This window comes from Natrinema halophilum, assembly GCF_013402815.2.
Lineage (GTDB): Archaea > Halobacteriota > Halobacteria > Halobacteriales > Natrialbaceae > Natrinema > Natrinema halophilum.
The window spans coordinates 4,223,136-4,280,806 of record NZ_CP058601.1 but is presented as its reverse complement, the minus strand read 5'-3'; the positions used below and the strand labels follow the sequence as shown (position 1 = coordinate 4,280,806).

The 57,671-nt window shown below is 57.1% G+C and carries 50 protein-coding genes, 3 tRNA genes and 4 pseudogenes (2 of these 57 cut by a window edge); 26 read left to right on the top strand and 31 right to left on the bottom strand.

What is annotated here, in order from left to right; translation table 11 throughout:
- Positions 1-40, bottom strand: the beginning of a protein-coding gene (locus HYG82_RS41375) for a GNAT family N-acetyltransferase (protein WP_179264121.1). It extends 509 nt beyond the left edge of the window; the window shows 40 of its 549 coding nt (coding positions 1-40); its start codon is at positions 38-40; its stop codon lies beyond the left edge, outside the window.
- A gap of 219 nt (positions 41-259) precedes the next feature.
- Between HYG82_RS41375 and HYG82_RS41370 the strand changes: the two genes are divergently transcribed.
- The gene (locus tag HYG82_RS41370) at positions 260-589 is read left to right on the top strand and encodes a hypothetical protein (RefSeq protein WP_179264119.1); all 330 of its coding nucleotides are present in this window, start codon (positions 260-262) and stop codon (positions 587-589) included.
- A gap of 125 nt (positions 590-714) precedes the next feature.
- Here HYG82_RS41370 and HYG82_RS41365 read toward each other — a convergent pair whose 3' ends face one another.
- Positions 715-1,806: a molybdopterin-dependent oxidoreductase gene (locus HYG82_RS41365; protein WP_179264117.1), complete on the bottom strand. Its 1,092-nt coding sequence runs from the start codon at positions 1,804-1,806 to the stop codon at positions 715-717.
- Between the two features lie 581 nt (positions 1,807-2,387).
- Between HYG82_RS41365 and HYG82_RS41360 the strand changes: the two genes are divergently transcribed.
- From HYG82_RS41360 to HYG82_RS41350, 3 genes are read left to right on the top strand one after another with little or no spacing between them, the layout of a single operon-like run.
- Positions 2,388-3,203: an ABC transporter ATP-binding protein gene (locus tag HYG82_RS41360; RefSeq protein WP_179264115.1), complete on the top strand. Its 816-nt coding sequence runs from the start codon at positions 2,388-2,390 to the stop codon at positions 3,201-3,203.
- On the top strand, positions 3,204-3,947 hold the full coding sequence (locus HYG82_RS41355; RefSeq protein WP_179264113.1) for a hypothetical protein: 744 nt from the start codon (positions 3,204-3,206) through the stop codon (positions 3,945-3,947).
- Positions 3,947-4,681: an ABC transporter permease gene (locus HYG82_RS41350; protein WP_179264111.1), complete on the top strand. Its 735-nt coding sequence runs from the start codon at positions 3,947-3,949 to the stop codon at positions 4,679-4,681. The genes HYG82_RS41355 and HYG82_RS41350 overlap by 1 nt, the downstream gene beginning before the upstream one ends.
- Before the next feature lie 324 nt (positions 4,682-5,005).
- On the opposite strand, the gene HYG82_RS41345 is transcribed toward HYG82_RS41350, so the two are convergent.
- Positions 5,006-5,170, bottom strand: coding sequence for a twin-arginine translocation signal domain-containing protein (locus HYG82_RS41345; protein WP_179264109.1), 165 nt, complete (start codon positions 5,168-5,170; stop codon positions 5,006-5,008).
- Positions 5,171-5,413: 243 nt separating this feature from the next.
- Here HYG82_RS41345 and HYG82_RS41340 point away from each other — a divergent pair, with 243 nt between their 5' ends.
- Positions 5,414-6,679, top strand: a complete 1,266-nt coding sequence (locus HYG82_RS41340) for a sensor histidine kinase (protein WP_235217769.1) — start codon at positions 5,414-5,416, stop codon at positions 6,677-6,679.
- A 163-nt stretch (positions 6,680-6,842) separates the two neighbouring features.
- Here the strand turns inward: HYG82_RS41340 and HYG82_RS41335 are convergent, their stop codons facing one another.
- On the bottom strand, positions 6,843-7,193 hold the full coding sequence (locus tag HYG82_RS41335; protein WP_179264105.1) for a nuclear transport factor 2 family protein: 351 nt from the start codon (positions 7,191-7,193) through the stop codon (positions 6,843-6,845).
- Between the two features lie 192 nt (positions 7,194-7,385).
- Positions 7,386-7,541, bottom strand: a pseudogene (locus HYG82_RS41330) (IS5/IS1182 family transposase); the annotation flags it as partial.
- A 258-nt stretch (positions 7,542-7,799) separates the two neighbouring features.
- Here HYG82_RS41330 and HYG82_RS41325 point away from each other — a divergent pair.
- Positions 7,800-9,191: a cytochrome P450 gene (locus HYG82_RS41325; protein ID WP_179264103.1), complete on the top strand. Its 1,392-nt coding sequence runs from the start codon at positions 7,800-7,802 to the stop codon at positions 9,189-9,191.
- A 223-nt stretch (positions 9,192-9,414) separates the two neighbouring features.
- Here HYG82_RS41325 and HYG82_RS41320 read toward each other — a convergent pair.
- The 3 genes from HYG82_RS41320 to HYG82_RS41310 form a co-directional block, all read right to left on the bottom strand.
- Positions 9,415-9,485 (bottom strand) — tRNA-Gly (locus HYG82_RS41320).
- Between the two features lie 113 nt (positions 9,486-9,598).
- A complete protein-coding gene (locus tag HYG82_RS41315; protein ID WP_179264101.1) occupies positions 9,599-10,324 on the bottom strand; it encodes a class I SAM-dependent methyltransferase in 726 nt (241 codons plus the stop codon).
- A gap of 107 nt (positions 10,325-10,431) precedes the next feature.
- Positions 10,432-10,635, bottom strand: a complete 204-nt coding sequence (locus HYG82_RS41310; protein WP_179259080.1) for a hypothetical protein — start codon at positions 10,633-10,635, stop codon at positions 10,432-10,434.
- Between the two features lie 420 nt (positions 10,636-11,055).
- Between HYG82_RS41310 and HYG82_RS41305 the strand changes: the two genes are divergently transcribed.
- Positions 11,056-11,127 (top strand) — tRNA-Ala (locus tag HYG82_RS41305).
- A 430-nt stretch (positions 11,128-11,557) separates the two neighbouring features.
- Positions 11,558-12,718, top strand: coding sequence for a hypothetical protein (locus HYG82_RS41300; protein ID WP_218834194.1), 1,161 nt, complete (start codon positions 11,558-11,560; stop codon positions 12,716-12,718).
- Positions 12,719-12,748: 30 nt separating this feature from the next.
- Here HYG82_RS41300 and HYG82_RS41295 read toward each other — a convergent pair whose 3' ends face one another.
- The 3 genes from HYG82_RS41295 to HYG82_RS41285 all read right to left on the bottom strand — a co-directional run bounded on the left by HYG82_RS41295 (position 12,749) and on the right by HYG82_RS41285 (position 19,772).
- Entirely contained in the window at positions 12,749-16,600 is a 3,852-nt protein-coding gene (locus tag HYG82_RS41295) for an Eco57I restriction-modification methylase domain-containing protein (protein WP_343233081.1), read from the bottom strand.
- 331 nt (positions 16,601-16,931) lie between these two features.
- Positions 16,932-18,293 (bottom strand): RNA-binding domain-containing protein, encoded by a 1,362-nt coding sequence (locus HYG82_RS41290; protein ID WP_179264097.1) that lies wholly within the window; start codon positions 18,291-18,293, stop codon positions 16,932-16,934.
- A 510-nt stretch (positions 18,294-18,803) separates the two neighbouring features.
- Positions 18,804-19,772: a phage NrS-1 polymerase family protein gene (locus tag HYG82_RS41285; protein WP_179264095.1), complete on the bottom strand. Its 969-nt coding sequence runs from the start codon at positions 19,770-19,772 to the stop codon at positions 18,804-18,806.
- A gap of 666 nt (positions 19,773-20,438) precedes the next feature.
- On the opposite strand from HYG82_RS41285, the gene HYG82_RS41280 reads away from it, so the two are divergent.
- On the top strand, positions 20,439-21,017 hold the full coding sequence (locus tag HYG82_RS41280; RefSeq protein WP_179264093.1) for a CBS domain-containing protein: 579 nt from the start codon (positions 20,439-20,441) through the stop codon (positions 21,015-21,017).
- Positions 21,018-21,062: 45 nt separating this feature from the next.
- On the opposite strand, the gene HYG82_RS41275 is transcribed toward HYG82_RS41280, so the two are convergent.
- Positions 21,063-22,079: a tyrosine-type recombinase/integrase gene (locus HYG82_RS41275; protein WP_179264091.1), complete on the bottom strand. Its 1,017-nt coding sequence runs from the start codon at positions 22,077-22,079 to the stop codon at positions 21,063-21,065.
- A gap of 557 nt (positions 22,080-22,636) precedes the next feature.
- A pseudogene (locus tag HYG82_RS41270) lies at positions 22,637-23,112 on the bottom strand (response regulator).
- Between the two features lie 140 nt (positions 23,113-23,252).
- On the opposite strand from HYG82_RS41270, the gene HYG82_RS41265 reads away from it, so the two are divergent.
- The gene (locus HYG82_RS41265) at positions 23,253-25,940 is read left to right on the top strand and encodes a PAS domain-containing protein (RefSeq protein ID WP_179264089.1); all 2,688 of its coding nucleotides are present in this window, start codon (positions 23,253-23,255) and stop codon (positions 25,938-25,940) included.
- A 469-nt stretch (positions 25,941-26,409) separates the two neighbouring features.
- Here HYG82_RS41265 and HYG82_RS41260 read toward each other — a convergent pair whose 3' ends face one another.
- Positions 26,410-26,757, bottom strand: coding sequence for a hypothetical protein (locus HYG82_RS41260; protein WP_179264087.1), 348 nt, complete (start codon positions 26,755-26,757; stop codon positions 26,410-26,412).
- 287 nt (positions 26,758-27,044) lie between these two features.
- Between HYG82_RS41260 and HYG82_RS41255 the strand changes: the two genes are divergently transcribed.
- Positions 27,045-28,148, top strand: coding sequence for a hypothetical protein (locus tag HYG82_RS41255; RefSeq protein ID WP_179264085.1), 1,104 nt, complete (start codon positions 27,045-27,047; stop codon positions 28,146-28,148).
- A 312-nt stretch (positions 28,149-28,460) separates the two neighbouring features.
- Here the strand turns inward: HYG82_RS41255 and HYG82_RS41250 are convergent.
- The 3 genes and pseudogenes from HYG82_RS41250 to HYG82_RS41240 form a co-directional block, all read right to left on the bottom strand.
- A pseudogene (locus HYG82_RS41250) lies at positions 28,461-28,847 on the bottom strand (site-specific integrase); the annotation flags it as partial.
- Between the two features lie 466 nt (positions 28,848-29,313).
- Positions 29,314-29,742 (bottom strand): tyrosine-type recombinase/integrase, encoded by a 429-nt coding sequence (locus tag HYG82_RS41245; RefSeq protein ID WP_284145044.1) that lies wholly within the window; start codon positions 29,740-29,742, stop codon positions 29,314-29,316.
- Positions 29,743-29,760: 18 nt separating this feature from the next.
- The gene (locus HYG82_RS41240) at positions 29,761-30,915 is read right to left on the bottom strand and encodes a Fic family protein (RefSeq protein WP_179264082.1); all 1,155 of its coding nucleotides are present in this window, start codon (positions 30,913-30,915) and stop codon (positions 29,761-29,763) included.
- Between the two features lie 360 nt (positions 30,916-31,275).
- On the opposite strand from HYG82_RS41240, the pseudogene HYG82_RS41235 reads away from it, so the two are divergent.
- Positions 31,276-31,843, top strand: a pseudogene (locus HYG82_RS41235) (sugar O-acetyltransferase).
- 93 nt (positions 31,844-31,936) lie between these two features.
- Here HYG82_RS41235 and HYG82_RS41230 read toward each other — a convergent pair.
- Positions 31,937-32,323, bottom strand: a complete 387-nt coding sequence (locus HYG82_RS41230; protein ID WP_179264080.1) for a MaoC family dehydratase — start codon at positions 32,321-32,323, stop codon at positions 31,937-31,939.
- A gap of 378 nt (positions 32,324-32,701) precedes the next feature.
- Here HYG82_RS41230 and HYG82_RS41225 point away from each other — a divergent pair, with 378 nt between their 5' ends.
- Positions 32,702-33,211, top strand: coding sequence for a DUF7979 domain-containing protein (locus tag HYG82_RS41225; RefSeq protein WP_179264078.1), 510 nt, complete (start codon positions 32,702-32,704; stop codon positions 33,209-33,211).
- Between the two features lie 114 nt (positions 33,212-33,325).
- Here HYG82_RS41225 and HYG82_RS41220 read toward each other — a convergent pair whose 3' ends face one another.
- Positions 33,326-33,721, bottom strand: coding sequence for a DUF8154 family protein (locus HYG82_RS41220; protein ID WP_484549569.1), 396 nt, complete (start codon positions 33,719-33,721; stop codon positions 33,326-33,328).
- 8 nt (positions 33,722-33,729) lie between these two features.
- Here HYG82_RS41220 and HYG82_RS41215 point away from each other — a divergent pair, with 8 nt between their 5' ends.
- From HYG82_RS41215 to HYG82_RS41180, 8 genes are all read left to right on the top strand, one after another.
- On the top strand, positions 33,730-34,062 hold the full coding sequence (locus HYG82_RS41215; RefSeq protein WP_179264076.1) for a 2Fe-2S iron-sulfur cluster-binding protein: 333 nt from the start codon (positions 33,730-33,732) through the stop codon (positions 34,060-34,062).
- 505 nt (positions 34,063-34,567) lie between these two features.
- Positions 34,568-36,133, top strand: coding sequence for a class I adenylate-forming enzyme family protein (locus HYG82_RS41210; RefSeq protein ID WP_179264074.1), 1,566 nt, complete (start codon positions 34,568-34,570; stop codon positions 36,131-36,133).
- Entirely contained in the window at positions 36,130-36,858 is a 729-nt protein-coding gene (locus HYG82_RS41205; protein ID WP_343233080.1) for a helix-turn-helix domain-containing protein, read from the top strand. The genes HYG82_RS41210 and HYG82_RS41205 overlap by 4 nt, the downstream gene beginning before the upstream one ends.
- A 619-nt stretch (positions 36,859-37,477) precedes the next feature.
- Positions 37,478-39,031 carry a sodium:solute symporter family transporter gene (locus HYG82_RS41200; RefSeq protein WP_235217766.1) on the top strand — a complete coding sequence of 518 codons (1,554 nt, stop codon included), beginning with the start codon at positions 37,478-37,480 and terminating at the stop codon, positions 39,029-39,031.
- A gap of 53 nt (positions 39,032-39,084) precedes the next feature.
- Entirely contained in the window at positions 39,085-40,749 is a 1,665-nt protein-coding gene (locus HYG82_RS41195; RefSeq protein WP_179264068.1) for a class I adenylate-forming enzyme family protein, read from the top strand.
- Positions 40,746-41,900, top strand: a complete 1,155-nt coding sequence (locus HYG82_RS41190) for a thiolase domain-containing protein (protein ID WP_179264066.1) — start codon at positions 40,746-40,748, stop codon at positions 41,898-41,900. Before HYG82_RS41195 ends, HYG82_RS41190 begins: the two co-directional genes overlap by 4 nt.
- Position 41,901: 1 nt before the next feature.
- Complete coding sequence (locus HYG82_RS41185; RefSeq protein WP_179264677.1) at positions 41,902-42,228, top strand: Zn-ribbon domain-containing OB-fold protein; 327 nt, start codon at positions 41,902-41,904, stop codon at positions 42,226-42,228.
- Positions 42,221-42,637 (top strand): VOC family protein, encoded by a 417-nt coding sequence (locus HYG82_RS41180; protein WP_179264064.1) that lies wholly within the window; start codon positions 42,221-42,223, stop codon positions 42,635-42,637. The genes HYG82_RS41185 and HYG82_RS41180 overlap by 8 nt, the downstream gene beginning before the upstream one ends.
- A gap of 17 nt (positions 42,638-42,654) precedes the next feature.
- On the opposite strand, the gene HYG82_RS41175 is transcribed toward HYG82_RS41180, so the two are convergent.
- Positions 42,655-43,107, bottom strand: a complete 453-nt coding sequence (locus tag HYG82_RS41175; protein WP_179264062.1) for a MaoC/PaaZ C-terminal domain-containing protein — start codon at positions 43,105-43,107, stop codon at positions 42,655-42,657.
- A 196-nt stretch (positions 43,108-43,303) separates the two neighbouring features.
- On the opposite strand from HYG82_RS41175, the gene HYG82_RS41170 reads away from it, so the two are divergent.
- Positions 43,304-44,788, top strand: coding sequence for an amidase (locus HYG82_RS41170; RefSeq protein WP_235217765.1), 1,485 nt, complete (start codon positions 43,304-43,306; stop codon positions 44,786-44,788).
- A 708-nt stretch (positions 44,789-45,496) separates the two neighbouring features.
- On the opposite strand, the gene HYG82_RS41165 is transcribed toward HYG82_RS41170, so the two are convergent.
- Both HYG82_RS41165 and HYG82_RS41160 read right to left on the bottom strand, forming a co-directional pair.
- Positions 45,497-46,198, bottom strand: coding sequence for a hypothetical protein (locus tag HYG82_RS41165; protein ID WP_179264060.1), 702 nt, complete (start codon positions 46,196-46,198; stop codon positions 45,497-45,499).
- 253 nt (positions 46,199-46,451) lie between these two features.
- Entirely contained in the window at positions 46,452-47,720 is a 1,269-nt protein-coding gene (locus tag HYG82_RS41160) for a DNA methyltransferase (RefSeq protein ID WP_179264058.1), read from the bottom strand.
- Between the two features lie 149 nt (positions 47,721-47,869).
- Between HYG82_RS41160 and HYG82_RS41155 the strand changes: the two genes are divergently transcribed.
- Positions 47,870-48,604, top strand: a complete 735-nt coding sequence (locus tag HYG82_RS41155) for a PDDEXK family nuclease (protein ID WP_179264056.1) — start codon at positions 47,870-47,872, stop codon at positions 48,602-48,604.
- Between the two features lie 299 nt (positions 48,605-48,903).
- On the opposite strand, the gene HYG82_RS41150 is transcribed toward HYG82_RS41155, so the two are convergent.
- Positions 48,904-48,975, bottom strand: a tRNA-His gene (locus tag HYG82_RS41150).
- A gap of 181 nt (positions 48,976-49,156) precedes the next feature.
- On the opposite strand from HYG82_RS41150, the gene HYG82_RS41145 reads away from it, so the two are divergent.
- Positions 49,157-49,612 carry a DUF5814 domain-containing protein gene (locus HYG82_RS41145; RefSeq protein ID WP_179264054.1) on the top strand — a complete coding sequence of 152 codons (456 nt, stop codon included), beginning with the start codon at positions 49,157-49,159 and terminating at the stop codon, positions 49,610-49,612.
- 39 nt (positions 49,613-49,651) lie between these two features.
- On the opposite strand, the gene HYG82_RS41140 is transcribed toward HYG82_RS41145, so the two are convergent.
- The 4 genes from HYG82_RS41140 to HYG82_RS41125 all read right to left on the bottom strand — a co-directional run bounded on the left by HYG82_RS41140 (position 49,652) and on the right by HYG82_RS41125 (position 53,184).
- On the bottom strand, positions 49,652-50,059 hold the full coding sequence (locus HYG82_RS41140; protein WP_179264052.1) for a DUF8146 domain-containing protein: 408 nt from the start codon (positions 50,057-50,059) through the stop codon (positions 49,652-49,654).
- A 324-nt stretch (positions 50,060-50,383) separates the two neighbouring features.
- The gene (locus HYG82_RS41135) at positions 50,384-51,019 is read right to left on the bottom strand and encodes an RPA family protein (RefSeq protein ID WP_179264049.1); all 636 of its coding nucleotides are present in this window, start codon (positions 51,017-51,019) and stop codon (positions 50,384-50,386) included.
- A 1-nt stretch (position 51,020) separates the two neighbouring features.
- Positions 51,021-51,950 (bottom strand): replication factor A, encoded by a 930-nt coding sequence (locus tag HYG82_RS41130; RefSeq protein WP_179264047.1) that lies wholly within the window; start codon positions 51,948-51,950, stop codon positions 51,021-51,023.
- Positions 51,951-52,293: 343 nt separating this feature from the next.
- Positions 52,294-53,184 carry a dihydrodipicolinate synthase family protein gene (locus tag HYG82_RS41125; protein WP_179264045.1) on the bottom strand — a complete coding sequence of 297 codons (891 nt, stop codon included), beginning with the start codon at positions 53,182-53,184 and terminating at the stop codon, positions 52,294-52,296.
- A gap of 133 nt (positions 53,185-53,317) precedes the next feature.
- Between HYG82_RS41125 and HYG82_RS41120 the strand changes: the two genes are divergently transcribed.
- Together HYG82_RS41120 and HYG82_RS41115 are read left to right on the top strand one after the other, a co-directional pair.
- Positions 53,318-53,629 (top strand): DUF7091 family protein, encoded by a 312-nt coding sequence (locus HYG82_RS41120; protein WP_179264043.1) that lies wholly within the window; start codon positions 53,318-53,320, stop codon positions 53,627-53,629.
- A gap of 1 nt (position 53,630) precedes the next feature.
- Entirely contained in the window at positions 53,631-54,689 is a 1,059-nt protein-coding gene (locus HYG82_RS41115; RefSeq protein WP_179264041.1) for a mannose-1-phosphate guanylyltransferase, read from the top strand.
- A 104-nt stretch (positions 54,690-54,793) separates the two neighbouring features.
- On the opposite strand, the gene HYG82_RS41110 is transcribed toward HYG82_RS41115, so the two are convergent.
- The 4 genes in view from HYG82_RS41110 to HYG82_RS41095 are tightly spaced (each overlapping or abutting the next) and all read right to left on the bottom strand, a layout consistent with a single transcriptional unit that may run on beyond the window.
- Complete coding sequence (locus tag HYG82_RS41110; RefSeq protein ID WP_179264039.1) at positions 54,794-55,003, bottom strand: CbaC protein; 210 nt, start codon at positions 55,001-55,003, stop codon at positions 54,794-54,796.
- Complete coding sequence (locus tag HYG82_RS41105) at positions 55,004-56,755, bottom strand: b(o/a)3-type cytochrome-c oxidase subunit 1 (protein ID WP_179264037.1); 1,752 nt, start codon at positions 56,753-56,755, stop codon at positions 55,004-55,006.
- Positions 56,748-57,539 (bottom strand): cytochrome c oxidase subunit II, encoded by a 792-nt coding sequence (locus HYG82_RS41100; protein ID WP_179264035.1) that lies wholly within the window; start codon positions 57,537-57,539, stop codon positions 56,748-56,750. Before HYG82_RS41100 ends, HYG82_RS41105 begins: the two co-directional genes overlap by 8 nt.
- Positions 57,536-57,671, bottom strand: partial view of a hypothetical protein gene (locus tag HYG82_RS41095; protein WP_179264033.1) — the 3' portion only. It continues 68 nt past the right edge of the window; the window shows 136 of its 204 coding nt (coding positions 69-204); its start codon lies beyond the right edge, outside the window — the gene reads right to left on this strand; the stop codon is at positions 57,536-57,538. The genes HYG82_RS41100 and HYG82_RS41095 overlap by 4 nt, the downstream gene beginning before the upstream one ends.

The following is a 57,671-nucleotide window of genomic DNA, read 5'->3' as shown; positions in this document are numbered from 1 at the left end:
TCGGTCCGTCAGGGGGCCAGCCGAGCAGTTCGTACTCCATGCAGACGCTTGGCGCCCGCTCCACAACAATGTGCGGTATCCGGACGGAGACGCCGCCGTGAGGCTGCTGTAAAATACCTGATAACACGTTTGGAACCGTTCGTGGTACCGGTGCAGCGATAGTTGGCGAATCACACACAGCGGCCGCGTCGGGCTGAGTAGCAAGACCGGATGGATCGTCGGCGACTCGTTCGGCGGTGCAATCGCGTTCGGGGGCGTCATGGTACTGATCGACCCGGGCGTCGTGACGTCCGCGATCCACGCTATCTACGGCCGCCGACCCATCGATTCCCTCGACTGGGTGAGTCACGTCGCCCATGGAATCGTCCTCGGTGTCATTGTCGGCCTGTTCATCACGCAGGAGCCGATGGTCAACGACGGGACGGTATTCATCAGCCAGTCCTCGGATAAGGCGGCCTGGACGTACCTCCTCGCATTCGACGCCAAAACGAGCGAACAGCGCTGGAAGTGGCAGGTCGGGAAGCCCGACGAGTGGGTCGGTGAGACGTGGCAGTTCTCCAGCGGGGCGGCGTGGATGACGCCGACGTAGTCGTTGAAACGATTTACCTACCGCTCGCATTGCTGCGGCCAGCGAGTGCTCGCTGGCCGCGAACTCGCGAGCGGGGTGTGCAATGACGTTCAACGACTACTATGACTACCGACTCGCTGGCGACGTCACTCGAATCCGCTGACCAGGGTTACAACCCACTGCGCCGTATCGCCGCGTTGTCGGACATCCACTCGTTCGACCCACTTGACCCACTGAAACCCCCGTCGGCCAGGGGCGACGAGTCGCAGCGGGGCTCCGTGGCCGTGGCTGAGGCGCTCGCCGCCGACATGGGTCGCCAGGAGTGCATTCCGCGCCTCGTGGATCGGGAGACTCCAGCGGTAGCCGGTGACCGAGACGAAACGAACGAACCGGCCTTCCTCGTCCACACCGGCCGCATCGATCACGTCCCCGACGCGGAGACCACGCCACTGTTGTACCGTGTACCACCCGCTCGTGCAGTCTAATACCGCTCGTCGTTCAGTGTTAGAGGACAGATCTTGGTAGTCGAGTTCCAGCGGCGTCTCCACCGCTCCGCGGACGGTGAGTGTCCAGTCTGAGAGATCGACAGGGTCGGGGTCATCGGCGACCCACGCGGTGATCGGAAAACTCTCGTTGCCCGCTCCGTCTCGCGGCTGCGATCCCGTGAATCGCCGGTCTCCGCCAGGCCCGTTCAGGAACTGATTTGCGAACTCCTGTCCACGATATGCCACTGCACCGCCGACGAGTAATACAGTGTACTGTAGGAGTGTCCGACGTCGGTCGAAGTCGCGTCGTCTCGGAAGGCGAAATCGGGTCGTGAGGTGCCATAGCATGAGCGGAATGAGTACGAGTCCGAATCCGACGTGAACGCTCAGGAGAGTCCAATTGGAGAGGCGAACATCCATGCCGAACACCCAGCTGATGCCGGTCGCCAGTACACCGAAGACCGAGAGCAGAGTGACTACCGACAGAAGGGTGGACGGTTGCCACTGCCTACTGTTCGCGAGACGGTACCGAACGCGAGCGAGTTTGAAGACGAGCAAGACGATAAGCGTCAGCCCGGCGATCCGGTGAGCCCAGAACAGCGGCCACCAAACAACCGATCCGACAGTGAAGGAAAGAAGCCCCGAAGCGGCCTCGAAACAGACGATTGCGAAGATCGACCAGTCGACGAGCCGCGGCGGCAACCACACGAAAGCGAGGACATTCTGCAGACCAGCTACCACTCTCCGGACCATATTCGTACTACGTCTCTCTCCCTAAAATAGTGTCACTGCCTACCATACGCCCGGACGGGCTGTCCGAATTCTCTTTCTCGAGCGGTGTGTGTCACCTGCACTGAGCGTTTGGACGACATTCGGAGTGGGGCCAAACCTGTGTTACATTCGCGCCTTCTATTCAGCACGGTCGCTACTGCCCTCCCAAACAGTTGTTAGAACCTGTGTACTGGATTCAAAGGGTGAGTGCAGCATGTGGGCCACGTTTTATTCAGGCCGAAGTGGGTGCATCATCAGTTCGGTGGAATTGCTACCTGTGCAGGTGTTTCGATCTACAGCAGAGGAAGATACTGCCCCATCGAGCGTTGTACGACGTCCTCATGACGCTGGGCTCTCACGAAGTACCAGGGTGGGCTGTAAACGGATCGCGTCGCCGGGAGTACAGCGTCGACTACCCTCACGAGCTCAGGCAGCATGATCAACCCACTTCGAGTCCCAAATTGAACCGTCTTCATACCTCGGTATCCAAATTCTGGGGCAGGGATATGCAGAGGAAGTTAAGCAAAATAGCAATGAAACATGTGTTCGTATTCCTAGACACGATGGCAACATTGGCTGCCGATGCGTCTCTACGTCAGGCCCAACAGCAAGACACTGATATTGCAGTAAGCGCAACTGGTGTCGCAAAGACCTACGACTCACGGATCCCGTTCACAAACTCCGTCGACGTCCTAGACAACGCAACTCTCGAGGTGAAGTGTGGAGAGATCGTCGGCATCATGGGCGAAAACGGGAGTGGCAAGTCGACGCTCATGCAAATCCTCGCGGGGGTCCTCGAGCACGACGCTGGCGATGTTACCCGCGGCGGAACCGTTGGCTGGTGCCCACAAGAACCACGTCTCTACGACCGACTGACCGTCGACGAAACCTTCGAGCTTTTCGGGCGCGCCTACGGGATGGCCGACACCGAGATTGAAGATGCACGCGGCTGGCTGACCGACGTGCTCGACTTCGAGAAGTTCCACGACCGGCAAATACGCAACCTAAGCGGTGGGAACCGTCAGAAGATGAATCTCTCAGTCGCACTTATGCACCAGCCCGATCTCCTTCTGCTAGACGAGCCGTACACCGGGTTCGACTGGGAGACGTTCCTCGCATTCTGGGATCTCACTGAAGAACTGCGTGAGCGCGGCGTCGGGGTCGCAATCATTTCACACATCATCAACGAACGCGACCGGTTCGACGTCATTTACGAACTCCACGATGGCCACCTTCACCGACAGGAGGTCGGTGAAGACGTAGCTGTGAACCCGGCACCGACGGCTGATGGTATCTCCTGTGAACGCACGGCAGCGTTCCTCGACCGGGACGAAGCGGCCGGTGCCGGCCAGTGCGCCGTAAACACGGAGGGAACGTAGATGAGTGCGAATCGACGAGTCCCCGCGGGCATCCGTGCCAGCACGCTATCGTTCTTCCGGGAACCGCTCAACGTCGCGCTGTTGTTGCTACTGCCCGCATTGTCCATCCAAATTTACGGCGTAAGCCTCAGTCAATTTCCGGACATCGGCATGTTCGCCACCTCGGAGTCGCTTACGACGACCGGGCGGATCACAGGCGCCGTCTTCGCGACGGGAGCGCTCGCAGGCGTCCTCGGCCTCTTCCAAATGATCAGTGCACGGAACGCTGACCGCCGGCTCGTCATTGCTGGATTTCATCCGAGCGAGCTGGTCGTCTCGCGATTCGCGACCCTCCTCGTCGTCAGCCTTGCCATCAGCGCAATCTCAACAGCCACGCTCGCCTGGTTGCTTTCCGACACCATTGGCGCCCCTCTTATCGTGTTCAGCAGCCTCGCACTTGCAGGCATCATCTACGGGCTCTTGGGAATGCTTGTCGGGACAATTCTCCCGCGAGAACTCGAGGGATCACTTCTCCTCGTGATTGTCGCGGACATGGACAACGTATTCGCGAGTGGCCTGTTCAACATCGATGAGAGTATCACTCAGTTCGCACCGCTCTCTCACCCGCACGAGCTTGTCTCTCACGCCGTCGTTGAGGAGGGCCTCGGAACAGCCCATGTGCTGCCAGCAATCGCGTTCATCGTTACGTTCGGGCTGTTGAGCGTTGCGGCGTACGCCTACACTATCAACGGGGGCGACACCTGATGGAGCGACGTACTATGACCGCGATCGAGATGAGTGTGCGCGAATTCGCCCGAACACCGATCTTGATTGCACTGCTGGCATTTCTCCCCGTGTACATGATCGGCGTGTTCGTCTGGCTCGTTCCTGATTCGACCATCCCTCTCACGGTCGATGGAGCAACGGTGACTGCCGAGATGTCGGCGTTCGCAGCAGCGTTCATGACGCCAGTGACCGTGGCCGTTCTCTCCGGGATTGTCGGACTGTTCCTCATGCAGACCTCGAAAATGGCCGATAGTCGCTTACGACTTGCAGGCTATCGCGCCCGGGAACTGGTCACCGCCCGGGTCGGACTGCTGACTGCTGGAAGCGTCATTGTGTCCGGTGCGTCACTGACCGTTGCACTCGTCGTATTAACTCCTGAAAACGTGGCTGCGTTCGCTGGAGCAGCAGTCCTCGTGGGGATGACCTACGGTATCTTGGGCGTCATCATTGGAATCGTCCTCGACCGTCTTCCGGGAGTTTACGTCATGCTCTTTGCACCGATGGTCGACATCCTCATGTTCCAGAACCCACTCGCAACAGAGTCACCGACCTGGACGACGGTCCTCCCTGGCCACTTTGCGACGAACGCACTCATGGATGCCGCGTTCACATCCGGAGGCGTCCTCAACGATCTTCTCGCCGCAGGCGGGTACGTCTTAGTGCTCCTGTCCGTCGGTGTCGTCGTCTTCTACTGGGCGACGATGACTGACTGAAACCTATCGTCAAACGAACTGATTTGGCTTCCGTCTTGCCTCTTCTCCATCTGTGAGTCCCTCCAGACCTCGTACAACACCCGCGTTCTTGATGACTCGGACTTTTGCTGTGTCAGTAGAGTCAGCGATGTGTGCGGTTCCCAGAGAAACTATTCAAAACTAAGACGGTTTGGCGATGCTGAATAGAGAGGATGGATTCAGCCGACCGTTCCAGTTCGTTCTACGAGTTTGAACATATAAGAAGAAAGATCAGTGTCGGTCAGATACTATCGGTGTCGGAGTTCTCCTCATCGAGGTCTGGTTGCAAACCCGTCGCGATGGCTGTCACCTCGCGATCACGTCGTTGTCCGGAGGTGTGATCTCCGTCGGTTCATCGAGGCTGTATCCGTCGCCGCCACCGTCATCATCATCGTCGTTAGGACTGCCACACCCAGCAAAAACAACGGCGGTGATGGTTGCAGACGCCGCGAGGAAGCGTCTCCGTTCCATACAGTAACTTTGTGAATTGCTACCAAGAAGCTTGGGGTGAGAAACCGTTCGGCGTGATTTGATCGGCCCTTCAACTTGTGCGACATTCGCGCTTTGTACCTCACGGAGAGACGATGAACTACGAACTGCTGTCAGAAACGGACTGCTGACTACTGAGGGAGGATTCACCGAAATGACCCACCGTATTGGGATTCCCCTCAACCAATATAACCTTCACTCATATCGGCGGTTTTAAAATTTGTAGTGATTTTCAGATTACCATATGACAATATCACGATTCAAAGGCTATCAGATATGAGAGATATAACGGGCAAAATCGTGTCTTCTGACTGGATACGAGGACAGTATATTCTTTATGGCGGGATTCTCCTCCACTTTGGAATCGGACTTTTACACCTCTCTCGGCATACTCACTTAGGTGATTTCAGCCAGTCTATATTCGAAATTGTCATCTTAATTGGATTTCCATCGGCAATGCTGGCGTTTCTTTATTGGCGGCGTTCGGACTTCGTCCGAGAGAAGGATTTCTGGAGAACCGCTGTCGGAGGAGGACTGGGAATGGCTACTGCGCTCACACTGTATGGGTTATACCTACTCGATTCCAGTCTCTCGCCTGGGGTATCGATAGAGTTGGCTTCACTCTCCGATAGTACCTTCACCTATCTGCTTGCCGCAAATGGGGGTGCGTTAGCAGGTTTGCTGTTCGGGTGGCAGCAGATCCGTGTCCGTCAGGTTGCGCGGCAAGCGGAACGAGCCGAAACGAGGGCCGAACTTTCGAAACAGCACGAACAAAGTCTCCTCTTCCTCAATCGAATTCTTCGACATCACGTGCTCAACGGTCTGAATGTCATCCTCGTAGAGGTCGAAAACCTCCGTTTGGAGGACGAAAATGATAGCGAGCGCTCGCTCGACACCATTGAAATGAGAGGGAAACAAATGGCCGACTACGTCGAGGATATCCGCTCTGTCGTACACACTCTTTCTGGCGAAATATCTGAACAAAATATCGAACTCTCAGCGACACTCGAAGAGACGCTTCAATCTGCCAGGCATTCCTTTCCCACGGCCGAATACGAGGCCTCAATCCCGGCTGGTATTACCGTTCGAGGGACACCGCTCGCAGGTCTGGTCTTCGAAAACCTCCTCGAGAACGCCGTCAGACATAACGATTCAGAGATAGCCAAAGTACGACTCGATGTCGACGAGACCGACTCGACCGTCCGCGTGACTGTAGCTGATAATGGACCAGGCATTCCCGATGACCGCAAAACCGCATATTTCAGGCGAGGAGAACACGGTCAAGACAGTCTCGGAGAGGGCCTGGGTCTGTATCTAGCGGAAACAGTTGTAACGCTGAGTGGAGGTGACATCTGGATCGAGGATAACGACCCGACGGGGACACGGGTCATCGTTGAATTGCGAAAGTCTTCGGGAGAGTCAGGAGAGGCACGTAATGGTACCGATACCCGTCGAACCATGGAGACTGAAGAGCTCCCGGCTAATGATTGATTCCTTAGAAGTACCGTTGTTTTAGCTATGCGCCCTGTATCTTGCAGCGGCTCAACGAACTACCGATATTATGATAGAAATACCGTGCGAGATACAGATGCTCTGGTCAGCACCAGTATATAAATTACAAAATATGGACTGAGATCACCCGTCTCTACTCCTCTCAGTCTTTCGGTTCGACATACCCAGCGAACGTCTGGACGTCGATCGTCTCCTCGGGGATGTAGAACGTGTCGGTGCAGAATTCGTATACGTTGTCCGGCGTGTCAGCGTGCCACAGGAGATAGGCAAAGTCGTCCTCGACGATGGTGTCGTCCACCTCAATGGTCGCACCATCCTGAGAGAATTCCTCGAAAAAGTCCGCAAATAACCCCTCGATCTCGTCGCGTCCGCGGAACACACCGAGATTCGTGACGATGACCGAATCTTCGACGTAGTCGGTCATGACCTCCGCTAACTCTTGGTTGGCGAACGCGTCCAGGTGATGGTCAAGTACAGTTTCGGGGTCACTCATGATCGACTCTTCCCCCTGAGGGGAAGAGAAGTACAGCGACCAGTCATATAATCGTTTTCTGCAGACGGTTGTAACGAGACGTATACATTCCATCCAGGATACCCCCGATATTTTATTCGCCGTGTAGAGCCCGCACTATCCAATCCTATGTTCTCTGGCTGCACGCCAGAGTGTGCTGAATATGCGCCCTGGCCCGAGTTTAGCAGCGATTCTGGTCATCTCGTGCAGAATGTCGAGCAACCGGCGGTATGGCTGGCTCAGGTTCTCTCGGAGGCAGTGAATCGAACCAACTGCCCAGTCAGCGTAGCCGCTGTCACCCTTCTCAACCGCCGGTACTGGCCGACAGATGACAGCATCTTGGGATAAATGTGCAGTCTCCGTGAGGAAACCTGGAAGCCACGATCCGTATCTCGCCCCATTTTGCGTAACTGCTTATCAGTTGTTGCAACTACAATGTCTTTATTCAGTTTGCGGCGTGATTTTTCATCGGGTCACTTCCCCGGTTCGTACGATTTCTCTTTCCCGTTGTCGGATGAATTTTAAGCAGGTATTATGGCTGGTAAAACATCCCGGATAATTACATCAGAGCAACAGATAGAATCGTATATGGCCGGAAATAATCTCACAGAATCCGTTCCCATGCATGAGATCGAGCCGCCGACCCACGATGGGCTCCCGTTGATCGGCAATACTCACCAACTCATCAGAGAGCAGGGCGGACTGTACGAGGCTGCTGCCGAACACGGTGACCTTGTCCAACTCAAAATCCTCGGTATGGGCGACATGTATCTCGCGAACGCGCCCGAACTGGTTGCGGAGGTGCTCACTGACACCGATCGGTTCCGGAAGTCTACTTTGAGCCAGGAAGACCTCAGCGATCTGCTCGGGCAGGGGCTGGTCCTCAGCGAGGGCGACCTCTGGGAGCGCCAGCGCCAACGAATTCAACCAGCGTTCTACATGAACCGAATCGCCGACTATGCCGATACGATGGCAGAAGAAACCCTCGCAGCAGCCGATGCGTGGAGTGATACGCCGACTGTGAACATCGAAGACGAGATGAAAGCACTGACCTTACGGATCCTCATCAAGTCCATTTTCGGTTCAGATATCAATTATGCAGAGCGAGGCATCCGCGAGACAGTGAACAAGCTCCAGGAGCCCGGTCAGCCGGCGAAACAGCCGATTGCTCGGATGGTTCCAAAGTGGGTTCCGATTCCGATGTGGCGTCGCTACAAGCAGGGAATCGACGAGATGGAAGACATCGTTGCGGAGTTTATCGAAGCCCGCCGAAGTGGGACTGACGACCACGATGACCTCCTCTCACTGTTGCTGGCGGCCAGGGACGAAGACGGCGAATCGATGTCTGAGAAATTAGTCAGGGACGAGTTGATGACGTTCCTGCTTGCTGGGCACGAGACGACGGCGACCGCACTCACGTTCACATGGTTTTTGCTGGCCCAGCATCCCGACGTAGAGCAGAAGCTGGTCACGGAACTCAACGAGGTCTTGAACGGCAAACCCCCGACGTTCGAGGACTTGTCCGACCTGACCTACACCGAGCAGATACTCCGCGAGGCAATGAGACTCTACCCTCCAGTCCCACAAATTCCTCGGGACACAACCGAGCAGATCGAACTGGGCGGATACTCACTCCCGGCGGGGGCCACGGTTGTCGCGTGCCAGTGGACGGTCCACCGCGATGGGGATCTCTGGGAGTCTCCACAGGAGTTCCGCCCAGAGCGATTTGCTGGCGAAGATACCCGTCCGCAGTTCGCGTACTTCCCGTTCGGTGGCGGCCCGCGCCGCTGTATCGGCCAGCAGTTCGCCATTGTCGAAGGCAAGCTTATCCTTGCAACGCTCGCCCAGCGCTACCATCTTGAACTCATTTCCGATACAGACATTGACCTCTCAGTAAGCATCACCACCCGGCCACTTGACCCAATCAAGATGCGCGTGAAACACAGGGACCGGAGAAAAATCACGCCACAGGCTGAATAAAGAAATCGTATTAGCAACTACTGGTATCGCAGGTCGCTGGCGCCCTCACTGAGATGGTATTCGCTCGAACCGGCGGTACAGATGCGTAGAACGGAGCCGTGTGGACCGGGACTTGACCCCGACTGCGAGACAGTCGTCCTCACTCCGTTCGGTCGCTGCGACTCGCGTGCTTCAAATCCCTCGTACCGATTCCTGTGGCTCACGAAGTTGTTCGCCGCAGGAATGCGCGGACCGGGATTTGAACCCGGGCCATGAGCTTGGAAGGCTCAGGTCCTACCACTAGACCATCCGCGCGCATCTCCGGATTTTCGTTCCACGTTTAAGGCGCTTCCGTTTCGCGTTGTCTCCTGCAGTCCCTGCTAGCGATTGGCCCACCCCGACTCGAGCCCGGCCTCTCGCGTCCCTCCTCACGGGGACCCCGCTACAGTCGCGTAGCAGTTCCCGCTCGAGAGTTCCCACTCACGGAGGTCGAGCGCGCTGTCGGCGAGGTCGGCTTCGAACTCTTCGGGCGCGTAGATGTGATAGAATCGGTCGACCGGCTCACCGCCGGGGAGGGTCCACTCGACCGTCGTATCGAAGCCCTCGGTTTCGTCGAACCGATCGTGGGCGGTCGACCACGCGCTCACCAGGGCCCGACCGTCGGGGGCGAGCACTCGCGCAAGTTCGTCGAGAGAGTCTCGACGAGTTCGTCGCGTCGGCAGGTGGTGTAGCGTCGCGACGTAGACTGCGAGGTCGACCGAATCGGTCGCGAGCGGGAGCGCCGCAGCGTCTCCCTGAACCAGATTGACGTCGAACCCCCGCTCCGTCGCTCGGGTTCGGCCCGTCTCGAGCAACCCGCGGCTGACGTCCAGGCCGACGACCGACTCGAGTTTGGGGGCGAGGAGTTCGGCGTGGCGACAGTTGCCACAGCCGAGATCGAGGCCGACGCCGTCGGGTTTCGCGTGTTCGGAGTCGGCCGTCTGCGTTTCCACGAAGGACTCGACTTCGGGCCAGGCGTACTCCCGCGTGGACGCGAAATGGCTCGCGATCCGATCGTAGGTGTCGCGAACGTCGGCGCGGCTCGCGTGCTCGTCGGTACTGTTTTGGCTCGAATCTCGAGTCCGATTCCGGTCCCGACCCTGGTCCTCGGCCATCGTCGGGAGTCATCGGGGAATGCGCAAAAAGAATTCGCACCCTCGCCGACCGCGTGGTCGCTGGCTGTGTGTCGGAGGCGAGCAGCCGTCGATTCTGCAGCGATGCCTCAGAGCCGCCTGACTTCCCCGGGCGTGAGACTACAGCCACAGGGCCCCGCAGTGTGATCCAGCGGCCCTCGGGAGGTGACCGACCCGACCGGCTCGCCACAGCTCGGACACAGCGTCAGGCTCATCGGCGGCGTTAGTGTGACACCCTCGAGAACGCTCTCCGTGGAGTCGGCGGTGCTCGAATCCGGATCGTCGTCGGTCATCTCGAGCCTCCGTCCGCTGAGCGGGGTTTCCACCGGTGATCGCGGCGGCGCTTCTGTTTCGTATACCGATACTTCCGTCGTGCGAGACGTTTATGTCTCGGTAGAAGCAAGTGGAACATGGCTTGCAAAGCCGTGGTAGGCTTGGAAGCCACGCTTCGGGTGCACCAACACCCGGGGCATTTCACGTACGCCCCCGTATTCGGAAGCGTAACTTCCATTCAGATCGTGTCCGTAGGATACCTTATAACTATTGGAACTCGGCTTGTATGAACGCGTTTGTCGGCGAACGGAAGGCCCGGGAAACAGGCGTGGTGGCTCAGGATCGATTCCTTCGACCACCGAGAATGAGGGACCGTGACGGGGTCTGAGGGAATTCGAGGGGTTTATCTATTCCCGACGGGAATTGACGGTTGCGCTCGAGGGCTCGTAGATCAGAGGTAGATCACTCCCTTGGCATGGGAGAGGCCCCGGGTTCAAATCCCGGCGAGTCCATGATTTTCCCACTCGGGTAGGAATCGACAGACGGCAAGCCGATTTGTTCTATATCGCCCTTGTCGTCCGTCCAGTGTGAGTGGGCCCGAAGCGGACTGCGAGTGTGAGCGGACAAGTCTAAATGTGAATGGTAGCCACTAAAACCTTTTCCCGGCGTATCAGTCCTTGTACTGCCCGATAACAGCATTTTCGTGGCAGCCAATCAGTAGGGAACACACTGCCATGCGCACCTCGAAAATACACTGACAACGAACAAGCGTTTCTCGTTGTGCGGGCGACAGCTATCTCTCACAACCTCCGAGTCGTCCGCGCCCCTGCCGTGGTTAGACGCAAAGACTCTGAGTGTGCCCGGAATACACGCCAGAAAACACAGTTGAGGGAAAGATCGCGGAACCAGACATATATGAGTGTCCTGAGAATCGGTGCTCAAATGGTCGAACTTACACTGGATCGGATTGTCAGCCTCGCAGGCGATTGGAACGACGATTCTCGTGCGAGTGAGCAGTTCCGGGAAATAATCGGGGACGAACAGACAACGACCGAGGAGATTGAGGCTTACCTGCTTGAAGCAATGGAAGGTACCGATCAGTACCATAATCGTGCCTTGCAGGATCTTGTCAACAACATCGGACGACGTCTCGGGTTTGAGGTGGAATATGGCGTCTATCAGGGCCGAAACAATACTATCGGATACGACGGCCACTGGATCTCGACGGCGACTGAAGACGACACCCACCTCGTCGTGGAGACGAAGAAGACGACGGCCTATTCAATCGATCCTGGACAGGCTGGCGATTACATGGTCGAACTCACGAGGGAGGAAGACGTTGATCGGTCGCAAGTCTACGGACTATACGTAATTGGTGAGGGAGACGTCGAGACAGTCGCACAGACTGTTTTCGGTTCTCAATACCGGGATCGGATGCGAGTCATAACCGCACAGCGACTTCTGGACCTACTCGCAATTCAGGAGGACTCGGGGCTACGGCATGATCAGGTAGTCGATGTCCTGCTGCCCATCAACGCAGTTGACGTTGGGCAACTGGTTGGGTTAATTCAAGACGTCATCGAGTTCCGTGAGGACGACAGCGGTGGAGATGGCGGTCCCACAGGTGGAGGAGGTACAACCACAACGGAATGGGACGGTCCACAGACCGGTGGAAACGCTGTACAAGGACCCATATCTCGGGACGAACTCGAAGGTGAAGATGATACGACGGTAGCGGTGTTTCCATCACAGACGTCCGGCGTCGAGTTCCTGAAAGAGAACAATGCTTGGGGGTTCGTTCATATCGACCAGCAACCGGAGTACGTGGCGATGTACATCTCTGATGATGTTCAGCAGGTGCGGTACGTGGCCCGCGTGAAAGAGATCGTTCCTTCCACGGAAGCCACTCTCGCTCGCACGCTGGAGTCCTATGTAGGTGATCAAGCAGAGTTCGATGAAAACAAGCAGGTAGTGGTGTTTGAGCCAGGGACCTTATACGAGTTAGAAAATCCGATAGACTACGAAAGCCGGGTGCCCTACTCACTACGCTACACCGAGTTGGGTCGATTCAAGCAAGCAGAAACGACTGATGATATTCTATAAGAATATTGGCAGAATAACACCTAACAGTGTCTAATCATTGAGTTCATCGTACTTTTCCAAAACCATATCAAAGTAATCATCAGTCATCTGACGAGGGGTCCGTACACGATGAAAATCACTCAAAATGAACTCAGTCTTCTCTCGAGTCAGCCCATATGCATGGAAGGACACAGCATCAAGTTCTGACTGAATCTCTCCCCGTTTGTCTGAGTTAGTCGCTGGTTCAATTCCACCGAGGCGGTCCCGCATTGTCTCGAACTCCTCGCCATAGCAATTAAGACGGGCAGCCCGCTTCCAAATGTATTCGAACCACTCGTCTCCTTCAGACAGTCGGGGGACAGTAGATTCCTCAAATTTATACCTTGAAATATTCGTTTCTACTTTCGTTCTCATAAGAAAGTCATACGGGATACTATTCAACAGGCCAAGTACGGCAAACAACTCTTCATCGGTGAAGATACGCTCATAGACGTCATGCAGTGGAGATCGGGTTAGGTCCTCTTTAGACGGGTTGATTTGATAGGGACGGATGGTCGTCAGAGCGTGATAACAGATAATCCCCGGAGGAATGACTGAGGCAACAAATGTACGTTCATTTGTAGATTTTGTAACATTCCGGAATACGATACGATATTCGGTGCAGTCAAGTTTCACATCCTCTGCTTGTAGTGCTTCTCCCCGTTTCTTTTTTAACAAATCGTTCACAAACGCCTTCTTGCTCTTATTTGTATTCTCTCCGCCAAATTCTGAATAAATGGCATTTTTTAGATGTGATGTATTCTTCTCTCTGACTCGCCGTTTTGCACTCTTGCTCGGATTTGCATCTTCTTCCACACTCCAGTACTTCGGCTCTTCAAGATCCTCAAAAAACCTATTATCATGAGAGAATTGATACATATTGCTCCCACCGATGACCGGATAATCGGCCTTTTCTTTTTCTTCAGAGAAATAGTCCGAATCTCTCGTATATATTTCTATATGTCCATCAGCATACCATTTGTCACAATTTTCTTGTGAAATTGGCGGATGTTCAAGTATATCGTCTAAGGCTCTGACCTCTGTCGCTGACCGGACAGAAGGAAAGGTAATGCCTTCCGGCGAATACTTTTCCATAATGTCACGAGACATATCAAATCCATGTTCCTCAAATTCTCGTAGGATACCAGTGTCTCGTTGATGGAATATAGCCGAAAAATTCTCTGTACTTCCGGAATTCTTGAAAGTGAGTATTCCGAACATTTGCTGAGCATGGATGCCTGCAAATATACCCTTGTTTTCGAAGCCAACAACCGATTTTAGTGAGGTTTCGTTAAGAAGATGAAGTCGCAAATTCTTACAGGAACCATTACTGAATATCTTTCCGGGAAGTACTTGCGTTACGTATCCCTCCGTGTCTGCCAGCTCGAATACACGCTCCAAGAACAACATGGATAGGTCGTTACGGCCAGTCCGGGTCCTTCCACCTATCTCACCCCATTGCAGCGAGTAGTCGGTCCCATCAGTAAAAAATGAGGACCTCATCTGGAAGTTTTGTTTGTACTCTTCCCACTTTTCCCGGAGATTATGATTTTCTAATAACTTCTCTTGGACCTCGTCTTTTTTATCGGGAGTGAATGACCGGAACTCGGGTTCATATCGGCAGAAAAATTCGTCTCGACGCGGTTGAAGCATATCCCAAGGCGGATTCCCAACTATAACATCAAATCCACCCCGTGCGTACACCTCTGGGAATTCAAGCATCCAGTGGAAAGGATCTTGACCGGCAAGATCTTCCTCCGTTGCGTCTTCAACGGCCTCCTGAAATATATCAAGAAAATCGCGGTTCAGCGTCTCTCTGTGCTTCTTTTTCAGCTGTTTTGCTTTCTGACGGTGTTGTTCGGCTTTTTCTGGGAAGGCAACGCTTTCCTCGTAGAGATTAATTTGTTCAATGATCTCTTCATAACGGTCCCTGACACTATTTTTATTCCAATTCTCAAAGGTTTGATCTCCATCAGTGGTCTGTTCAGGAAAATCTACATAACCAATTAGACTATTCCCTTTCTGAATGTTAAAACCAATATTTGGCAGAGCAATATCTTCCATATCCAGATTTTCTACATCATCCTCATGGAGTTCTGAAATTATTGACAGCCAGAGCCGAAGTTTTCCGATCTCAACCGCCGGTTCCATGATGTCCACGCCGTAGATATTGTTCTGAATAGTCGTCTTCTTGAGCCGATGACGGCTCGGATAGTCCTCCTGCTCTTGCCGTGCGTAGAGTGACTGCCGGACAGTCACGATCTCCTCCACCACAGACGTCAGGAAGTGCCCGCTCCCCATACTCGGGTCAATAATGTAGAACTCGTCAATTTCGGAAAGTAGCGAAGTTATAAGATCTCCTGAACCCGGTACTCCGTCAATCAATCCATAGAGAGTATCGTACTGCTGAAGTTCGGCTTCGGGCCAGTCTCTCTCCTCAGCGAGCACGGTTTTGAACCGTTCTAAAAGGGCAGGCCGAACAGTTTCCTCGGCACAGAACCGCGTGATTTCACTCGGAGTGTAATATGCTCCGAGTTCCTTGTTCTGGTCCCCCGATTCAGTTGTCAAATAGTTTATTGTTTTCTCGAAGACACTTCCCAGTACACTTGGATCGATGTCAGTTGGACCACCATCAGCGGAAAAGCGATACCGTTCGAGTAAGTCAATAATTGATTCGAGAACGCTATCACTCACGTCAAAGTCTCGCTCGTTTATTGTAGAGGAACCATTCAGTTCTGGCCGGAATAGTCCACCGTTGAGGTAAGGAATATCGGAGAATACATCGATGTCTTTGATTTGCGGGTCACGTTCGGGCTTCTCATTGAAGACGTCATAGAACAGGGGGTCAAGGAAGGTTTTGTAGAACGACTGGGGATAGATACCTTGCTCGTAGGTTTCTACCAACGTGTCGAGCAAGTCTGGTCGCACAATGCGCTTGTCTTCGAGGAACTTGACGAAAATCAACCGGTTCATCAACTCGACGGCGAACAGTCGGACGTCATCCCCATTTGCTTCTTCCGGCGATTCGATACCGCCTTCCCCTATAAGGCTTCGAGCACGTCGCTCCTCGTCTTCTTCTGAAACCCCGAATACAATCTGGATATAGTCGTCGTAGAACTCCTGTGTGATTGCTTCCTTCTTCTCACTGAGAACTGTTGACGCATCGCCAATAATCGAAACGAAGTTCTCGTAGTTGAAGGTGCGGAGTAGAGTCGAAATGAGTTCTCGCTGATCCTCGGGTACAACAGATGTGGGTGCGTCCGGGTTGACCGCGGTAGCGTTCTCGAAAAGAGTGAGGAAAACAGGACGAAGATCTACTTCACCGATGATGTTGTGAGTGTATGAATCGGGATCGTACCGGACGAATATCCACCTAACACCATCAGTCGCAAATCCGAAATCAGACTCGAACTCTCGCTGACTCAGCCAACTCTCGACTTGATCAAGCCCGTGACCGCGGTCTTGTAGAGGTTTGTTGACTGGCTCTGCTTCAATCAATAATCGGGTTGAATCTACGGTAACGATGTCTCGAAGAGAAACTGCGTAGTCGGCTTGTTCACCCCTTTCTTCAGCAAAACTTCCGGCTTCATATCCATAGTCATTGTATCCGAGCGTATCGAGGAGTGGTTCGATCACTCGGCTCTTCGTCAGAGGTTCCGGATCAAGTTGATCCGTTGTATGTTGTGATTTTAAAATATACCGGCCAGACTCATGCTGAAACATCCCGTGGAGAAAGTCGTCATCAATTTGATCTCGTAGTCGCCCGATGCTGTCCGCAATTGTCTCGATGATCCGGTTTTCGTCGGCTTCCGTAACTTCTGTCTCGAACTCAGAAAAGTCGAATTCGGTTTGGGTCCCTTCCATAGACATTCGTGAGATAGCCAGTCCTTCTTGTCATGGCCTAATCAAAGTGACCGTTTTTTATACAGCAGACTCCACCAACTCGGAAGCACAAGACGGGTGTTGCGAGAAAATTCGTGGTTGTTTGAACAGCAAAACCCTCTCTCTCTCTGGTTACGAAATTAGACCGTGAAGCAGCGAGTCTCCGATGAATTCGTCTCAGAAGTGTATCTCGCAAGCAATCCCATGGAAAGATAATACGCCGGATTCTGGGCCTCTAACCTCTAATTTGTTCACTTCTGCCAATTCTAACCAGCCTCGGGGATACACGGATCAGGCTGATTATGAAGAACACTTAGCCACTATAAAGACGGTCGCTACCTACTTTCGACAATCGAATGAGTTCGATGCTTCTCAGCGCACCTTTCTCGGGCTCGTTCGTATGGCAGTGTTCTGCAACTTCATCAAACAAGTCTTCCAGCGCCTCCTCATCTGAGTACAAGTCAGACACGGAATATGAGTCACCATCGAAATAGATCCGCGTTCCTATGCACTCCTCTATCCGTTCCAAGGTCGGCAATTCGCACATATCGGCGTAGGTTTCGGCCTCGCTATCGCGGTAGTTGAAGCCCTCATTGTCAGCAATATCCTGAAGCATTTCATTCCATCCTAAGACAAAGAGAATCTTCTCTAACATCAGAATCGACCAGTGATTATAATCGGTATTAATCACTTGTGAGAATAGATCATCCCAATCACCATCGAACGTCGATAACCATTCAGCACCCGGCAAATAGTGAGCCAGAGATGCATTGAACAGAAAGTCCATCTGATTTTGATAGTATTCATCCTCTGTTCCGTCAATCAGGTCTCTCCTATTGTAGAATTTATACATGACTTCTACTGATCCGGGAAGATCGTCGTCAGTTAACCAACTAATCGCTTTGGCACTCAGATCTTCATTCAAATCCCTTGCTTCTTGAGGAACCACTACGTTCCGGACTGCGGGAGCGTTCGGGTCGGATGTTATCGAAAACTCGTGTTCTTCGATATCCTCTGCTGGTGCTCCCACCACTCTCCCCAAATCGTCCACCCAATGTTCCAGAACATCCGTGAGTACCTCTTCACGGTGTTCAACGATATCACGAAAGTCGGAATGACGCATATGCGTAGTTTCCGAACTCCGTCTGGTTGGGGCAATCCCTTGAGTCGTAATCCGGTCTCCTTCGGCATTCACCGTCTCTGTGATCACTATCGGTGGTGAAGTAGCACGTTCTATTACGAAAACCAACCCTCGATCATCATCGGCCTCAAGACGGTGTTTTTCGACTGAGGGCGGGGGCTCAAGGTGGTCTCTAAGTATGTTCTGTATTTCCTGATCATCAACGTCGTAGACGTGATCACCTCCTTCTGCCCCTAAATATTGGATTCCTTGGAATTGTGCAGCGTCATCAAAACCCACAAACATGAATCTGTGGGCGGACCGGTGATGAACGTTTGCGAGACCGGCGAAACTCTTCGCCAATCCTGCCCGCCGTTTTTCCGTCTTATCATCGTCTGAGGCGGACACATACGCTTCTCTCTTATTGTCGAAAATATGTGCCTCATCATCAGGTACGACGTCCTCGATGAACTGAATTATTTCGTCATCATCAACATCTGAGTGGAGTTTATTCACTAATTCAGAAGGCCACTCAGACCCGCTTTCGCTGCTCATGGACTCTGATACTGAATCACATGCAGAAATAGCTGATGTTTAAGATGCATTACACCCCGGAGTGACTGATGAAAAAGCGAGACATCAGGACCGACCATTCAGCGAGACAACACGGGTGGGGTTGAAATGAATCCGTTCTTATTGTTCTTCAAGTAGTTGGACTCGGACCGAACCGACCTGTTCCGCCACACACCCGCCTTCGGTTCGGGCCGGATTGAGGCGTTCCGGTGGGTCCCCCACGGGGCCTTCCAGTTATCAAGTATACACATCGTGGTTCGGACAGTAGAGGGCCTGATACGGCGTTTTCCTACTACTCGGACTCCGAATCTGACGGCTTTTTTAAGCAGGGTGGGATGTACACCTCTGACTCGGTATCGCCATCGATGAAGTCGGCCAGTTTCGCTTGTTCCGTCTCCACCGTCTTCGTTTTCACCGTTGCAGACTCCGGATCGCCGTTCGAGTAGATGCTGTACTCGACCACTTCGACCCTCGGCGGTGAGTATACCCAAGTCATCGGTGCTGGACGTAGTGGCACGAGAACGTATCGTAGTTCGTCCGGACTGCTGTCTGGATGGTTCCGTCCCCGTACGTCCGTCCGTCGGCGTAGTGGGCCTCATCCCACTTCTCTCGCATCCGGTTCGAAGCGCGGAAACAGTCGTCGATCAACTGCGCATCTTCCCGACACCAGAATGCGAGATCTGCTACCAGTGCGATGTCTGCCTCCGATGCCGAGGGGAATCCGCAGTCGGAGCCAGCAAGTGAGTCCCACCGATCCAGTGTGCGTTGTGCATCCGGATGGTTGTCCTTCGCATACTCCTCCAGAGTCCGACGGACATCTTCGACTCGGACACTGACAGAGTCACGCGAAACCGACGTTAAATCGAACTGTGACTGCTCCGTCACTGTCTTGACTGAACCTGACCGTGTCGGTAGGTACTCCCGCTGGAGATCACTCAGCACGTCATCGACGTCATCTCTGGCTCGATGACCGTCTCTGACCGTGTCGTAGGGCCCGATCTGATTGCCTGTCAGTATGACATACTGGCCCACATCGTACACCTCGATAGTGCCTCGATCAGATAGGTTCCCCTTCACAGATCGGTCGGGCAACTGTGTTCCTTCACAGACCAGATGTAGCCCTGTCCCTGACCGGCTTGCCTCGGTGTAAGTACCGAGGGGTTGTACGATTTCACCGACTTCTTCGGATACCTTCGTCGGTTCGTCCGGTCCGACGTCGTCCAAGTCGATCACGACGTATGGGTCATCGGCATGCAGTGTGTAGGCAGGTTCACCACCATACTCCTCTGCGAGACGTCGTGCATGTTGGAACGAGAACTGATTGCCAGAGTCGTTCCATCCGGTTTCCGGCTTTATCGGCTTCTTGTCCCGAGTCACGACCCACTGCGACCGGGTGCGAAGGGGCTCGGGGATCGAACACCACCAACTGTGTTGTCCCTGCGGGTCGGTCGTTTCTGACATCACGAAGTACCCCCGTACTTCCGGAACACGTAGTCAACCAACCCATCTACACCGTCGGAGTCCAGACCGGGTATCACATCGGATGCTCGTTCTGCGAAGAGCGAGTCTCGCGCCTCATCTGGAGTTTCATACAGTTCGAGCAGGGCGAAGCCGATACATGCCCCATCAGCACCAGCATAGTGCCGACTGAAGCCAGTCAGATCCTCGCTGATCACACGAGAGGTGGCTACGTTCTCACTGCGGCCTGGAACCTCACACTGCTGTAGTATCGTCGCGCAACGGCGGTATGTCGCCTCAGTCCGAACAGTCGTCTTCGCATTCTCGTCCCACGTGTGCCCACGGTTGTGTTGTAGACACCACAGACGGTTCCAGCGTCTCTCATCCTCCTCATCTATGTCATCGAGGTCAACGACATGAAACGTAGTTCTTGCCGGACTCATAGCAGGAAAAGCGGGCACGAAGTCCCATTCTCCTTTGTCTGTTTCGAGCCTGCCCTGCCGTTTCCGTGAGGCATGATCTTCCGTCGTACTGAACGCCTGTCGCCATTCGTCTGTGAACGGTCCTTCGTCTGCCGAAGTGTGGTTTTGCGTACTCATGATCACCGTTTTGGACTACAGATTGCCGGAAGGTAAATGATTTCAGCAAGAAATTGCCTTAGAGTCAATCATGCCGGGAAGCATCATACTTCACGAGTACGAACGAGTGATCGATCAACTGCGTAGCCTGCTCGATGAACAGGGACTCACTCAGAAGCAACTGGCAGAAAAGACAAGCATAGATCCCTCGCACGTCAGTCGGAGTCTAAACGGCGAGCGCGAGGCGAGTTACGAGAAAATCTATCGGATGTGGAAGGTACTCAAACAAGAAGCCGAAGACACAGTGACCGCTGAGGAAGTCATGGTGCCTGAAATCGAATGGGTATACCCGGATGAGACAGTCGGGGAAGTAGGTAAACGGGCGATGGAAATGGCATACACCCAGTTCCCAGTGAGGGAAGAAGGTGACCACATCGGTTGGATCACTACTGAGAGATTGGCCGGAGAGGACAGCGACTCGCCTATCCGACCGTTAGTACACCGCGAAGGGTTCACTACTGTTCCACCCTATCTCGACGTCGAGACGATTCAGGAGCACCTGAACGGTGAATACAGGGCAATGCTGGTGGAGGACGAGGGGGAGTTCCTCGGTATCGTCACCCCATACGATTTGGTGAACTTCACACTCAAGGAGGATCGGGAAGTGTGAAGAACCGCGTGTTCTCTCGTTGTTAATCGAAAATGAACGCCGGGGCTATACCTCGTCCAGATACTTGGCTCGGTTCTGTCGCTTCTCCTCCTTCGTCCGAGCGTCGTAGTGCAGATCGAGGACGTCGGTGCTTACGGACATCCGCTCCGAAACGATCTCCTTCGGCACATCTTCGGACAGGTGATGAGTGATCGCGGACCGTCTGATGGGGTGACTCGACACCGAAGACGGACACTTCGAGTATCCTGAATACTGAGTTGCTTCGCACTCCTCAGGTTCCCGGTCGTGTGGACACTCTGCACCGACGATACACGGCCTCGTCACCTTGTAGACGTGCTTGTTGATCGTCTGGTAGTGGTGACGCCCCTGATTCGATGCTAACAACGGCTCCCGTCCGTGTTCATCGGTTACATCGGGACGACGTTCCTCGACGTACGCATCCAACGCTCGGGCCAGCGTGTCGTCTGAGACAGTGACGTTCCGTTCTCCTTCGTCACCGAGTTTCAGTCGCGTTCCCTCCTCGGGACGATTCCGGAACGACAGGAATCGCTCGTCCGAGTGCCAGTCTTGAACATCAAGACTGTGGAGCCCCGACCTTCTACACCCTGCGTGGTATGAGACGTGGAAGGACAGGTGCATGGTCGAAGCAAAATGATACGTCGAGAGGTAGTCGATGATGTCTTGGGCACGTTCGTGAGAGATCGCCTTGTCTCGGCTTTTTTCGGATGATGAGACGTTGGGAATCAGCACCTTGTCGGAGAGCCCTTCCGTCACGATGTCGGCAGATTCGCACCATCGGATGAACACCCGAAGCGTGTGCAGGTGTTGTTCCAGCGTAACGAGGTTGCAGTCTGATGGTGACTCCTCGCTCATTCGCCAGTTCTTGTACCGCTCCAGATCGAAGCCGTCGAGTTCGCTCATCTGAGACACGCCGTGCTCGTCCGCCCACACGAGGAAGTGGTCGAGCCGATACCGGTGGTTGTCCTGAGTAGACGCAAGTGCGTCGTGTCGTGATTGGATGTACTGTTCGACTGCGTCGGCGGGACTGATGTTTTCCGTCATGCCTGATCAGCCCGCTCACTGCGCAGCACACTCGGGTTTGGCCCCCGGCGTTCACAATCCCGGCGAGTCCATCAGCGACCGCGCTGTGAACAATATACGTACAGCGTGACTTTCTTATATAACTACTTGTTGATTAGTGGAAATTCTGTCCGAGTTTAAGGGCTTCAGAAGTCCCTTGTAGCCTTCCACTGTCCCCTCATTCCCCTTTGTCCTTACCCAGTTTTCGACAATAGATGAATTTAGAAGTAACCAAAGTGGCAGAGAATGAGTGGATCAGGGAGACTGATCAGAGACATAGAGTCGGGACAGTATCAGCGACACTGGGCTAACGACCGATGGAACGAACCACCAAGAGCCTCATCCCCGATCTCCACGACGGGCGGTGAAACTGAGTGGTTTCACCCATAGAGCGGCAGAGAACCAGAACGGTCTATGAAATGATCCACGATGGGTTAGAACATTCGGCCGAGCACTCGAGCGCGTATTTGATAACCCGGTCAGCGAAATTTCCGGGTGAGAGTCAGGATTTTCCCTGTACGGTTACTGGGTCGCCCCAATTAGTCAGAAGGACTTCCGTTCTCACTTTTAACGATTGCAAACCAGAAATCCTCAACCTCCAGTACGAACTCAATGAAATCTTCAGTCTCAACCGGCTTCAAACGTACTCATTCGCTTCAATGTCGTGCGATTTCACAATGTCTTCTCCTGGCTCTGAACTCGTGAGGACGATGACCAAGACATCTTTCAGCGCTGGTTCGTCGTTTAGTTCGGAGAGAAACTCCATACCACTCTTTCCAGGGGACTGTGGCTCGAGTAAGATGAGATCAGGCCGAGAAGCATCTTCATAGCCATTCCGTTGATAGACGAAATCGAGTGCTTCGTCACCGTCAGAGACGGCATAGATCGTATTCATGAGCTTAGCATCTCGGACATTCTCGGTAACAAGGCGAGTATCGCCAGAATTCGGCTCGACCAGTAAGATGTCGATCGCCTCCCCAATATCATCATCGCTCACCTCGTTTGCCGAAGCCATACATACGCCAGAAAACGCAAGGAGAAAAATCCAACTGTAACGTCTTCAGCACAGTTGTTTCTCTGGGATTGTCACGCTCAAGAAGGTTTGACCCGCAATCTCAGAAGCCCTTATATCCCATCATCTGATATTGATAGTGAATGACTTCGTCTCCTCACGCGGATGTAGACTCGGAAACGCTTACCCGCATCCGCCAGCAGGAAGTCGTTGCGGAACTCGGGCAGCAAGCGCTCGAGACTGATGACCTTGACCAGTTGATGCACGAAGCTGCAGTGGCCGTCGCTGAGACGCTCGATAACGAGTACGCGAAGGTTCTCGAGTTGCTCCCCGACGATGACGAGGTCTTTCTTCGACAGGGAATTGGGTGGCGTGATGGCCTCGTCGGGGACGCCACAGTGCCGACCGATATGGACTCGCAAGCGGGATACACGCTCCGGTCCGAGCAGCCGATCATCGTTGACGATCTCCGCACTGAGGAACGATTCTCCGGCCCTGAACTGCTCACCAGTCACGATGTCATGAGCGGAATCAGTGTCATAATCGGGCCGGTCGAAAATCCGTGGGGTGTCTTGGGAACGCATACGAGCGAGGGACGAGAGTTTACGAAACATGACGCAAACTTCGTCCAGAGCGTCGCAAACGTTCTCGCAGCAGCCATAGGGAAGACAGAAACGAAACGGCAACTCCGCAAGCGAGAGAGCGAACTCGAGGAGACGTTCGACCGAATCACAGATGCGTTCATCGGCCTCGACCGGAATTGGAATATTACGTATATCAACGATCATGGGGCGGAATTGCTCGATCCCGAAGGAGAGGGACTGATCGGCGAGAACTTCTGGGACCCGTTCGAGCCGGCGCTCGGAACGACCTTCGAGGAGGAGTATCGGAAGGCGATGGAAACCCAAGAGCCGACTTCGTTCGAGGAGTATTATCCACCGCTCGGAATTTGGTTCGAAGTCCACGCCTATCCCTCGAAGTCCGGTCTATCAATCTACTTCCGCGACATTACCGAGCGTAAAGAGCGAGAGCAGAAACTCATAGAGTCGGAACAGCGGTATCGTACGCTCGCCGAGAACTTCCCCAACGGAATCGTCACGATGTTCGACGAGGATCTTCGATACACCCTCGCGGCGGGTAACGCGTTCGACGAATTTCCCGTGTCAGCAGCAGATGCAGAAGGGCAACAAGTGCGAGACGTATGGCCCGATCACGCCGCTGAGACGCTCCAACCAGCATTCCGGGCTGCACTTGAAGGCGAGAAGCAGGTGGTCGAAGTCGAGTATCTCGATCGGGAGTGGGTCGTCCACGTGGTTCCGATCAGTGATGATCACGGAACTGTCTTCGGCGGAATGACCATCGCCCAAGACATCACTGAGCGGAAAGAGTACGAACAGGCTCTCGAGGAGAGTGAGGCGAAGTTCCGACTGCTCGCCGAGAATCTCGAGGAGATGGTCTGGTTAGAAGATCCCGAAACACGAGCCATCCTCTATATCAATCCCGCTTACGAGTCGATCTTCAGACGCGACCAGGAGGCGCTGCTCGACGATCCTCAGACGTTCTTCGAGGCAGTTCATCCGAACGACTGCCAGCGCGTTGAGGAGTCGTATGATGCCCTCCCGAACGAAACATTTGATGAGGAATATCGTATCGTTCAACCCGACGGTCAGATTAGATGGCTCAACACGCGGGCATACTCGGTTCATCACGAGGATCGAAATACACGTCGCATTGTCGGTATTGCAGAGGACATCACCGAGCGCAAGGAACGCGAACGGGCATTGGAGGAGTCCGAGCGCCGATACAGGACCCTCGTCGAGAACTTCCCGAACGGTGCGGTTGGCCTCTTTGACGAGGATCTCACGTACACTGTTGCAGGTGGGGAATTCCTCGAGGAGCTTGGATTCTCCGCAGAGGATGTTGTCGGCACAACGATCTACGGTCGCTATCCCGACGAACTTGTCGACGAAATCCGTCCACACTTCACCGCCGTCTTCGATGGCGAATCGAATACGTTCGAAATTGAACTCGATAGCCGTCAGCTATTGGCACATACGCTTCCCGTTCGAGACGCTGATGATGAGATCTACGCGGGAATGCTCGTTATTCAGGACATCACTGAACGCATGGAGTACCGTCGGATGCTCGAGGAGTCCAACGAGCGCCTCGAACAGTTCGCATACGCAGCCTCGCACGATCTACAGGAGCCGTTACGAATGATATCGAGTTATCTCTCGCTTATTGAGAGCCGGTATAGCGATGAACTCGATGACGATGCCGAAGAATTCCTCGAATTCGCTGTTGACGGTGCCGATCGGATGCGCGAGATGATCGATGGACTACTCGAGTACTCCCGCGTCGATACCCAAGGCGATCCGTTCGAGCCGATCGATCTGAACGAGATACTGGACGAAACACGGGATAATCTGCAAATGAAGATCGAGGAGAACGACGCCGAGATCACGGCGGAACAACTCCCTCGAGTACACGCTGACGCAAGCCAAATCCAGCAAGTGTTCCAGAACCTGATCTCGAACGCGATCGAATACAGCGGTGACGAGCCGCCACAGATCCATATTGAAGCGGAACAGAACAGGCGAAAGCACCTGATTTCGGTTCATGACGAGGGAATTGGAATCGATCCCGACGATCAAGACCGCGTCTTCAAGGTATTCCAACGGCTCCATAGTCGTGAGGAGCATTCCGGGACCGGAATCGGACTGGCGCTCTGTCAGCGGATCGTCGAACGTCACGGTGGCAGAATCTGGGTTGATTCGGTACCTGGTGAGGGAACGACGTTTTCGTTTACGCTCCCACCAGCACAGGACTGAAGTTCACCACTTGCCTCAGCCGCCGAAAATCGTCCCGCGCTGGCCCAGGAGAACTGCCTCCATGGACACTATCGCGTTTGGCTGGTGAAGTCAGCGTGATCGAATCGAGGATATACCAGCATAGATCGGGGTTACTACTCTGTTCCAACCTTATTGACCCGACCGACTCTATGAATCGAGTCCCTGTTTCGGAACTTTCCCGATACCAAACTATACTCTCCCTTCCGAAACTACTCAGCGAACTCAACATGGCCGTACTTCGGAGCTTCTTCAAGGCGGTTGTTCGAGAAGTGAAGCGCATTACCGCGTCCACCCTGCCAACCGTTGAGATACTCGTTGCTTCCTTTTAGATTCCCGTAGTTCTCCGTCATCTTCGCCAGCGGACCAAGACCATATGCTCCGTATTGGTCGAGTCCTTCCTTGGAGGAGATCACCCCTGGTTTCTCACCTCTAAGCCGTTCTATCTTCTCTATGATGGGAATATCGACCGTTGGTGCAACTCCGTCACCCCCTGATAAGCGTTCCAATTCTCCGTAGTCTGCACAAGCTCAAGCGAGAGAACCTCATCAAGATACTCTTGTTTCCTGCTCTCAGCGAGCAGAGGAAGCTGCTTGATTTCCGCACCCATAACGAGGCTCCACATCTCGATCACCGGTGTTCCATCGAGAGCGACAACACTCTCTGCCCCTTCGAGGCTCGGTGGGAGTAAGAACGACCACTCGTGTTCGGTGTTTCTGGCGGCAACCTTACCGTCACCGAGATCAACGTATTGCCATCGGTTAGCCAAACGTTCTTTCTTTAGATTCGCCATCGTCATCAGCGGGCCGAGAGAGTGCGTCTCTGAGTTCGAGCTTCGAACGACGTGGGAAGAATCATAGTGTGACCAGAGTTTCTGCTCTCTGGCTTCAATTTCCTCCCTGAACTCCGACTGTCGCTGGAGCAGATCTTCGTAGTCGTGAAACTCTGAACAGAGAGAAAGGGGGAGCTGGCTGCCATCAACCGTGATTTACCGAACCAGATTGTATGGGTTTCTTATATATCGGTTGAGCGGAAGGTTGCATGGATGGTGGAATTTATTTCGACAACGGCGGCGACCTCATCGAGATGACTGAGGACCTATACGACCGGGAAGTACTGTTACAACGCGACCTTGCTGACTTCCCGAAGTTACTCGCGGGCGACCAAATGGACACAGCGGAACCTCGTCGATGGGCACTCGTCGCTCGGGAGGCTTCCGTCCCGGACAAACAGGGTGGCAATGAGCGGTGGTCGGCTGACCACCTGTTTGTCGACCAGGATGCAATCCCAACCATCGTCGAAGTCAAGCGGAGCGAAGACACCCGCCGTCGACGCGAAGTTGCGGGACAGATGCTCGACTACGTCTCCCATGCGACGCTCTACTGGGAAGCGGACGATCTTCGCAAGACGTTCGAGGAAACCTGTGAAGCCGAGGAAGTCCTCCCAGAACAGGAGCTTGCCGAGCTTCTTGGGGACGATGAAGAAGCGATCGACGATTTCTGGGACCGAATCGAAGCAAACCTTCGTTCGGGAAACGTTCGGCTCCTCTTTGTCGCGGATGACATCCCCAGCGAGCTCAAACGAATCGTCGAGTTCCTCAACGAACAAATGTCGACCGCCGAAGTGCTGGCTGTCGAAGTCACCCAATACACCAGTGGCGAGAAGACGGCGTACGTCCCGCGTTTGTACGGCCAAACTGAGGAAGCCCGCCAGTCCAAACAAGCGACTACGCGTCCTGACCACGACGAGGATGACTTCCTCGATGACGTTGCGACCAAGGAGAGTGAGGGTAAACTCACAGCGAGCAAGGCAACTGCCCTCCGTGACCTCTATGAGTTCATCCGCGGCGAAGCGGACGACCACGACTTTGGCGGGACAGCGAACGTCTCGGTAACAGCTCGGTGGTCTGTATTGGGTGGGAGCGCGGGGATGTTTACGCTCAATTCGACGGGGAAAGTGGTGTTTTGGCAACCCGCAAATATCCATGACCCAGATGAAAGTGATTGGTCACATGAAACACTCATAGCGTGGTATGAGGATTTGGCGACGATTTCGCATCCGAAAGCAGATGTGGATCGATTTACGAGTGATAAGAAACGTCTCCCGATTGATGCTCTCGTCGAAAAGGAAGATCGGGAGCGGTTCAAGAACGCCTGTCTCGACTTCGTGGACGCTTGTAGTCAACAGTAATCCAAACCAGAATAGTCGATAGAGATGGGCGACGACGGCCCTCGAAGCACGGTCGGGGTGGTGGCTGGGCGTATGGTTAGGGAAGTCGACCTCTTTGGTGGGATACCGCCCCGAATTTGGGGAGCCAGCAATATGCTGGTGGAGTCGGGCTGTTCGCCCCGATGGTCAGGACCGACCGTTCGAGGTGGCGAATCAGAGGCTCCGGTCGGGCTATCGGAGCCCGTACTCACTTTCCAAACGCAACTTTATTTTAGCAATCTCTATTTCGAAACCTGTCTTCACATTCGTTGGTTTTCGATTCGTTTCCCGAACGATGCTCTTTCGGGCCCGATCAGTGTCGACCATCTCGTCGCGAGCCTCGTCACCGCGGTCGACGTCCGGCAATTTCACCCGCTCGCGCATCCCAGGCTCGACGGCGTCGATGGATGCACAGAACTCGAGGAACACTCACAGCGTTGCGAGCTGTCTGCGGAGCGTGACGATGTTCACGTCTTGCTGTCGCCACACTCGGTAGCGGTGGAGATACCGACCGGTGAGGTCGTTCAAGTTGTCGATCCTGACCTCGTCACACCACTCGACGAAGACGTTGAGCCGGTACTTGTGATTCTGCAGCATCTTCGCGCTCACCTCGAGTTCGCGGTGCGAGATGTAGAGGTCGACCGCCTCTCGCGGCGAGATCGGCTCGAGGTCGTCGCTCATACGTCCACTCTAAATAGATTACTTATGACCACATAACGACAAGTTCGGGTCGGTCGAATCGAAATTTCCCATACGGACCGTGTGGAATCGACATACTGCAGTGGATTACACCGGTTTACAGTACGTTTGATATTATCGACAGCACACATCAGAACGATTCCACGGAACTTCCGATACAATGCAGCGAAACGATGGCGTAGCCGGCGAATTCACCGCCCTGCAGGGTGGTGGATTCGCCTCACCCACCAACAGCACTTTTAACCAACGCGGTTGCCTTCGCAGTGAAGTATAAAAACTTTAACATGAACCATCAGCCCGTTCTCGCATCAACTTCCCTCCTTGTGACGGTTCAGTTCGAAACTGTCTATAGCTCATCAGACCCGTTTTGAGTGATTTATCCAACGACAGTGTAGAGCAAGATCTAGAGAAATATCCTGATAGGCTTGATTCAAACTGAAGAAGATCTCTACAGCCAGTTGACTTTACTGCGCTCACGTTGCTGCGCCTCAGGGCTGTAGCTCCCCCGATAGTGCTCCAAGAAGGGCTCGAGATCGTTCCACCCGACCCAGTCACACACCAAGAGCGGATCGACGTCAACTGAGGCGAGCGCGGTCGCCCAGGTCCGTCGGAGATCGTGGAAGCCGAGGTGTTCCCAGCCGGCATCTCCCGTCTCGTCGTACAGTTGATCAGCAGCCGATCGAATCCACCGTCGGAGTGATCGGGTACTTGTGATCTCGACAAGCGACGAGCTGGTCGGTGCGTCGCGGACGTCGTCGACCGTCCGGATGGTCGTCGTGAGATCTCGCAGGGCTGGCATCTCGCGGAACTTGTCGCCTTTCCCGTGCCACACGCGCAGCATCGTCCCGGCGTCAGTATCGACGACGGAGTGGGCAATGAACCGACTACCTCCGAGTTAGTGGTCCGGTCTTCTCTCGAGGATGTCGAAGATATCGATCGCTTTGTACTCTCGGTTCCGTTGTTTGCCAGTCGTCTCGACGAGAATACCGTCAGAAACTAACTCCTCGATGACGTTATACGCGGTTTGTCGACTAACATCGAACTCCGCTTGGACATCGGTCGCAGTGAAGTACGGCATGTCGAAGACGCCCCGCGCAAGGCGATGACTCGTTTTCTCCTGTGGATACCGTTGCTCGTAGTCGCGCCGGAGGTCCAGCAGTCGCTGTGTCCGCTCGTACGAGTCCCGCGCCTGTACTTCGATCCCTTCGATGAAGAACGTGAGCCAGTCGCGCCAGTCCCCGGTTTCGCTTACAGCGCGCATCTTCTCGACGTATTCCTGCTTGTTGCGGTTGAAGTAGGCGCTCGGATAGAGATACGGCTCGCTCAGATATCCGTCGGCGCAGAGCTGTAAGACGATGAGAATGCGGCCAAGTCGGCCATTCCCGTCCTCGGGATGAACCGTCTCGAACTGATAATGCGTAATCGCGAGATCGACGAGCGGATGATAGTGGCCGCCCATCTGGATATACGTCTCCAGAGAGTCCATAAGCTCGGGAACCGATTGATGCGGTGGCGGAACGAACGGAGGTTGACTGGCGGACGGAGAGGGGAGGTGGACATCAGTCGTCCGCCATTCTCCCACGACCTCACCTTCGTTTCGAACGTTTTCGAGGAGCAATTCGTGAAGCGACTGGAGGAGGTCGATCGTTATCGGCTCGCCCTGTTTGATCGCGTTGAATCCCTTTTGAAGGGCGCGCTCGGCATTCAGTACCTCCTGCAAGTCCCGACTCAGATCGACGGTCTCGTCTCCGCTGGTCCGCGTGTGATGGGCGTATACCTCGTCCACGTCGACATCGGCCCCTTCTATTTCGGCTGTCTCGACAGCCTCGAGCCGAACGAGGGATGTATAGAGAACCGGTGAGAAATCGACGGTAGGACTGATACCATCTATTCGGCCGAGCTGAAATGACGCATCGGCGATAAGCTCCGTGAGTTCGTCGTCGACATCGATCCGTGTCGAGAGAGGGAGCTTGTTCGGAATGTAGTATGGATGAGGATGAGACTCGCGATAGTGTCCGGGTGCCGCTTCCGGAAGTTCTCGAGTCGGCATTTGACTATCCCACGAATCCCTGCCTGTTAATCATATCGCTCTTAAACCGATTTGACTACTGGTGTCTGAGATGGACTTTATCAAAACACAGGGCGGGAGTTTTGGAGAACACGGCCAAAATCCACCCACGAACGGGGACCGGCCATCGAATTGATCGGACTACACCAGCGGTTGGAGGGTATCTGCTTGATACACTCTACAAGATATCAGGATAGAAAAAACCACATCGGTGTGTCCGACTCCGTTTCCATAGTCGGACTTCGTTCAAGAGATATCCTCTGAATACCGCGCTACGTACAGTGTGTATTGCCTGGGACAGAGTCCGGAATACGTATTCGATTTAGCTGGGCACCCGAAGCTATGGGTAGTGAAAAAGAGAAGATTGTGAACGGAGAGCTGTATGACGCCGATGATCCCGAACTCGTGGCCGACCGTAGAGTATGCGCGTGACCTCACGAGACGCTACAACCGGACGGCACCAGACAATAACGAGAAACGTCGAGAGCTGCTGGGAGAATTACTCGGATCACGTGGCGATTAGTGTCATGGAGAGCCGCCGTTTCGCTGTGACTACGGATACAATATCCACGTGGGTTAGGACTTCTATGCGAATTTCGACTGCGTCATTGTAGACGTGTGCCGGGTGGATATTGGCCAGAACTGCCAGATCGGCCCGGGCGTCCACATCTATACCGCAACCCACCCGCTTGACGCGAACGAGCGAGTCAAAGGGCCAGAGTACGGCAAGCCCGTTACGGTCGGCGATAACGTCTGGATCGGTGGCCAAGCAGTTCTCAATCCTGGTGTGACGGTCGGTGACAACGCTGTTGTTGCAGCTGGATCTGTCGTAACGAATGATGTGCCCGACGATGTCGTCGTACAGGGTAATCCGGCGACGGTAGTAACGGAACGTGAGACGGACAACTAGTCTGTACCATACCAAGACTGTACTGTGGTGGTTGTCCGAGAATTCTCGGACTCGCAAAACTCACACTACCGAGTGTACGTCTCGGTGATCGAGTTACTCGTCTTTCCAGATAATACCCTCAGTCGCCGAGGTCAACACAGTTTCACCGTCCGCGTTCTCACAAACGACATCCGACACGAATTCGTAGCGGTCATCTCGTTCCACGACTGTGTCGAACGTCGATCGGCACGTGATCGGTTCGCCAGTGTAGACCGGCTGATGGAAGTCAAATTCCATCGTACTGGCCAACACTTCGTTATCGCTCCCCAGTTTCGTCGGGAGAGTCGCGGTCAACAACCCCTGTACCATCACTCGCCCGTCTTCAGCCGGCTCAGTATGACGAGGTTGGTCGTCACCGGAGAGTTCCGCAAACCGCTGTACATCTTCGACCGTAAATGTTCGCTCGAACGTTCTCGTCTCGCCTTCGATCGGCTTTGTCATTAGAATCGGTGGATAACAGTGAGAGCATGACGACATAGTGGTGACGGGACAGCCGTGTGAGTTGTATCGAACGCGACTCCACGATCGGTTGTCCGATGGTGCCCCAATTCTCAGACGGTACGCGGGTCGGTGGTGGCAGTGACGGCCTGCCGGAATTCGCTCGATGGTGATTCCAGCGCTGACGCGGTGGTTGACGTACTTGAAGCGACCCAGAGATTCTCCAGTCAGTGACTGCTGAAACCTGATGATCACCTGCGTGAGCGTGTCGACGGGTTCGGGACCCAGGGACACTGTTCGGCCCGCTGGCGCTATCCCAGGAGGACAGTTCCGATGGCTTACAGAGAAAATATTATAGACAAGGAAAAGTAACCAACTGACGTGTCCGCTCTCGATCCCTGGCGAGTGCTTGCGGCCATCCTCGTCGTCGGTGGTCTCTGTGGTGCCGGCATCGGTGGGCTCACATTCGCGTCCGCTGTCGAGGCCAACAGTTACGACTACACGATGTCCATCCACATGCTGGAAAACGACGACTTTTTTCCCGAACAGGATGGCGACGACGCAGGCCCGAACAGCACCACCATCACCGACTACGGGAACCTCTCTGCCGACGCTCGGGAAGCGTTCGACGAACTGTACGACGGCAGTGACGACAGTAGCACAGTCATCCCCGAAACGCGCGCCCGTCACCTGAACGAGACGACGGAACTCATTCTCCACGACCGGATTACCGTCCGGTATCAGGGCAGCCTCTACTGGTTCTGGCTCGGCGAACGGGCGGAACGATCGACAGTCGGTCAGTTAGCGATCGTCGGTGCTCTCTTCGTGGGGGTACCCGTAGTCGTCGCGATGCTCGGCGTCCTGTTGTACATCCGGCGGCGGGGTAACTGACGGTCGGCTGTTTGTCGGATACGCGGTAGCATCCACCCACGAGACGAGCGTCTACAGTCAAACATGAAATATTTCAGCATTCTACCCCAGGAATGGCAGTTCGGTGCACTTTCATTACTCACAAATGGACTCGTGTTTGACCCGGCTCGTCGAAACGAGATGGTGGTGGAAGCTGGTCGCGAGTTGGTGCATCACCTCGGCCTGTTTCTCGGTTGCGATCCCAAGTCGATAGTACGTTTTCGTTCGGTTCTGGTTCCACAGTTCCGCGAGTTCCTCGCCGAATCGATCGTCGTCCAATCCAGCCGCCGCTCCTCGCTGGTAGAGCCGGTGGTGGCTGCTGCTGATTTCTTCGGGTGCCATCGCTCCATCGTGGAGGAGTCGGAACTGGATAGTCCGCTCGATCGCGACGAAAGACGACTCGATCACGACGGTATAGTAGCCCCGCTCGAGAACGACGTGCCGAAGAGAACCGACGAGGTGGTCGAACGTATTTGTGCGTAGACGTGGCAGCGTGACACATGCCCACCGTCGAATACGAGGGTGAAACGATCGAAGCCGACATCGGTGACAATCTTCGGCAAACGCTGCTCGATGCGGGGCTCACTCCGCACAACGGAGCGGCGCAGTACACGAACTGTCACGGAAACGGAATCTGTGGCACGTGTGCCGTCGAAATTGTGCGCGGCGACGTCAGCGACCCGTCGGACAAAGAGCGGCGTCGACTCAAACTGCCACCGCACAGTCCCGACTCGGGACTCCGGTTATCGTGTCAACTGCCGATCGAAGACGACCTCGTCGTTCGGAAACACGCGGGCTTCTGGGGCCAGAAAGTCGATCGCGATGACCGGTGATTAACAGCGGACCCGAACGTCCGCTTTTCAGCTCACCGCCACCAACAGATTCCGCATCGGAACGTCCCCTCACAACGGTTGGACCTCGAGACGTCCCCTCAAACGGTTCGACCTCGAGAGTGTGAGTTCTCGACGCCGTTCGGAATCCGGATCTGGCAGGACTCGACGATCATGAAGTCCTCGAGCGAGTCGCTCGCGTGCGTGAAGGCGACAGGTGGACGCTCCGGGGGAGACACTACGCCGACGGAACGGCTCGCTGCTACGTGATGCGCTCGGCCGGTCGGATCGTGCTATCACGACGTCGACGACGGCGCCCGGTACTCAGGAAAGAACGAATCTGGGACGATTCTCCTCGGCAGTCGCGAATCGCGCGGAGACAGACGACAACCGGCTGATCGTCCCGCCGTCGCATTCGATCGAGGGCTGGCAGCTTGAACGAGTGGTTTAAGTAAATCGATTGAGTCTGCCCAGTACGGCCAAAGAACCCCCGCTCTGGTGTACATAGATGAACAACCGGATGCCTTCACTTCCCGAATTTTACGATACACTACTTCGCCGTCACGAAAACGATATCGCAGTCGCATTCCGCGATGAAACGCTATCGTACGCGACGATCGAGGAGCGAACCGCACGACTCGCGTCCGCTTTTCGCTCGATGGGTATCAAAGCGGGCGACTGCATCGCGATCATGGTGGAGAATCGGCCCGAGTACCTGATCACGGAAATCGGTGCGATCCGGGCAGGCGCAACCGTAATCCCGCTGAACAGCAAATTGGACGAGGACTCGATTCGGTCTATTCTGGATGACGCCGACGCACGCACCCTCGTTATCGGTCCATCGTTCTTTTCGACCGGGCGGGATCTCCAGCGGGACGCTTCGTTCGACATCGACTACGTCATCGGAATCGAGGGGGAAACGGAGTTTCCGATCGGGTTCCACAGTTTCGACGAACTCCTGTCGAAAGCTGACACCGATGTTCCGGCGATGAATCCGTCCCCGGAAGACGTCGCAGCGATCTACTATACCGGCGGAACGACGGGCGAGCCGAAAGGCGTGATGCACACTCATCGAGGGCTAATCCTGAACACGTACTCCCACATCGCCGAACTCGAGATTTGCAAACAGGAGCGGGCGCTTCTCACGACGCCGCTCGGTCACTCGGCAGGGTTCATCGCTCGAGCGATACTGACGCAGGGTGGGACGATCGTCCTCGAACGGGAGTTCGAACCCGCGCAGTTCCTGCAAACGATCGCAGCGGAACGGATCACCTGGTCGTTTCTCGTGCCGACGATGGTCTCCGAACTGCTCGACGCACCGGAGTTCGAGGAGGCGGACACGAGTTCGTTGCAGACGCTCGTCTACGGCGCGTCGTCGATCCCATCCGCCGTCCTCAAGCGGGGAATCGAGACCCTCGGGCAGGTGTTCATCCAGTTGTACGGGCTCACCGAGGTCCCGAACCTCGTTTCGGTGCTCTCGAAGTCAGATCACGATCCGGACCGCGAGGACGTGTTGCTATCGACCGGCTACCCGGTCCAGCTCGCGGACGTCTCGATCGTCGACCGAGAGGACAGGTGGGACGGCGACATCGGGGAGATCGTCGTCACGTCCCCTTACGCGATGAAAGGGTACCGAAAGCGGGACGCGCTCGTCAGCGAACAGCCGGACCGGATTCACACCGGCGATCTCGGTCGCATCGGAGACGACGGGCGGCTGTACGTACTCGATCGCATCCAGGACGTAATCATTTCGGACGGCCAACTCGTGTTCTCGAGCGAAGTGGAAAACGTCGTGCAGCGCCATCCAGACGTCCAACAGGTCGCGATAATCGGGATTCCCAACGACAGGGATGCACTCGACGTCGTGACTAGGGATCGGCTGAACGTCGAACAGATCGTCAAAGCGGTCGTTGTCGTAGAGACGGACGTGCCACTCGAGTCGATCCAGGAATTCTGCCGGGACGAGGGGCTCGACGACCACCAGATTCCCCGAACGATGGACACCGTCGGAAAACTGCCGGAGACGCCGTACGGGAAGATAGACAAAAAGTCGCTTCGGAAACCGTACTGGTGATCGGTTGCGTCAAAGGGGTGATCACGATTTTACGTATTGAATTCCAGATGCGTGCGTCGGGGGAATTGAAACGACTCGAAGCGGAAATCACGGATCTGTCTCGAATCGAATTGGATAACGCGATTTACGCGGGTAACGATTCCTGGCTCGAGTTTCTCACGATGACGACCGAGTCGGACGTCGACCTCGGGTCCGAACTCTCCGCCCTCTCTGCGGTAGAGGTCCTCGATTCGTCGAGATTGACCAGAACGTCGCGTGTCTGGTACGTGCTCTTGCTGGTAGACGAACCGAAACGGTTCATCCTGGAGACGATCGTCACGAACGGCGCCGTGCCACACCGGATATACGTCGAGCAGGGGCGGCTCAAAGCGATCGCCTCGGTCCGCGATTGGGACCATCTCAAGGGGTTTGCCGACGAGATCGAAGCGGCGTACGGTTCCTTCGAGCTCGTCGGAACGACGCAGGTCGACACCCTCACCTACCCGCTCGGTTCGGACCGACTGAAGTACACCGTTCGCGGAAAGCTGACGGAAGACCAGTTGAACGCACTGGAGACTTCGTTCCGAATGGGATACTACGCGGTTCCGCAGACGGCGACCAGCGAAGACGTGGCCAAGCGCCTCGATATCAGCCAGTCGACCCTCAGCACGAAATTGCGAAAGGCGCAGTATAACTTGCTTGCAGTCCTGTTCGGCGAACGGACCGAAGAACGAAAACACGAATAACGAGCGGGGCCACACTCGCATCCTCGATAGAAATGCACTCCCATCGAACGTCGGGGAATTCCAACCCGAACCACGGGTACCCGTCGTCGGCCACCGACGGAAATGGCTTCCACGAGCCTGCAACAGTCTGACGAAACTCGGAGATTGCGAACGCTGGTCTCTGCCGAATGGGTGTCCGGTTCTCGAGATGCGCGAGATAGCGCTTCGGACCAGAGGTCTTCCGACGAGTCACCGTTGTGAGGCCGAAACGTGGCCCGCTCGAGTAGCCGAACCCGTATCGTCGACCCGAACAATCGAATCGCGTATCCCCTCACTCGATCAGGTCATAGTCCTCGTGTCTGCAACTTGACCCTATTTTGCAACGTCGGGATCCCCGCTGTCAGGAGCATCAAACTCGCCGTTTCGCGTTCAGTACATAAACGCCGATATATATCATTACTTATCGTGACAGGACCTATTGTGGTGGTCTATACAACTGGATTACGCACACTATGTTGATGTTATACCTTACCGTGGGAGTGATGGTGGCGACCTGGATAGTACTGGGGATATACATCCGGTGGGTGACCACGTCCGGATACGAGGATACCCTGGATTTCACCAGTGGTGATTCGGCATGATGAGCCTTTACGGCTGGACGGCCCTCTTCGGGGTCTTCTTTCTGGGACTGCTCTTCGTATTGACGTACATCGCGACCAAGCGAACGGAGGGCCTGCGCGACTTCCTCGTCGCTCCGACGAGCTATGGGCCGGTCTGGGTCGGACTCGCAGTCGGTGCAACCGCCTGTAGCGCCGCTGCGACGCTCGGAAATCCCGGGCTGGTGTACAGTTACGGCTGGTCCGGGATGTGGTATGGGTACGGATACGGGCTGATGGTCATCGCATGGGCCGTTTCGGCGTATCAACTGAATCGGTTCAGCCGGGATCTGGGCGCGAACTCGCTGCCTGACTTCTTCGGAAAGCGGTTCCAGAGTCCGTTCCTCCGTGCGTTTTCGGCGATCGTCACGCTCTTCCTGGCGTTCTACATCGCCGGTCAGTTCGCAGGCGCGAGTCTCGCGATCACCGAGATGACACCGCTTACGTACACGAACGGGATTCTGATCGGTGCTGGAATCATCGTCCTGTACGTGATGATCGGTGGCGCACACGCCGAGATCCTCAATAGCGCAATCCAGGGAGCGTTCATGCTCATTCTGGGCGTTATCGTGATCGCTGCCGGATTCATGTCCGTCGGCGGAATCGGCGAGATGAACGCGGCTGTCGTCGCGCAAAACCCGAGTCTCGGAGCGAACTCGATGTTCGGGGCACCCCACTTCAGTACGTTTAACGGACCCGCCATCTTCCTCGCGTTGGGACTGTTCGCCCTCACCCCGCAGCTGTCCCGACTCTGGATGGCACTCGACGACGAGAAAAACGTGAAGTGGACGCTTCTGGTCTCGCTGATCTTCATGACGGTGATGTACGGGCTGATGCTCGTGGGTGGACTGGCCGGACGCGCCGTCGCGCCGGGCCTCGAGACGCCGGACGTTGCGACGCTCATACTCGTCTCTAACGCCATGCCCGACGTCGTGTACGCGTTCGTCGGAGTGGCGATCTTCGCGGCTATCATGTCGACGACTGCAGGGTTGTTCCTCACCTGTGCAATCGCCGTCTCGAACGACCTGTACAAGGACACCCTCGTTCCGCTACTCGGATGGAACGTCGACGACAGCACGCTCGATCGACAGACCAACATCGGAACGCGGTTGATGATCCTCATCATGGCCATCGTCGCGCTGATCATCGCGTTCAACCCGCCGAATTTCCTCACCGGATTGATGTGGATCGGCATCGGCGCGTTCGCGGCTGCGTTCGTCCCGATCCTCCTGTGGGGATCCATCTGGGACGGCGTCACGCCGACCGCCGCGAAGGTGAGCGCTATCGTGGGGTTCTCGATTCACACGATCGGTTACTTCGGCCTCGGCCAGACGCTCGGAATGACGCTCTGGACGGTTCCGTGGCGCGGTTCCGCACTGGGAATCGTCGTCAGCTTCGTCCTGTGTCCGCTCCTGAGCCTCGCGACCACGCAGACGCTCGACGAAAGCTTCCTCGACGACATCTTCTACAGGAAGCGCTCGTCCGTCAGCAGGGAGATCACCGACCGGCCGGAAGCGGGAGAGGTATCTGACGACTAACAGCGACACCAGCGGATTGCACATCGATACCGAGTACGATCAAACTGACACGAATGATGGACGATTACGACTACGAGACCGTACAGGAAACGCTTCACCCCCAAATCCGGGAGCAAGAGTCGATCAAAGGCGTCGTCGAAACTGCCGCCGAACTGTGGCCCGAACGGCGATACTTCACCTATGCGCCGACCGGCGAGACGGCCACATTCGCGGAGATGAACCGACGAGCGAACCTCGTCGCAAACTCCCTCGCGGAGATCGGCGTGCAGTTCGGCGACCGGGTCGGCCTCTATCTGAAAAACCGACCCGAGTACATCACGAGCATCCTCGGGTGTGCGAAGCTCGGAGCGATCGAAACCCCGATCAGCTGGGAGTATCGCGCACGGGAGGTCGAACACACGCTCGATTCCGCCGGCGTATCGACGATCGTCGCCCAATCGGACGAACTGATCATGCAGAACGTCACCGAGGTGGCGGCCGATCACGATTCGGTGGAACGGGTCGTCGCGATAGACGAGGAGGCGTACTCCCGGATCGAAGCCCTCGAGGGAGTCGACACGTACCTTCTTGGCGACCTGACGAAGACGGTGTCAGAATCGAATCCGGACGTCGAGGTCGGGTACGACGATCCGACCGCGATACTGTCGACCTCCGGCACCACCGGCCTTCCCAAGCCAGCCGTCCTCTCGAACCGGTCGTTCTTGCTCGGCGCGAAGAGTTTCCTCGGCGCACCGCTGCCGGAAGACGACGTCAACTACAACAGCTTCCCGCTCTTTCACGCGAACAACCAGTACTACTCGATGCTCAGTCCGCTGATCGCCGGGCGAGAGTACGTTCTCTCCGACCGGTTCAGCGCGAGCAAGTTCATGGATGAAATCGCCAGATACGACGTCACGTCGATAAACGTCCTCGGCGGGACGCCCAAGATTCTCGACTCCGCCTACGACGAGGATGATATCCCGGACAACGACCTCCAGATAGCGATCGGGCCGATCTCGACTGAGTTATGGGAACACTTCGAGGAGAAGTTCGACCTCACCGTCGTGCAGCTCTATTCGCAGACCGAAAGCCCCACGCTCATCCTCAACCACCCCAACAAGGACGAAATCGAAGTGGGCGCGATCGGCAAGCCGATGTTCCCCGACCTCGGGCACGAAGTGACGCTGCTCGACGACGACGGGAACGCGGTGGGTCCGAACGAGAAAGGCGAACTGATTCGAACGGACCCCGGTGCCATGATCGAGTACTGGAACATGCCCGAAAAAACCGAAGAGACGCTCCGCGACGGGGTCATCTACTCGGGCGACATCGTTCGAAGCGACGACGAGGGCTATTACTACTACGTCGACCGAAAGAAGTTCATGGTCCGACGAAGCGGGGAGAACATCTCCGCTCAGGAGATCGAGAACGTGATCGACGAGCACCCGGACGTCGAGGAATCGGCGATCGTTCCCGTTCCGGACGACCTTCGCGGCGAGGAAGTGAAGGCGCTCGTCAAACGAAACGCAGACGATCTGGAACCGGAAGCGGTCGTCTCGCAGGTCGCCGGACAGTTGGCGAGTTACAAGGTTCCGCGATACGTCGAATTCGTCGATAGCTTCCCTCGAACGCCGAGCGAACGCATCAAACGCGTCCAGCTCGCAGACGAGGAAGCCGAGCGAGACGAGCACGGCTGGGACCGCGAAGCGAAGATGAGCGAGTGGGAGGTATCGGTGTGAGAGATGTCGCCATCGTCGGCCGTGGCACCACTCCATTCGGCGTCCACGACGCCGGCGTCAAGGAACTCGCGACGACCGCGGTGACGCGAGCGCTCGCCTCGTCCGGACTCGAGACCGAAGAGATCGAGGCACTGTACCTCGGGAACTTCACGTCCGGAATGCTCGAGGGACAGGAAGCGCTCGCGGCGCTGGTCGCGGACGCTGTCGGCCTCGATGGGGTTCCCGCTACGAAAACGGAAGGCGCCTGTGCGAGTTCCGGAATCGCGTTCAACCAGGCGCGCCAGTTGATCGCCGCGGGGGTTTACGATGTCATCGTCGTCGCCGGCGTCGAAAAGATGACCGGCGTACCGACGGAGCAGTTCACACAGGCCCTCTCGGCCGCCGCAGACGCGACCACGGAGCAACCGGCGGGGCTGACCTTCCCCGGATTTTACGGGCTCTTCACCGATCGGTATCTCACCGAGTACGACGCCGATCGGACGGACATCTCGAGGGTAGCGGTGAAGAACCGACGAAACGCGGCGGACAATCCGCGAGCGCGATTTCGCGACCCGATCACGATCGACGACGTGATGGAATCGGAGCCGATCGCCGATCCGCTCAGGTTGTACGATTGTTGTCCGGCAGCCGACGGAGCGACGGCCGTCGTCCTGGCGGCGAACGACGTGGCACCGTCGATCACGCAAGATCCGATTCAGGTGTTGGCGTCGGCCCACACGACCGGACGGAGCGGTGCGTACCGCTACGAGGACCTCACGACGTTCGAGGCGACGCGGTCCGCGGCGGAGCAAGCGTATGACCAAGCGGACGTAACGCCGAGCGACGTCGACGTGGTCGAACTCCACGACTGCTTTAGTTCCGCCGAAGTCGGCGACTCGGAGGATCTCGGATTCTTCCCGAAAGGCGACGGGGCCGATGCCGTCGTAGCCGGCAAAACGGACGTCAACGGCGAGGTCGCGATCAACCCCAGCGGTGGGCTCCTCTCGAAGGGGCATCCGGTCGGTGCGACCGGCCTCGGACAGATCTACGAGACCTGTCTTCAGTTGGACGGCGAACACGAAAATCAAGTCGAGGATGCACGGATCGGCCTCACCCACAACCTGGGTGGGAGCGGCGCGGTCTGTACCGTCAGCGTCCTCGGGAGACGATAGAATGAGTCGATTCCCAGCAACCAGATGCGCGAACTGTGGAACCGTCTACGGCCACCGCGTGAGCGTCTGCCGCGAGTGTCACGCCGACGAGATGGAATCTCATCCGATATCCGGGCGAGGGACCGTGTACGCGACGACGACGATCCGCGTCCCGAGCGCGAAGTTCGAAGGCGACGCACCGTACGAGGTCTGCATCGTCGACGTCGGTACTGACGAGCCCGTTCGGGTGACGGCCCGCCTCACGGACCGCGAGGACCCGGAGCCGGGTGACGAAGTACGGTTCGTCGAACGACAAAACGGAACGATATACTTCGAAATCCATGGTTGAAAGGATCGATCACATCGGCGTGCTCGTCGAGGACATCGAATCGTCTCGGAGGATATACGAACGACTCGGCATCGAACTGGTGAAAACCGAACGCGTGACGGAGTTCGACGTCGAGATCGCGTTCATGAGCACCGGCGCCGAACTGATCGAGCTGGTCGAACCGCTCTCGGCGGACAACGAGTTCGCCGGACTCTTAGCGGCGCACGATCAGCCGGGATTCCTCCATCACATCGCGTTCCGCGTCGAGGATATCGAGACGGTGCTCCGCGACCTCAAGCGGGCCGACGTCGAACTCCGCGATTCGACCCCACGGACGGGCGCTGGCGGGGCGAAAGTCGCATTTCTCGAACAGCAGGCCGGCAACGGCGTGAACATCGAACTCGTCGAGCGCGACGAAGAGGTCGTCTAGGAGTCAGTACCCGGAAGTCACTCTTCCGGTCGCCGTTCGAAAAGGACGTTGTTGACCGCCTTGAGAACGACCGCGTCGTGTTGATCGACGACCGTTCGCTCGAGCGTTACGAGTCCCCGGGATGGATCGCTTTCGGACGGTCGCTTCTCGAGGACCTCGAGGGACGTTGAAAGCGTATCTCCCGGGCGAACAGGGTTGGGAAAGAGGACCTCATCGAAGCCGACGCTCCCCAGGATACGGGCGTTTCCGTAGAGGTTATCGACGACCTGTTGCTGTGACATCACGAACGTTTGCAGCCCGCTGGCGATGATGCCGTCGAACGGCGTCTCCGCCGCGGCTTCGTCTTCGGTGTGAAACGGAAGCGGATCGTATCGTTCCCCGAACTCGACTATCTCCTCCTTGCCGAGCCGAACGCCGTCGAATTCGTGCCGTTCTCCGACGGCGAAGTCCTCGTAATACAGATCGCTCATACGACACCGCCAAGGCGGTGTCGTTAAATAACCCTGTCCGTCGCGCACTCCGTCGCCCGCGGGTGCTTGCGGCCGGCTACCGCGAACGATTCGCCGTCACTTCCAGTTCTCGGGGGCCTTCGAATCCCGATTCCGATCGGTGCGCGTCGGTGCCGATCTCAGCTATTTATGTGACCGCGGCACGCTCGTCGTGAACGTGTCCGAAGGATTCAGCTGTATCGAAGCGACGGTCGCCGAGATTCACGACGCGATGGCCGCCGGCGAACTGACGTGTCGCGACCTCGTCGCCGAGTACCTCGAGCGAATCGACGCGTACGATCGCGACGGGCCGGAGCTGTCGTCGATCGTGACTGTCGCCGACGGCGCACTCGAGCGCGCCGCGGAATTAGACGAAGCGTTCAACGAGCACAGGACGGTCGGACCTCTGCACGGCATCCCGGTGCTCGTCAAGGACCAGGTGGAGACTGCGGGGACGAGGACGACGTTCGGTTCCGCGGCGTTCGCCGACTACGTTCCGTCGACGGACGCCACGATCGTTCGGAAACTCAGGGACGCGGGAGCGATCGTCCTGGCGAAGACGAACCTCCCGGACTGGGGAGCGTCCTGGTTCGGCCACTCTTCGGTCCGTGGACAGACGAAAAATCCGTACGCACCGGCTCACGATCCGGGTGGCTCGAGCGCCGGCACCGGGGCGGCGACTGCCGCCAACCTCGGGACGATCGGTATCGGCGGGGATACGGGCGGTTCGATCCGGATTCCGGCGTCCTGCTGTAACCTCTACGGGCTGCGGGTGACGACCGGGTTGATCAGCCGACGCGGCATCGCACCGCTGGTCGACCGGCAGGACACCGCCGGCCCAATGACCCGGACCGTCGAGGATTTGGCCAGACTCCTCGACGTCCTCGTCGGCTTCGACCCCGATGACGAATGGACCGGGGTCGAAGCGCTCGCGGACGTCGACGCGTCTTATACGACGGCGCTGGATCAGACCGCGCTCGAGGGAGCGCGCCTCGGCGTTCTCCGCTCGTCGTTCGGGGAGATGCCCGAGGCCGAACCGGTCAACGACGTGGTCGACGCAGCGCTCGAGACGATGGACGCCGCCGGAGCGAAACTGATCGATCCGATCGAGATTCCGGAATTGCACTCGCAGCTATCGGATTCGGCGCTGTTCGCCCACCAGGCGAGGGCCAACATAGACGAGTTCCTCGCACGTCGCGATACCGCTCCCGTCGACTCCATCGACGAGGTGTACGAGTCCGGCGCGTACCACGACGACCTGCAACTCTTCGAACAACTCGCCGACGGACCCGCCGATCCCACAGACGATCCCGAATACTGGCACCGAGTCGCTGCCCAGGGAGCGCTTCGTCGGGCGATCCTCCACGTCTTCGCCGCCGAGGATCTAGATGCGATGGTATTTCCGAGCGTTCAGGTTCCCCCGCCAGCGATCGACCACCTGTCCGACGGGGTCGTCTATCGGACCAACACGGTCATCGCGTCCCAATCGTCGTGCCCGGCGATCTCGATTCCGGCCGGCTTCACCGACGACGGGTTACCGGTCGGCGTCGAACTGCTCGGAGCACCGTACGCCGAACGGAATCTGCTCGGACTGGCGTCCGCGTTCGAAGCGACGGCCGATACGAGGCGCCCTCCGCAGTCGGCGCCGGCGCTCTCGGAGTAACCGGTACCCGCGTTCGGTGTCGATCGTTCCCCGGCGGTCCCGTGAGGGACGGACGCGATGAGCGAATACGATACGACCGCTCTCGGCCTCGAGTTAACCGCTCTCTCGCCGATCAGAATCCGCGCCGTTCGCGGAAAATAGCATTCAACGGCGTCATAATCACCGTACTCCCAGACCGCTCTAACGCACACCGAAACGCTGCGTTCGGTCGATCAGGAATCTCAGCCGGCCGGACGAAACAGGGGACGGGAAATGGCGGGTGGGTGTGCGACGAACGGGACAGTGTCGCGCGTTGCAGGCCACGCGATAATCACGTATTTCCCTCCAAATACTACCAACGCTCTCTATATTCCCGATCCGTTAGAACTGAGTACGAACGTATCACAAACTCGCTGCCCGACAGATCTCGAGTGACGTCGTGTCCGTCACATCCGAAGCGTCGGGAACCGTTCTGCATATTTCTCCGAGAGCGCACCGTAATCGGCCCGGGACCGAGACACGCGGTCGTGTCGAGGGGCAACGCGATGCGAAAAGCGGACTCACCGGCGTACCGAAATGATCGTGGCCAGTTCCGTCGATACGTATTATCCACAGCGGGTCCCGGCCGTCCTGACCCGGCCGTCCTGATTCGAGACGTTCGACGGCGCCGCGGGCAGATCGGACGTGTACTCGACTGAACGATCGTCGTCGGTCGGAACGCCGTTTCTATCAGTTGTCAAGAACGGAGAGCACGCGTAACACCAGCTGCAGGATGTGGACGAAGACGCCCATCACGGCAATGTAGATCCCGATCGCGTTCCGAAGTGGGTTCGCGTACTTGCTCTCCTTTACGGCCCAGATTTCGTACGTGAGGTCCGCGACGAATCCGAGGAAAAACAGGACGGAGGCGCCGATCATGAGAACCGGAGCGACGAAGAATCCGATCCCACCCGCAACGAACCCGGCGACGAACAGTCCTCTGGAGTAGGTCTGCCAACTCTCGAACGACCGATCGGTCCGGTAGACGAGGACCACGACACCGGCCGTGAGAAGTCCCGTAAGGACCAACGTAATACCGAGGGCCGGAATTCGAAGTGCGGGCGGTGCGAACCCACCGAGGATCGCTGCGCCGAGCAGCGTATATCCGAACTGAATCAGCGCGACGCCGGCGCCCGCCATCGGAAGGGCGTCCTGTTCGATACCCCTGTTCGAGATCCAGAATCCGCCCCCGATGGTGACGACGAAGGTGCCGATCCCGATGACGTAGTTCGAAAAGAGGATGAGCCCGAGATCGGCAAGCGGCGTATAACTCCCCACCAGCATCAACAGGATGTTGACGGCGACGAGCGCAGTCGCGATCCCAGCGACCTTGGGTACGTTGACTGTCGGGACGTACTGACCTGTCTGCGTGGTATCGTGGACAGACGACATGACTGTTAATTCGATTTGAGCTAATTGTATTAAGTATTGTCTTGTAATTTTATCAACGTATCGGATATAGTTTGGGGAAATAGCCAGATGCTATCGATTACGTCCGGCCTACAGCGGTATGTCGATCGACGGTGTGAAACGCGCTCCGAAAGCCCGTGCTCGGTCTATAATGACGATAAGGAGTTTCTCGTCGCCGACCTGACGACCGAGGTGATGGAGCCACAGACGCGGTTCCAGGGGAAGCCGTCCTCGTTCATTCCCACGAGTCGAGGCTCTGTTGGACGGATCCGGCCATACTCTCGCTCAGATCGTAGTCGTCGAAATTGAAGTTGAACTCGTCGCGGTACCGCATCCGCTTTTCGAGGGCATCCTCGGTGAAGAGAACGTTCAGTTCGTGCTCGATCTCCTCGATGTTCTCTCGGTCGTCATCGAGACCGTCTTCGAATCGATCGATGATCGGCGAGCAGTCGTGAATTTCTGTCCCTACCCACTCACGATTCATAAGTTCTGCCGCGGCAAACGTCGTCCCGGCTCCACCGAACGGATCCAGCACGCGGTCGCCCTCCTTGGTCGCCATTCCGATGACACGATGGAGGAGTCGCAGCGAGAGCTGGTTCGCGTCGCGGTTGAGGTACTTCGAGTGGCGGACGGGGGGGATATCGTCCCAGATGTCGGTCAGGTTGACGCCCTCGGGGTTCATTTTCGACTTATAACCGCCATAGTCGTTCTGCTCGCCGCCGCAGTGCGGGCACGTATCGATGGGGAGGCGATCCGGTTCGAACGTGTTGGGTTGGTGGCCCTTGATGAAGTAAAGAAGGGAGTAGTGCGACGGGTAGAGGCGGTTGGGGATGGGAAGTCCAAATTTGATGTCGACCGCGATCCAGTGTTTGAGGGTCAGCCGTCGGTTGATGTAGTGGGCGAAGTGGACGTTCCACTTCGGGAGGTTATAGAGGAAGAACGCACCGCCGGGCTTCAGCAGGTCGATGGCCTCGTCGATCCATTCGGTCGACCAGCGGAGGTACTCATCCTCGGCGAGATCGTCACCGTTCTTCTCCCCGTAGTCCTTGTCAAGGTTGAACGGCGGATCCGCGAATATCAGGTCGAACGACTCGTCCTCGAGTTGGGGGAGGACGTCCCGACAGTCCGCGTTGTAGAGCGTGCCCAGTCCGGTCGTGAACTCGGGTTCCGGAAGTCCTCCATCGTCGCTTGTCTCGGTGTCACCGAGGTCGAGGTCGAACGCGTCCGTGAGCGCGTTGAGGGCACGGTTAGGATCCTCGACGAGTTGGTCTTGGAGCGGTTCGGGGAACTCGCCGGCGGCGAGTCGGAGGGCTTCGGGCCGGATGTCAAAGGCGTCGGCGAGGGCCTCGAGCTGCTCGTCGGTGGGCGGGACTCCAGATTCGATGTCGCGGAGATTGCCGACGCGGAGGCCGGCGTCCTTCGCCAGTTCGTTGTCCGTGAGGCCGCGTTCGCGCCGGATTCGGCTGACGACGTCACCAGCAGATCGGAAGAGAAGGCCGGTCATTCGAGATCATCTCCGTTGGGGTTCATCTTCTGGTTACTCTGATGTCCGTCTTCCGTTTTAAACGTGTGTGACCTGACTCGCCTGTTATCAGGGCGTTCTGAGGGCCGACTATCAGTGGATTCATCACATCCAAATTCCCAACGAGTGGTGTGCAAATCGATCGCGAGGAAAAAATTGTCGACCAGGGCGGCTTCTCGCAGACAGACGAATGGCAAACGGCACGGAGTCAGGCGATGGACGCGGTACGGGAGGTTGACTGGCCGCCCGGTACGGGTAAGTTCACCGTCTACCCCGAATCCGAAGCGAACGGTGTGAAGCCCGCAACCAAGATTTTCGAGCACAACATCGACAACAAACCACTGTGGAAGGAGACCGGCCGTAAACACTTCAAGAGCCTCCTCAGCGAGATGGCGATGCTCGATGATGCCGTCGAGATGCTCGGCGAGTATATGGACGACCCGGAGGCGTTCGTCAACAGCTCGTGGTTCGACGCGATGGCGGAACTGGAGATCAACGGGGAGCGCCACATCGCCGTGTTCGAGTGGGAGACCGGGAACATCTCGTCGTCTCACCGGAGTCTCAACCGGATTATGGTCGGATTCCTCAGCGGAATCATCACCGCGGGGATCGTCGGGTTACCGACGCGGGAACTGTACCAGTACTCCACCGACCGTATCGGGAACTTTCAGGAACTGTGCCCTTATTTTATGATTTACGAAGCGTTGAACGAGCGCGTTGAGAATGGGGTGTTCGAGGTGGTAGCTTTCGAGCAGGACGCCGAATCAACCGACGTACCAAAGGTTCCGAAGGGGTCTGACGGAATGTCCGACCGAAACATCCGTGAGGCAACCCCCGATTCGGTCGATCTGAGTGACTTTGAATAAATGAAACGGGAAATAGTTAGATGAAAGGATTAAGACAGTCGAAAAGCGTGGATTGACTGACTTCGGTTGAGTGAATATATGATTAGGATCGAAAACTATTCTTCTACATCCACATGTAACAGATATAAAGTAAGCATAGATGATCAAATCTCTTCGAGAATACGGTAGGAATTAGAAATCCGGTGCGAGAATCGAACCGGGGCCAGACGACCGGCCACACTCCGTTCGGCCGCTGCGACTGGCAGGGTTCGATCTCGCCTTCCGGCTTTTCCACTCCTCTCGATGGTCGTCGTGAAAAAGTCCGGGTGCGAGAATCGAACCCGCGTCTCAGCCTCCACAAGGCTGAAGGATAACCACTACCCCAACCCGGACACGCTTACACGTAATCCTACACGCGGTCGGCCTGAAATACGTTACGACTCCGCGTTCGGGGTGTGCGACTCCGTACCGCGCGATTTCGGACGGCGAAGCTGAATCGCGGTGACCGCGGCTCGAGGCAGTCGATCGCGACCGAGACGTTTTTCGGCCCAGAGCCGGTAGAACCGCCAACGCGTGGCTATAACCGACAAGATCTACGTCAAAAATCACCGACAGCTCAGCTCCCAGCTCGAGACGAACATCCCCAAGGGAGCGTTCAAGGGTGCGACCCTCGACGTGCTCTTTCAGGGCACGGGTCTCGAGAAACTCGACGACGCGACTCGGGATCGAATCCTCGATTTCGCACAGGATTTCCTCGATTGTGGCTGTGACACAAACCCCTATTGTGGCTGTCCGGAACGGAAGTTCATCGAGTATCTACTCGAGTTGCGCGCCCAGGGCCTGGGCCCTGACGCGATCGTCGACGTAATGACTGACGACTATATGGTGTATGCGTACTCCGGTGACGTGTTGTCGTTTCTCGACGACGCCGTCCGAACGCTCGAGGCGGCCGAAGGGCTCGCTCGCGTCGATGGCGCCGACGAGAAGTACGACGAAATTCGCCAGGCGAAACAGGATCTGTCTCGATAACGTCGTCGTCCCGCTCGACGTCGGGACAAATCGGCTCGCTTATCGCAACTGGTACGATTCTTCTCCGTCGTCTAACTCGTCGAGGAGGAGGACCTCGTCTTCCTCGTCTTCGAGTCGGTCCTGCAGATCGTTGACGTACCTTTTGTACTCGTCGAGTTGTTCGCGGAGGTGTTCGGCCTCGAGCTCAAGTCGCTCGTGTTCGCGGATGAAGCGCTTCGGAACTTCGACGGTCGGCGGGAACGAGATGTCTTCGTCGGTATCGTCGGCGCGCTTCTTGCGGTCACCTTCGGGGACGACCTCGACCTGCCCGTCGTGTTCGACCAGTTGGTCGACGTAGTCTCGGAAGACCGCCGAAAGCGAGATGTCCCGTTCCTCGGCGATTTCCTGGAGCGCCGTAAACGCATCCTCGTTGACACGAAACGAGATCGTCTTGTTCTTGTTCCCCATCGATACCCCTAGTCTTCGTTCACGACACTTAACCATTTGTCAGACAAGCAGGATTGGCCGACCGGAAAGAAAGTGAATCGACAGAAATCGTCGCTCGAGTGGAGCCCGTAGCTCCGGCGATGACGGGCTGTCGACTGCTGACGACGGCGTGCCGGGTACCGGTGCTCCTGGGCCGTTCTCCTAATCGGACGCGACACGGACGCGTCCCACAGCGACCGCGATCCGATCGTCGAACGAGCCCTCGATTCGACGACGCGGCCACCAGCGGGCTGAAAACGAAGAATGGAAACGGTGCTTTCGGTGTCCGATGACGGTGGCGACGCCTCAGACGGTCGGTTCCGCGTCGTCGACGGTCTCGAGGCTCTCGAGGGCCTGAATCACGTCGTTGCGGTAGTTAACGACGGGTGAATCGTACTGCTCGCGAGCCATCTGGGCGTACTCGTTCGTCGGTGCGGTGGATGCACCTTCTGGTGCTTCCTGTTCGCGCTCCCACTCCTCGAAGGCTTCGATGCGGTCTATGGTGCGTTCGGCGGTTTCGACGACCCAGCGATCGCGGGTATCGTCGTCGACGATCGAGATAGACTCGGGTCGCAGGGAGACGTTGACCGTTCCGTCGTCGGTTTCGTAGGTGCGGGGTTTGCCGACGATGGAAACGTAGGCCGGCGGTTCCGTATCTCGCAGCACCGAGGCCGCCTCGGGCTGGTACTGACCGGCGTAGACGAAGAACGTCCCCGTCGGGTCGACGACCCGCCCGCGCCAGTACTCGCTGTCATCGCCGACGTCCTCGGTTTCGGTGAGGGTGCCGGCGACGAACACGCGGTTCGCGCGATCGCCCGTCGGGAGCAAGGCGTAGTTGGGCGCGCGCTCGTCGTCGCTTTCTTTGAACGTGTACGTCGAGTCGTTGAATTCAGACGCGAAGACGCGACGGGCGACTTCGCGAGTGAGTTCTGCCTGACTCATGTCACATCGACCTCGCTTTGATCAGCACCTGTTCTACATCCACTGGCCCGTCGAGTTCTTCGACGTCGTCGGCCAGGACGTAGCGACCGAAGGTCGGCCCCTCGATTCGGTAGTAGGTGCCGACGATATCGTCCGCGATCTCGTCGGCGACGATGGTCGTGTCCAGTGCGTCCATCGCCATTTCCTTCGCTTCTTCGAGGGTGAGGCCAGTCAATTCCTCGGTGGCGTCCTTGTCGAAGATGACTTCGTGGGCATCGATACCGTCGTCGACGACGGCCTTGATGCGGAGGTCGAACTCCCCTTCGACGTCGCCGTGTTCGTTACAGCGGCCGTTCTGGAGGACGCGCGTACAATCTTCCTTCGGGCAACGCTTGATAAGGCCGCTTCCGCTTTGCATGTCGACCAGAGCGCCCTCGATCTCGCTGGTGTCGTCACCGACTTCGAGGTCCTCCTCGAGTTCCTCGATGACGGTCGTCGAATTGAGTTTGACCGAGTACCGTCCCTGGTACTCGTCGGTGACGAGGTTGCGAAATTCGTAGACGCCGCCTTCCTTGAGCGTCGGAAGTTCCGATTTGGCCCACTTGGTAAATTTGATCGTCCCCGTCGGGTCGCCGAGTAGCCCGACCTGTGCGACCGAATCACTGCGGGGATCCCAGAGTTCGATAACTTTGGCTGTCAGATCTATCCATTCCTCGGGTTCGTCAACGTCTTCGACGTTGGCTGCCTCGCTGCCGCCGCTCGCGATGTCCTCGCGGTCGAGGCCAGCCTCCTCGAGGTAGTGGTTGGTGACGCTCCGTCTCGCTTCGTCGATCGGGACCTTGTATTCATCGACGAGCGTAGTGAGGCGCTCTTCGACGTCCTCGACGCTTACGTCGAGGTGGTCCGAAAACTGCTCGTGTATGTCGTCCGCGTGTTGTCGTACGTCGCTCATTGTGTCACGCCTCCTCCTTGGTTTCACTGGGAGGCATACCCTCGTTCGCGCCCCGTACTATTTAAACTGCCGCCGCCGGAGTGAAAGTGAACGTCGGCAGCAAAACCGTACGACTCTGCGGGGAGGGTCGTTTCGTTTGGGCGATCGTTATAGTAGTCGTTGAAACGTTGTACCCACCGCTTGCGCTGGGGCGGCCAGCGAGTACTCGCTGGCCGCGAATTCTCGAGCGGGGTGTGCAATGACGTTCACCGTCTACTATACCTGCCGGTGACTGAACGCGACCGATCGTGTGCACCGATCTCGAGGGTGGCGATCGCCGTCATCGGCTCAGCCCGACGACCATTCAGAACGAGTCCGAACTGACGGCGGCATCGACAGTGTCACCGATCGCCGCCGCGCCAGCGTCGTCGACGGCGACCAGTGGCGGGCGAACGTCGTCGGACGGAATGATACCGCGGTGGGCCAGCGCCGATTTCGTCGCTGGGGCGAAATCGTGGGTCGTACACGCCTCGAACAGCGGCGTTATCACATGTTCCTGGAGTTCTCGGCCGCACTCGTCGGTCGCTCGGTCGAACGCCTCGCATAGCGCGCGGGGGACGACGTTCGACAGCGCGTTGATACCGCCGTCCGCACCCATCCGTAACGCGGGGACCAGCAGGGCGTCGTACCCCTGCAGACACAGGAACTCGTCCGGCGTCTGCCGGAGAACGGACAGGAAATACGCCAGATCGCCGCTCGAGTCCTTGATCCCGATCGCACGGTCGTGGCCTGCGATGGTGGCAACGGTCTCCGGTTCGATACGATGGCCCGTACACTGCGGAATGTTATACAGCAAGACGGGAATCGAGGCGTCGTTCAGGACTGCCTCGAGGAACCGCCGGTTGCCGGACGGGTCGTTCGCAGTGGTGAAGTAGGGAGTGACGATCGCGGCGGCGTCGGCTCCCGCGGCGGCGGCGCGGTCGATAGCCGTGATCGTCTCGACGATGCTCGTCGCGGCGGCCCCGGCGACGACTGGGACGTCGGCGTGGTCGACGGTCGTCTCGATGACGCGCTGTCGCTCGTCGGCCGTCAGGCTCGGGAACTCGCCGGTCGTCCCGCAAGGAAAAACGGCATCGATACCGCCGTCGTGGAGGTGCTCGAGCAGATCGCCGAGCGCATCGACATCTATCGATCCGTCGTCGAACGGGGTGACAGTCGGACAGGTTATTCCACGAAGCGCAGTGCTGCTATCCATGTTCAGTTGTGCGGTCATTTCTCTAAAGTCGTTGCCATCGGATCGAGAGAAGCGCCGGTCGGATAGCCGTCGCTCGGTCGCCGGTATTCCACCGGCGACGAACCTATGTGCCCGGCGCTCGAACGACGGCGCAATGGCGGACCGGCGTCAACTGGAGCAGTTCCTGCGCTCGACACTGCAGGATGCGGGCGAGCAGTTCGAAGCGCTCCGCAGATCGACCGACGACCAACTCGAGGAGGCTCGCGGCTCGTACGAAGTGGCGAAGAACGCCCGTCGCCTCCCGTCGGACGAAGAGGGGCGAGCGAAGATCGTCTGTCGACGCCACGCCCAACAGCGGGCAGCGAAACTCGACGATATGTATCGGCCGGCGTGTTACGAAGACGGCCATCCCGACTGCGAGGGGTGTGCAGAAGACGTCCGAAAGGGGCGCATCGAGACCTGGTGACATGGATCGGCCCATCGTCGCGTGCGTCCTCGCTGGGGGCACCGGCAGTCGACTCTATCCCGCGAGCCGGTCCGATCGGCCCAAGCAATTCCTCTCGTTCGTCGGCGGGAGATCGTTACTCGCCCGGACGATGGATCGGACGGCGTTTGCCGACGAACGGTACGTCCTGACGCGCGACTCGTTCGCCGAAGCAATTCACGAACATGCCCCAGAGGCGGGTGTACTGGTCGAACCGGCCGGCAAGGATACCGGTCCGGCGCTGGTCTATGCAGCCTGGCGGCTTCGCCACCGGTTCGAAGTGGAACCGGTACTGGTCTGTCTCCCCAGCGACCACTACGTCGCGGACGACGCGGTCTTTTCCCGTCGACTCGAGCGCGCGGCGGAAATCGCAGTCGAGACCGACGGGCTCGTAACGATGGGCGTCGAGCCGACGCGGCCGGCGACGGGATACGGTTACATCTCACCCGCCGGAGACGACGGTGATACCGGGACTGACTCCGCTCTCAGCGGCGGTACCGAAACTGACGATTACGCCGCGATCGATCGGTTCACGGAAAAACCTCGGCGCGAGACCGCGACGCGACTCATCGAGTCCGGCGCATACTGGAACGCGGGTATCTTCGCCTGGACGCCGAGTGCCCTCCTCCGCGAGGCGGCGGAGTCCCCGCTCGCCCCGCTGGTCGACGCCCTCGAGGAGGGGAATCCTGACCAAGGGTTCGAGGCGATCGACGCCGTGAGCGTGGACTACGCGATCATGGAACAGACGGCCGACGCGTACGTGACGCCGCTGTCGGTCGGCTGGGACGACCTGGGGACGTGGGACGCTGTCGGCCGGGTACTCGACGGGAACGACGGCGAAAACGAGGTCGTCGCCGGGGACGTGCTGTCGATCGATGCGGCGGACAACGTCGTCGCCGCCCCCGACGCGCACGTTTCACTGCTCGAGGTCGAAGAGTTACTCGTTGTGGCATTCGACGACCGAATCCTCGTCGGCCCTCGCGGAGCGTCACAGCGAATCCGAACGATCGTCGAGCGACTTCGGGAGCACAACGCGTTTTGACGGCTCGAGCCTCGAGAGTTTTGAAAGCTTATGCCTCGAGAATCGGGTGGGTCGCTCGAGTCGGTGCGGTCAACCGGAACGGGCGATCGGGTGGGTCGAACTAATTAGCTGAGTCCGGACGACTTCCCGTTGGCGTCATCGTTCGGGGGCCACACTGCCCAGGCGATGATCGCGAGGGCGGCCGCCGAGCCGATCACGCTCGTTTCGAGGAGGGTCAACTCGACGCCGAACCACGAAAGCGCCGTCCGGAGTTCGACCACGAACGGGATGAGCATAGCCAGGACAACGAGGAGTGCACCGCCAGAGATGCGCATCTACCGAATCACCTCCCGGAGCGACTCGAGGACCAGTCCGGGATCGGCGCCGATCGAGAGCTGGACGCCCTCGATACCCTTGCCGAAGAGGCCGCCGGAGTCGATGATGCTCGCAAGTGGGAGCGTGTACGCGAATATCACGAGGACGATGGCGATCGCGGTCCAGACCTTGAGGTTGTCGAGGATCGCGGGCGAGTCCTCGGGCCCGGAGAGCGTGCCGGCGTACCCGTTGTCCGGAAGCGAGTCACTAGTGCCGTTGAACGAGGTCATGACCATGATCAGGAGGAACAGGGCAAGCGAGAGGGTCAGCAACACTGCCCCGAGGGCGACCTGTGCGTTGATCTCGCCGACGGTGCCGACGGCGGGTTCGAAGTCGAAGCCCTGGTACTGCGGTTCGGCGGTCCGGCGAGGCATGCCGAACAGCCCGGACCGGTGCATCGCGTTCGACATGAACGTCATCCCGACGAACCAGATCAGGACCTGGGCCAGTGCGAGCGAGCGGTTCCAGAGCGCTTTGCCGGTCATCTGCGGGATGAACCAGTACGACGAGGCCATGAACGTCAACGCGACGGCGGTACCGACGGTGAGGTGGAAGTGGCCGACGACCCACCAGGTGTTGTGGACGAGGTAGTTGATGTTCATCCCCGCGTTGATCATGCCGGAGAATCCGGCCGCGGCGAACATCAGGCCCGCGAGCGCCATCCCGGTAAAGACCGGGTCGCGCCACGGAAGGGCCTTGAGCCACCCGAGATAGCCCGTCCCGCCGCGCTGACGAGCACCGTGTTCCATACTCGCGACGACAGTAAAGGCGGTGAGCAGGCTCGGCAGCAGGAGGAACATCGTGTTCGTCATCGCGATGAACTTGAAGCCTTCCGCGATGCCGGGATCCAGATACTGGTGGTGGATGCCAAGCGGCGTCGAGAGCAGCAGGAATAACACGAAAACGACGCGAGCGAGCGGATCGCTGAACAGCTTTCCGCCGGAGAACTTCGGCAGCATGAGATACCACATCACGTACGCCGGCATCAGCCAGAAGTAGACGACGGCGTGGCCGAAGTACCAGAACAGGGTCCGAGTCAGCAGCGGGTTCACCGAGTCAGTGATTCCAAGCGACCACGGCAGCAGGAACACGAGAATCGCTATCGCGACGCCGAGCGTACAGATGTACCAGAACAGCGTCGTCGTCAACACCATGAACGCCGGCAGCGGTATTCGCTCGTCGGGGTTCTCTTTGCGCCAGGCCCACCAGGTCCGGAACCAGTCGACGCCGGCGAGCCAGGAGCCGACGACGAACAGCACCAGACCCAGGTAGAAGAGGGGATGAGCCTGCAGCGGTGCGTAGAACGTAAAGAGCACGTCTGCGTATAGCTCCGAGCCGAGCACCGTCGGTGCTTGCTCGAGGAAGCCGGCGAATATCGTCACAGTTTCCAGCGTTGCACCGACTACCATCAGTGCGTACCAGGCCCAGGTGAAGCGGATGTCCACGACGCCGCGATCGAGGCCGGTGGTCACCGCCCAGGTGAACAGGCCGACGAGGAAGAAGATCGTAAACGTGATCGCCAGCAATACGCCGTGTGCGGTGAGGACGGTGTAGTAATCGGGCGACTGGATGAACCGGAAGACGTCCGTCCGGTGAAGCGCCTGCACGAGGCCGAGCGTGCCACCGATCGCCAGCGCGATAAAAGAACTCCAGAACGCCGCCTTGATCACGGCCGCTTCGTCGGGGAACTGATCGATGTAGGCGTTACGCATCGCCGTCACCTCCGTCGGTCGCGTTGACGACCGAAAGCGTCCCGCTTTCCTCGTGGTCGTCGACCGTCACCGTCCAGTCGTGATCGCCCGCGCCGAGTTCTGCAGTGTCGACCGCGAACTCGACGTCCTCGCTGCCGGCGCCGGAGATCGTGACGTCTCGTTCGATCGTTCGGTCGCCGATCTCGAGGGTGGCGGTCGTCTCGAGGTCAGTCTGCATGCCGTCGGTCACAGTCGCGGTTATCGTCGTCTCGTTGCCCGCCTGAACCTCTCGGGGGGCGTCGACCGACAGTTCGGTCATGTCGAACTCGTCTTCGGGGACGACGTTCAGTTTCCCTTCCATCGTGTGGTGGTACTCGCCGCAATACTCGTTACAGAGGATGCCGTACTCGCCGGATTCGTCGAATTCGACGGTCATCTGCGACACCTGACCGGGGATGACCATCGTGTTCATGTTCGTCCCGACCACGGTGAAGCTGTGCGTCACGTCACGACTCGTCACGTAGAACGTTACTTCGCTGTTCGCCGGGACCTCGATTTCACTAGGCATGTACGCCCACGCCTGGGCGACGACGGCGACTTCGTACTCGTTTCCGCCGACGTGCGTGACGCCGGGTTCACTGAACTTTTCGTGGTCGTTTATGTCGTCCGGGTTGATCGAACCACCGTCGTCGTCGATCATCGCGATGCCGGGGCCGACGGCACCGTACGTAATCGTCGCGATGAAGCCGACGATCAGTAACATCGACGCGACGAGCCACGCTTTCTCGTAGGTGTGAATATTCATGCCAGTCCCACCACCGTCAGGAGCGCCCCGACGACGGTCGGCCCGTTGCCGAGGAACTCGACGAAGTACATGAATATCCACAGCAACACCAGTATCAGGAAGTAGATGCCGATCAGGATCGCCGTTCCGATC

Excerpts from the sequence above, each read along its gene's own strand:
- HYG82_RS41370 (WP_179264119.1), top strand. The coding sequence starts at position 260 with ATGGTACTGATCGACCCGGGCGTCGTGACGTCCGCGATCCACGCTATC.
- HYG82_RS41365 (WP_179264117.1), bottom strand. The coding sequence starts at position 1,806 with ATGGTCCGGAGAGTGGTAGCTGGTCTGCAGAATGTCCTCGCTTTCGTG.
- HYG82_RS41360 (WP_179264115.1), top strand. The coding sequence starts at position 2,388 with ATGGCAACATTGGCTGCCGATGCGTCTCTACGTCAGGCCCAACAGCAA.
- HYG82_RS41355 (WP_179264113.1), top strand. The coding sequence starts at position 3,204 with ATGAGTGCGAATCGACGAGTCCCCGCGGGCATCCGTGCCAGCACGCTA.
- HYG82_RS41350 (WP_179264111.1), top strand. The coding sequence starts at position 3,947 with ATGGAGCGACGTACTATGACCGCGATCGAGATGAGTGTGCGCGAATTC.
- HYG82_RS41345 (WP_179264109.1), bottom strand. The coding sequence starts at position 5,170 with ATGGAACGGAGACGCTTCCTCGCGGCGTCTGCAACCATCACCGCCGTT.
- HYG82_RS41335 (WP_179264105.1), bottom strand. The coding sequence starts at position 7,193 with ATGAGTGACCCCGAAACTGTACTTGACCATCACCTGGACGCGTTCGCC.
- HYG82_RS41325 (WP_179264103.1), top strand. The coding sequence starts at position 7,800 with ATGGCCGGAAATAATCTCACAGAATCCGTTCCCATGCATGAGATCGAG.
- HYG82_RS41315 (WP_179264101.1), bottom strand. The coding sequence starts at position 10,324 with ATGGCCGAGGACCAGGGTCGGGACCGGAATCGGACTCGAGATTCGAGC.
- HYG82_RS41310 (WP_179259080.1), bottom strand. The coding sequence starts at position 10,635 with ATGACCGACGACGATCCGGATTCGAGCACCGCCGACTCCACGGAGAGC.
- HYG82_RS41300 (WP_218834194.1), top strand. The coding sequence starts at position 11,558 with ATGGTCGAACTTACACTGGATCGGATTGTCAGCCTCGCAGGCGATTGG.
- HYG82_RS41295 (WP_343233081.1), bottom strand. The coding sequence starts at position 16,600 with ATGGAAGGGACCCAAACCGAATTCGACTTTTCTGAGTTCGAGACAGAA.
- HYG82_RS41290 (WP_179264097.1), bottom strand. The coding sequence starts at position 18,293 with ATGAGCAGCGAAAGCGGGTCTGAGTGGCCTTCTGAATTAGTGAATAAA.
- HYG82_RS41285 (WP_179264095.1), bottom strand. The coding sequence starts at position 19,772 with ATGTCAGAAACGACCGACCCGCAGGGACAACACAGTTGGTGGTGTTCG.
- HYG82_RS41280 (WP_179264093.1), top strand. The coding sequence starts at position 20,439 with ATGCCGGGAAGCATCATACTTCACGAGTACGAACGAGTGATCGATCAA.
- HYG82_RS41275 (WP_179264091.1), bottom strand. The coding sequence starts at position 22,079 with ATGACGGAAAACATCAGTCCCGCCGACGCAGTCGAACAGTACATCCAA.
- HYG82_RS41265 (WP_179264089.1), top strand. The coding sequence starts at position 23,253 with ATGACTTCGTCTCCTCACGCGGATGTAGACTCGGAAACGCTTACCCGC.
- HYG82_RS41260 (WP_179264087.1), bottom strand. The coding sequence starts at position 26,757 with ATGACGATGGCGAATCTAAAGAAAGAACGTTTGGCTAACCGATGGCAA.
- HYG82_RS41255 (WP_179264085.1), top strand. The coding sequence starts at position 27,045 with ATGACTGAGGACCTATACGACCGGGAAGTACTGTTACAACGCGACCTT.
- HYG82_RS41240 (WP_179264082.1), bottom strand. The coding sequence starts at position 30,915 with ATGCCGACTCGAGAACTTCCGGAAGCGGCACCCGGACACTATCGCGAG.
- HYG82_RS41230 (WP_179264080.1), bottom strand. The coding sequence starts at position 32,323 with ATGACAAAGCCGATCGAAGGCGAGACGAGAACGTTCGAGCGAACATTT.
- HYG82_RS41215 (WP_179264076.1), top strand. The coding sequence starts at position 33,730 with ATGCCCACCGTCGAATACGAGGGTGAAACGATCGAAGCCGACATCGGT.
- HYG82_RS41210 (WP_179264074.1), top strand. The coding sequence starts at position 34,568 with ATGAACAACCGGATGCCTTCACTTCCCGAATTTTACGATACACTACTT.
- HYG82_RS41200 (WP_235217766.1), top strand. The coding sequence starts at position 37,478 with ATGAGCCTTTACGGCTGGACGGCCCTCTTCGGGGTCTTCTTTCTGGGA.
- HYG82_RS41195 (WP_179264068.1), top strand. The coding sequence starts at position 39,085 with ATGATGGACGATTACGACTACGAGACCGTACAGGAAACGCTTCACCCC.
- HYG82_RS41185 (WP_179264677.1), top strand. The coding sequence starts at position 41,902 with ATGAGTCGATTCCCAGCAACCAGATGCGCGAACTGTGGAACCGTCTAC.
- HYG82_RS41180 (WP_179264064.1), top strand. The coding sequence starts at position 42,221 with ATGGTTGAAAGGATCGATCACATCGGCGTGCTCGTCGAGGACATCGAA.
- HYG82_RS41175 (WP_179264062.1), bottom strand. The coding sequence starts at position 43,107 with ATGAGCGATCTGTATTACGAGGACTTCGCCGTCGGAGAACGGCACGAA.
- HYG82_RS41165 (WP_179264060.1), bottom strand. The coding sequence starts at position 46,198 with ATGTCGTCTGTCCACGATACCACGCAGACAGGTCAGTACGTCCCGACA.
- HYG82_RS41160 (WP_179264058.1), bottom strand. The coding sequence starts at position 47,720 with ATGACCGGCCTTCTCTTCCGATCTGCTGGTGACGTCGTCAGCCGAATC.
- HYG82_RS41140 (WP_179264052.1), bottom strand. The coding sequence starts at position 50,059 with ATGGGGAACAAGAACAAGACGATCTCGTTTCGTGTCAACGAGGATGCG.
- HYG82_RS41135 (WP_179264049.1), bottom strand. The coding sequence starts at position 51,019 with ATGAGTCAGGCAGAACTCACTCGCGAAGTCGCCCGTCGCGTCTTCGCG.
- HYG82_RS41130 (WP_179264047.1), bottom strand. The coding sequence starts at position 51,950 with ATGAGCGACGTACGACAACACGCGGACGACATACACGAGCAGTTTTCG.
- HYG82_RS41125 (WP_179264045.1), bottom strand. The coding sequence starts at position 53,184 with ATGGATAGCAGCACTGCGCTTCGTGGAATAACCTGTCCGACTGTCACC.
- HYG82_RS41120 (WP_179264043.1), top strand. The coding sequence starts at position 53,318 with ATGGCGGACCGGCGTCAACTGGAGCAGTTCCTGCGCTCGACACTGCAG.
- HYG82_RS41115 (WP_179264041.1), top strand. The coding sequence starts at position 53,631 with ATGGATCGGCCCATCGTCGCGTGCGTCCTCGCTGGGGGCACCGGCAGT.
- HYG82_RS41110 (WP_179264039.1), bottom strand. The coding sequence starts at position 55,003 with ATGCGCATCTCTGGCGGTGCACTCCTCGTTGTCCTGGCTATGCTCATC.
- HYG82_RS41105 (WP_179264037.1), bottom strand. The coding sequence starts at position 56,755 with ATGCGTAACGCCTACATCGATCAGTTCCCCGACGAAGCGGCCGTGATC.
- HYG82_RS41100 (WP_179264035.1), bottom strand. The coding sequence starts at position 57,539 with ATGAATATTCACACCTACGAGAAAGCGTGGCTCGTCGCGTCGATGTTA.